This is a genomic window from Chryseobacterium rhizosphaerae (genome assembly GCF_003385455.1).
Taxonomy (GTDB): Bacteria; Bacteroidota; Bacteroidia; order Flavobacteriales; family Weeksellaceae; genus Chryseobacterium; species Chryseobacterium rhizosphaerae.
In genome coordinates, this window is sequence record NZ_QNUF01000014.1 from 57,672 (window position 1) to 115,342 (window position 57,671).

Annotated in this window: 48 protein-coding genes (1 of these 48 only partly in view); 15 read left to right on the forward strand and 33 right to left on the reverse strand. The window is 37.2% G+C overall.

Annotation, left to right across the window (positions count from 1 at the left end):
- Positions 1-123: 123 nt before the first annotated feature.
- From DRF57_RS13255 to DRF57_RS13285, 7 genes are all read right to left on the reverse strand, one after another.
- Positions 124-912 (reverse strand): SDR family oxidoreductase, encoded by a 789-nt coding sequence (locus DRF57_RS13255; RefSeq protein WP_115918953.1) that lies wholly within the window; start codon positions 910-912, stop codon positions 124-126.
- A gap of 89 nt (positions 913-1,001) precedes the next feature.
- Complete coding sequence (locus DRF57_RS13260; protein WP_115918954.1) at positions 1,002-1,391, reverse strand: RidA family protein; 390 nt, start codon at positions 1,389-1,391, stop codon at positions 1,002-1,004.
- 100 nt (positions 1,392-1,491) lie between these two features.
- Complete coding sequence (locus DRF57_RS13265; protein WP_115918956.1) at positions 1,492-2,055, reverse strand: Crp/Fnr family transcriptional regulator; 564 nt, start codon at positions 2,053-2,055, stop codon at positions 1,492-1,494.
- A complete protein-coding gene (locus DRF57_RS13270; RefSeq protein WP_228450259.1) occupies positions 2,049-2,759 on the reverse strand; it encodes an SMI1/KNR4 family protein in 711 nt (236 codons plus the stop codon). The genes DRF57_RS13265 and DRF57_RS13270 overlap by 7 nt, the downstream gene beginning before the upstream one ends.
- Before the next feature lie 49 nt (positions 2,760-2,808).
- Complete coding sequence (locus DRF57_RS13275) at positions 2,809-3,303, reverse strand: hypothetical protein (RefSeq protein ID WP_084084771.1); 495 nt, start codon at positions 3,301-3,303, stop codon at positions 2,809-2,811.
- Between the two features lie 108 nt (positions 3,304-3,411).
- On the reverse strand, positions 3,412-4,008 hold the full coding sequence (locus DRF57_RS13280) for a TlpA family protein disulfide reductase (RefSeq protein ID WP_115918960.1): 597 nt from the start codon (positions 4,006-4,008) through the stop codon (positions 3,412-3,414).
- 45 nt (positions 4,009-4,053) lie between these two features.
- On the reverse strand, positions 4,054-5,862 hold the full coding sequence (locus tag DRF57_RS13285; RefSeq protein WP_115918962.1) for a serine hydrolase: 1,809 nt from the start codon (positions 5,860-5,862) through the stop codon (positions 4,054-4,056).
- A gap of 309 nt (positions 5,863-6,171) precedes the next feature.
- Between DRF57_RS13285 and DRF57_RS13290 the strand changes: the two genes are divergently transcribed.
- Complete coding sequence (locus tag DRF57_RS13290; protein ID WP_115918964.1) at positions 6,172-8,502, forward strand: TonB-dependent receptor; 2,331 nt, start codon at positions 6,172-6,174, stop codon at positions 8,500-8,502.
- A 3-nt stretch (positions 8,503-8,505) separates the two neighbouring features.
- The gene (locus DRF57_RS13295; protein WP_115918966.1) at positions 8,506-9,324 is read left to right on the forward strand and encodes a DUF4249 domain-containing protein; all 819 of its coding nucleotides are present in this window, start codon (positions 8,506-8,508) and stop codon (positions 9,322-9,324) included.
- A gap of 144 nt (positions 9,325-9,468) precedes the next feature.
- Here the strand turns inward: DRF57_RS13295 and DRF57_RS13300 are convergent, their stop codons facing one another.
- The 4 genes from DRF57_RS13300 to DRF57_RS13315 form a co-directional block, all read right to left on the reverse strand.
- Positions 9,469-10,767 (reverse strand): TolC family protein, encoded by a 1,299-nt coding sequence (locus tag DRF57_RS13300; RefSeq protein ID WP_115918968.1) that lies wholly within the window; start codon positions 10,765-10,767, stop codon positions 9,469-9,471.
- Between the two features lie 52 nt (positions 10,768-10,819).
- The gene (locus DRF57_RS13305; protein ID WP_115918970.1) at positions 10,820-13,234 is read right to left on the reverse strand and encodes an FtsX-like permease family protein; all 2,415 of its coding nucleotides are present in this window, start codon (positions 13,232-13,234) and stop codon (positions 10,820-10,822) included.
- A gap of 45 nt (positions 13,235-13,279) precedes the next feature.
- Complete coding sequence (locus tag DRF57_RS13310; RefSeq protein WP_115918972.1) at positions 13,280-14,002, reverse strand: ABC transporter ATP-binding protein; 723 nt, start codon at positions 14,000-14,002, stop codon at positions 13,280-13,282.
- Between the two features lie 78 nt (positions 14,003-14,080).
- Complete coding sequence (locus tag DRF57_RS13315) at positions 14,081-15,322, reverse strand: efflux RND transporter periplasmic adaptor subunit (RefSeq protein WP_115918974.1); 1,242 nt, start codon at positions 15,320-15,322, stop codon at positions 14,081-14,083.
- A gap of 192 nt (positions 15,323-15,514) precedes the next feature.
- Between DRF57_RS13315 and DRF57_RS13320 the strand changes: the two genes are divergently transcribed.
- From DRF57_RS13320 to DRF57_RS13330, 3 genes are all read left to right on the forward strand, one after another.
- Complete coding sequence (locus tag DRF57_RS13320) at positions 15,515-16,858, forward strand: sigma-54-dependent transcriptional regulator (RefSeq protein ID WP_047490711.1); 1,344 nt, start codon at positions 15,515-15,517, stop codon at positions 16,856-16,858.
- A 93-nt stretch (positions 16,859-16,951) separates the two neighbouring features.
- Positions 16,952-18,265, forward strand: coding sequence for a sensor histidine kinase (locus DRF57_RS13325; protein ID WP_115918976.1), 1,314 nt, complete (start codon positions 16,952-16,954; stop codon positions 18,263-18,265).
- A gap of 159 nt (positions 18,266-18,424) precedes the next feature.
- Positions 18,425-18,820 carry a VOC family protein gene (locus DRF57_RS13330; protein WP_047490717.1) on the forward strand — a complete coding sequence of 132 codons (396 nt, stop codon included), beginning with the start codon at positions 18,425-18,427 and terminating at the stop codon, positions 18,818-18,820.
- 76 nt (positions 18,821-18,896) lie between these two features.
- Here the strand turns inward: DRF57_RS13330 and DRF57_RS13335 are convergent, their stop codons facing one another.
- Positions 18,897-19,397: a GNAT family N-acetyltransferase gene (locus DRF57_RS13335; protein WP_115918978.1), complete on the reverse strand. Its 501-nt coding sequence runs from the start codon at positions 19,395-19,397 to the stop codon at positions 18,897-18,899.
- 158 nt (positions 19,398-19,555) lie between these two features.
- Here DRF57_RS13335 and DRF57_RS13340 point away from each other — a divergent pair, with 158 nt between their 5' ends.
- On the forward strand, positions 19,556-20,584 hold the full coding sequence (locus DRF57_RS13340; protein ID WP_047490723.1) for a rod shape-determining protein: 1,029 nt from the start codon (positions 19,556-19,558) through the stop codon (positions 20,582-20,584).
- Positions 20,585-20,621: 37 nt separating this feature from the next.
- The gene (locus DRF57_RS13345; protein ID WP_115918980.1) at positions 20,622-21,083 is read left to right on the forward strand and encodes a hypothetical protein; all 462 of its coding nucleotides are present in this window, start codon (positions 20,622-20,624) and stop codon (positions 21,081-21,083) included.
- 91 nt (positions 21,084-21,174) lie between these two features.
- Here the strand turns inward: DRF57_RS13345 and DRF57_RS13350 are convergent, their stop codons facing one another.
- The 4 genes from DRF57_RS13350 to DRF57_RS13365 form a co-directional block, all read right to left on the reverse strand.
- Positions 21,175-22,122, reverse strand: a complete 948-nt coding sequence (locus DRF57_RS13350) for an alpha/beta fold hydrolase (RefSeq protein WP_052188663.1) — start codon at positions 22,120-22,122, stop codon at positions 21,175-21,177.
- A 253-nt stretch (positions 22,123-22,375) separates the two neighbouring features.
- Positions 22,376-22,774: an ACT domain-containing protein gene (locus tag DRF57_RS13355; RefSeq protein ID WP_115918982.1), complete on the reverse strand. Its 399-nt coding sequence runs from the start codon at positions 22,772-22,774 to the stop codon at positions 22,376-22,378.
- A 543-nt stretch (positions 22,775-23,317) separates the two neighbouring features.
- Positions 23,318-23,971 carry a response regulator transcription factor gene (locus DRF57_RS13360; RefSeq protein WP_115918984.1) on the reverse strand — a complete coding sequence of 218 codons (654 nt, stop codon included), beginning with the start codon at positions 23,969-23,971 and terminating at the stop codon, positions 23,318-23,320.
- Positions 23,955-25,556, reverse strand: a complete 1,602-nt coding sequence (locus DRF57_RS13365; protein ID WP_228450257.1) for a sensor histidine kinase — start codon at positions 25,554-25,556, stop codon at positions 23,955-23,957. The genes DRF57_RS13360 and DRF57_RS13365 overlap by 17 nt, the downstream gene beginning before the upstream one ends.
- A 572-nt stretch (positions 25,557-26,128) precedes the next feature.
- Between DRF57_RS13365 and DRF57_RS13370 the strand changes: the two genes are divergently transcribed.
- The 5 genes from DRF57_RS13370 to DRF57_RS13390 all read left to right on the forward strand — a co-directional run bounded on the left by DRF57_RS13370 (position 26,129) and on the right by DRF57_RS13390 (position 33,664).
- Positions 26,129-27,088, forward strand: a complete 960-nt coding sequence (locus DRF57_RS13370; protein ID WP_115918988.1) for a bifunctional helix-turn-helix transcriptional regulator/GNAT family N-acetyltransferase — start codon at positions 26,129-26,131, stop codon at positions 27,086-27,088.
- Complete coding sequence (locus tag DRF57_RS13375; RefSeq protein WP_115918990.1) at positions 27,088-27,498, forward strand: DUF2000 domain-containing protein; 411 nt, start codon at positions 27,088-27,090, stop codon at positions 27,496-27,498. The genes DRF57_RS13370 and DRF57_RS13375 overlap by 1 nt, the downstream gene beginning before the upstream one ends.
- Before the next feature lie 439 nt (positions 27,499-27,937).
- Entirely contained in the window at positions 27,938-29,077 is a 1,140-nt protein-coding gene (locus tag DRF57_RS13380; protein ID WP_115918992.1) for a vWA domain-containing protein, read from the forward strand.
- A gap of 89 nt (positions 29,078-29,166) precedes the next feature.
- On the forward strand, positions 29,167-30,621 hold the full coding sequence (locus DRF57_RS13385) for a sigma 54-interacting transcriptional regulator (protein ID WP_115918993.1): 1,455 nt from the start codon (positions 29,167-29,169) through the stop codon (positions 30,619-30,621).
- 259 nt (positions 30,622-30,880) lie between these two features.
- Positions 30,881-33,664, forward strand: coding sequence for a hypothetical protein (locus tag DRF57_RS13390; protein WP_115918994.1), 2,784 nt, complete (start codon positions 30,881-30,883; stop codon positions 33,662-33,664).
- Positions 33,665-33,697: 33 nt separating this feature from the next.
- Here the strand turns inward: DRF57_RS13390 and DRF57_RS13395 are convergent, their stop codons facing one another.
- The 4 genes from DRF57_RS13395 to DRF57_RS13410 all read right to left on the reverse strand — a co-directional run bounded on the left by DRF57_RS13395 (position 33,698) and on the right by DRF57_RS13410 (position 37,153).
- Complete coding sequence (locus DRF57_RS13395) at positions 33,698-34,240, reverse strand: hypothetical protein (RefSeq protein WP_115918996.1); 543 nt, start codon at positions 34,238-34,240, stop codon at positions 33,698-33,700.
- A 53-nt stretch (positions 34,241-34,293) separates the two neighbouring features.
- Entirely contained in the window at positions 34,294-34,542 is a 249-nt protein-coding gene (locus DRF57_RS13400) for a hypothetical protein (RefSeq protein ID WP_084084810.1), read from the reverse strand.
- Between the two features lie 173 nt (positions 34,543-34,715).
- A complete protein-coding gene (locus DRF57_RS13405) occupies positions 34,716-35,414 on the reverse strand; it encodes a LytR/AlgR family response regulator transcription factor (protein ID WP_115918998.1) in 699 nt (232 codons plus the stop codon).
- Positions 35,411-37,153: a histidine kinase gene (locus DRF57_RS13410; RefSeq protein ID WP_228450255.1), complete on the reverse strand. Its 1,743-nt coding sequence runs from the start codon at positions 37,151-37,153 to the stop codon at positions 35,411-35,413. The genes DRF57_RS13405 and DRF57_RS13410 overlap by 4 nt, the downstream gene beginning before the upstream one ends.
- Before the next feature lie 35 nt (positions 37,154-37,188).
- Between DRF57_RS13410 and DRF57_RS13415 the strand changes: the two genes are divergently transcribed.
- Positions 37,189-39,564 carry an outer membrane beta-barrel family protein gene (locus DRF57_RS13415; protein WP_115919002.1) on the forward strand — a complete coding sequence of 792 codons (2,376 nt, stop codon included), beginning with the start codon at positions 37,189-37,191 and terminating at the stop codon, positions 39,562-39,564.
- Between the two features lie 162 nt (positions 39,565-39,726).
- Here the strand turns inward: DRF57_RS13415 and DRF57_RS13420 are convergent, their stop codons facing one another.
- Positions 39,727-40,683, reverse strand: a complete 957-nt coding sequence (locus DRF57_RS13420; RefSeq protein ID WP_115919004.1) for a terpene synthase family protein — start codon at positions 40,681-40,683, stop codon at positions 39,727-39,729.
- A gap of 195 nt (positions 40,684-40,878) precedes the next feature.
- On the opposite strand from DRF57_RS13420, the gene DRF57_RS13425 reads away from it, so the two are divergent.
- Positions 40,879-41,724, forward strand: coding sequence for a class I SAM-dependent methyltransferase (locus DRF57_RS13425; RefSeq protein WP_115919006.1), 846 nt, complete (start codon positions 40,879-40,881; stop codon positions 41,722-41,724).
- A 175-nt stretch (positions 41,725-41,899) separates the two neighbouring features.
- Here the strand turns inward: DRF57_RS13425 and DRF57_RS13430 are convergent, their stop codons facing one another.
- From DRF57_RS13430 to DRF57_RS13465, 7 genes are all read right to left on the reverse strand, one after another.
- Entirely contained in the window at positions 41,900-43,402 is a 1,503-nt protein-coding gene (locus tag DRF57_RS13430) for a serine hydrolase domain-containing protein (protein WP_115919008.1), read from the reverse strand.
- A gap of 324 nt (positions 43,403-43,726) precedes the next feature.
- Positions 43,727-44,281, reverse strand: coding sequence for a GNAT family N-acetyltransferase (locus DRF57_RS13435; RefSeq protein ID WP_115919010.1), 555 nt, complete (start codon positions 44,279-44,281; stop codon positions 43,727-43,729).
- 1,216 nt (positions 44,282-45,497) lie between these two features.
- Entirely contained in the window at positions 45,498-46,298 is an 801-nt protein-coding gene (locus DRF57_RS13445) for an HAD family hydrolase (protein ID WP_115919042.1), read from the reverse strand.
- Between the two features lie 46 nt (positions 46,299-46,344).
- Complete coding sequence (locus DRF57_RS13450; protein WP_115919012.1) at positions 46,345-47,421, reverse strand: UDP-glucose--hexose-1-phosphate uridylyltransferase; 1,077 nt, start codon at positions 47,419-47,421, stop codon at positions 46,345-46,347.
- Positions 47,405-48,589, reverse strand: coding sequence for a galactokinase (galK, locus tag DRF57_RS13455; RefSeq protein WP_115919014.1), 1,185 nt, complete (start codon positions 48,587-48,589; stop codon positions 47,405-47,407). The genes DRF57_RS13450 and galK overlap by 17 nt, the downstream gene beginning before the upstream one ends.
- An 89-nt stretch (positions 48,590-48,678) precedes the next feature.
- Positions 48,679-49,332, reverse strand: coding sequence for a fructose-6-phosphate aldolase (gene fsa, locus DRF57_RS13460; protein ID WP_115919016.1), 654 nt, complete (start codon positions 49,330-49,332; stop codon positions 48,679-48,681).
- 90 nt (positions 49,333-49,422) lie between these two features.
- On the reverse strand, positions 49,423-50,295 hold the full coding sequence (locus tag DRF57_RS13465) for an AraC family transcriptional regulator (RefSeq protein WP_115919018.1): 873 nt from the start codon (positions 50,293-50,295) through the stop codon (positions 49,423-49,425).
- A gap of 155 nt (positions 50,296-50,450) precedes the next feature.
- On the opposite strand from DRF57_RS13465, the gene DRF57_RS13470 reads away from it, so the two are divergent.
- Positions 50,451-51,047 (forward strand): hypothetical protein, encoded by a 597-nt coding sequence (locus tag DRF57_RS13470; protein WP_115919020.1) that lies wholly within the window; start codon positions 50,451-50,453, stop codon positions 51,045-51,047.
- A 127-nt stretch (positions 51,048-51,174) separates the two neighbouring features.
- Here DRF57_RS13470 and DRF57_RS13475 read toward each other — a convergent pair whose 3' ends face one another.
- The 5 genes in view from DRF57_RS13475 to DRF57_RS13495 are tightly spaced (at most 28 nt apart) and all read right to left on the reverse strand, a layout consistent with a single transcriptional unit that may run on beyond the window.
- Positions 51,175-53,208: an alpha-glucuronidase gene (locus tag DRF57_RS13475; protein WP_115919022.1), complete on the reverse strand. Its 2,034-nt coding sequence runs from the start codon at positions 53,206-53,208 to the stop codon at positions 51,175-51,177.
- A gap of 27 nt (positions 53,209-53,235) precedes the next feature.
- Entirely contained in the window at positions 53,236-54,210 is a 975-nt protein-coding gene (locus DRF57_RS13480) for a glycoside hydrolase family 43 protein (protein WP_115919024.1), read from the reverse strand.
- Positions 54,211-54,231: 21 nt separating this feature from the next.
- Positions 54,232-55,341 (reverse strand): endo-1,4-beta-xylanase, encoded by a 1,110-nt coding sequence (locus DRF57_RS13485; RefSeq protein WP_115919044.1) that lies wholly within the window; start codon positions 55,339-55,341, stop codon positions 54,232-54,234.
- A gap of 10 nt (positions 55,342-55,351) precedes the next feature.
- Positions 55,352-56,797, reverse strand: coding sequence for an MFS transporter (locus DRF57_RS13490; RefSeq protein WP_115919026.1), 1,446 nt, complete (start codon positions 56,795-56,797; stop codon positions 55,352-55,354).
- 28 nt (positions 56,798-56,825) lie between these two features.
- Positions 56,826-57,671, reverse strand: the final stretch of a protein-coding gene (locus DRF57_RS13495; RefSeq protein WP_115919028.1) for a sialate O-acetylesterase. 1,059 nt of this gene lie beyond the right edge of the window; the window shows 846 of its 1,905 coding nt (coding positions 1,060-1,905); the start codon falls outside the window, past its right edge; it ends in the stop codon at positions 56,826-56,828.

A 57,671-nucleotide genomic window follows, 5' to 3' on the forward strand; every position in this document is an offset into this window, starting at 1 on the left:
AACCGGGAAAAGGAAAGTATTACACAGTATTGTGAAAATATTACATTTTTCAGAGCCTATTTATACAAAAAGCCTTCAGGTCAGAAGGCTAAAGGTTTATATTTTTATAAGAAAATTCTTGCTTTAATATGTATTATTCAATCCTCCATCCAAGGGAATACTAGTTCCGGTGAGATAGGCTGAATATTCTGATGCCAGAAAAGCCACCAGGTGACCATATTCTTCCGGTTTTCCTAATCTTTTCATTGGAATCTTATTTTCTCTGGCTTTTTTTATTTCTTCAGTGGAAGCTCCTGTTTGCTGTGCTTCATGATTAATAAGATTCTGGATTCTTTCTGTATCAAAATATCCGGTGAGAACATTGTTTACAGTAACATTATGCTGGGCTATTTCATTCGATAATGTCTTGGCCCAGGCGATTACTGCTGAACGGATAGAGTTGGAAAGCGCAAGGTTATTAATGGGCTCTTTCACTGATAATGAAGAAACATTGATGATACGGCCTTTTTTCTGCTGAATCATATGAGGTAAAGCCAGCAATGTGGTTTCACAGACTGTTTTAAAGAGCAGATCAAATGCTTTTTGATAATCTTCTGCATTTTTGTCCAGGGCCAACCCCGGTTCAGGACCATTGGTATTATTGACCAGAATATCTATGGAATGATTGCTGAAATAGTCTGTTATCGTTTTCTTATAGCTCTCAAAGTCAGAAAAATCGGCAACCAGATATTCGTGTTTCTGATCTGCATTCACGATTGGTAATAAAGAAACAAAGTCTTTAAGTTTATCCTCATTACGGGACATTACCGTGACATTGGCTCCGCATTTTGCCAGCTCTATGGCAATTCCGGCTCCTATTCCCTGCGTTGCTGCTCCTACCAGAGCATTTTTTGAAAAAAGTTGAATATTCATAAGCTCTTTGCTGAATTATATTGATTCATATAAATGTAAGAAAAAACCTTCAAAATCTGTTTGAAGGTTTCTTATTCTGCGGTCGATAATTATTTCACCACGGTGGCTTCCAGTTCTACTTTCAATGTTTCAAATAGCCCGTTTACTTCCAGCATGGTAACAGCCTGTTCGATCCGGTGTTTTGCAATCCACTCCTGAAGGATCGGAAAATATGGCCAAAGCTCGTGTGTAGAAGTGGTATATATGTTTAACCTGACAATGCCCTTACATTCATACCCTGCTGTGGTTATAACTTCTTCTAAATTTGCGATAGCCTGCACCAGCTGGGATTTCATGTCTTTATCACTTGAGGTTCCGTCAGGATCAATAGCCGCCTGCCCGGAGCAGTATAATGTACTTGTGGCATTCTTCACCTCAACCGCCTGGGAATAACTTCTTTCATCCTGCCACTTCCACGGGTTTACTGTTCTTTTTTCCATTGTATTCAATTTATTAAAGGTTACTTTGCAAAATTGAAGAATAGAGGCTTTACAACTCTGTGATCGCGATCACGATTATGAAGTGAGGGAAATCACAATTTTAGAGCGGTAACCTGCTTAATGTTTCTCTGGAAACTCCTAAATAGGCTGCAAGAAGAGACTTTGGAACGCGTTGGACGAGTGTCGGATACTTTTCAAGCAGTTGCTTGTAGCGGTCTTTTATCTCAGTGGTCATCGTAGAAATAATCCGTTGTTGTGCCGCAATGAAACCCATATATGCTTTTTCCAGGAAAAAATGCTCAAGCTTGGGTAGCTCTGTACATAATTTTCTGTAATCGGGCAAACTCAGGCACAAGACTTCAGTGGCTTCCACACACTGCAGAAACATGGTGGCCTTGGTTTGTGTATAATACGCCTGAAAATCTGTTTCCCACCAATCTTCCATGGCAAATCCTACAATATGCTCCTTTCCTGATTCATCGGTATACACCAGTTTCAGCAAGCCTTTTAACACAAAATAATGGTAGGCTACCGCTTCCCCTTCCTGTACTAAAAACTGATGTTTTTTATATTTTCTAAAAGAGAAGAGAGAAGATACTATTCCGAATTCTTCGTCGGTAAGCGGAACGATTTTTTCAATATGGATTCTTAGCTGCTCTAGCATTTTGTATAATTGAACTTCTTATTTAACTGGTCAAAAGCAATTTCTTTATTTATAATTTCAGCAACCTCATCAAACGTCACCAGCCCTTCTGCCTCAAATGTGCGCCCATTAGGAACTTTATACGTATATTCAAAAATATCCCGCTGATAAATATTCTTTAGAATGGCAACCTGCGACGGCTTTAAATAGGGTTCATGGGTCTTCAGCTGATGATATAAATTCTGTTTCAGATCTTCCTCATCATCTTCATAAAACATAGCGTCTTCATCTATTTCCGTTACTGCTTCCAGCAATTGGCGAAAAATAAAATCCTGTAAATTTCCGGCCAATACTTCTGCCTCTTCGTCATCATGAGGAATCAGTGTAATGGGAATTTCACCATTATTCTGCAGGTCAAACTGAAAAGCATACAAGTCTCCTGCTCCATTTTTAGCAAACGGAACAAACTGATAATCCGGATGAATATTTCTATAATCCTCCTCATCCGACATTTCTTCAATGAAAGCTCTCACCAACTGAGGATCGTCCCAGATCTCAATATCATATCCAAATAGCAATAGCGGAGGATTCTTTTTTAGTTGAGGAAAAACCGTAAGATGCCAATCCGGTCCGGCTTCACCCCAATCCAGCATCTTGTTTTCGGCAAGCTGCTTATAGATTTCAGGATATTGAAAATCATAGGTTTCTTCTAATTCTGTGGTCATATTCATTGTGATTTCAATTATTATATTAATGGATTACAGCTTCTTATCGTTATATTGACAGGGTAAACGGATAATTTTCGCTTAATTCCGGATGGATACTGTTCAATGCTTCATAAAATGCCTGTTTTACTACCTTCGGGATACTTTCATGTTCTTCAAAATACCTATCCAACTGCCGGATGATAAACGCCATCTGCAGCCAGTCTTCAAAACTGATGCGCATAGGAACAAGGCTCTCATCATAATCATGATCATAAAAGAAGACTTCGGTATTTTCATTCATAAACCACCGGTCACCCTGCCCGTTTCCGGCAAAGCACCAATAATCGGTTAGTTCAAATTCTTTATTTTCATTGAGTGCTTCAACAGCATTATATAGAATTGTTTCTGAAGAAATCTCTGTTGTTTTCATAGAAGTCACCAGATTTTTGTACCGTTCAGAAAAAGAAAACGCTACAGTCTTAGGAAAGTTTTGCAAGTCCTTTCCCTCTTTCAGGATCTCAGTTTCTATCTCTTCAATCGTCAGTATTTTAAACGTCATCATAGCCCTCCTAATTCTTTTTTCTTTGCTCTACTTTTATTCTTCATTCTTGGTTCTCAACTCTTGGTTTTTGACTCTTGACTCTTGGCTCTATAAAAAAAGCTCTCACCATCACCTCTTCTGGATTAACAGTTCATCAATTTGGGCATAAAATGAATCTTTACTGTAATCTGCCAGTCCCTGATGATGAAGACGAATTTCCCCTTTTTTATCCAGTACAACTGTAGTTGGTAACGAACCGCTATATAAGTCCTTTGGAATAGCTCCTGCAGAAGTTATAAAAGGGATTGTAAAATTCTTCTGTTTTAGATAGGCTTTGCCAAGCTCAGGATTGTCATCAAGATTTACCGTTAAAAATACCATATCCGGATGGTTCCTGTACTTTTCATAAAATTCCTGAATAGAAGGAAATTCCGCCCTGCAGGGAGGACACCATGAGGCCCAAAAATTAATGAAGATCACCTTTCCTTTTAGGTCAGCAGTATTAATTGCCGTTCCGTCTTCGTTTTTCAGCATAAAACCGGCATACAAAGGAGTGGATGAATTCATTTCTTTAGATTCCGATATGTTGGAATTAAGAAGGCCTGTAGAGGCCACTTGCCTCATTAACCAGGCTTTTGCATCCGGACTCACTAATAAAACAACCAGCAAAACTGCAAAAAAAGCAGTAGATCCATTCTTTTTAATCCATTTTTTTATGTCTTCCATATTTCTTATTTCTCCAATAAAAATTCTTTGAAAAGCATTTCTATGTTATAATGTTTTTAAAACCTTAACCGCCTTTTCATTTTTAGGGCTTATTTCCAACAGTTTCAGATAGGTCTGTTTGGCCTTATCTTTTTGACCGGCTTTCACATAAGCTTCTCCTAAACTGTCATAAACATTTTGGCTGTTAGGATACAATATAGCATTCACACGGAAAAAATCAATTGCTTTTGTAAAATCTTTTTTGCTGAGCAATGCATAACCGGTATTATTCAAATAGTCTTCGGAAAGAAAATAATGATCACTGTCTTTGATTTTGGCATTTTTATAGGCTTGTAATCCTTTATCAAAACTCCCTTCCATAACCAGTTCTAACGGTGTCTTTTCATCACTTCCCATTTGTGGATTTTTTGAGCGTACCGTTTTATCCTGTAATACTTGTACAAGTTCGAGTTTCCCGGTTGAAGCATTTTTCACAAATTCTGACGTAAAATCCCAATTCTGCATGACATAGGTATTCTCTCCCACTTTAATGAGTTCCATTGGGGTTTCCAAATCATTAATATTCAACAGTAACTTTCCGTTTTCACGATAGATCCTGTAAAGTCCGTACTTGTCAAATTGGTAACGTCCTATACTTTTATTAAAGTCCTGCTCGGTTAGAGGTAAAGCTTTATAAACAGGGGGAAGATAATTTGGCCATTGATACACAGATGCTACTGAACGGACCAATTCTTCTATAAAATCAGGTTTATTGGTATTGGTTAAAATGACAACGCCATCCCCACTGGTTTTACTTCCTATAAACCTGCTGGAAAATCCTTCATTCCATCCCCCGTGGTTGAAGTAGGCCTCTCCGCTTTTATTCTCAAGGAAAATTCCTAATCCTTCAAATTTATCAATGAAAGGACTTGTAAATTCCTGCGCCGTTTTCTGAGAAACAACAATATGGCTTTTATTATTTAGGGTATTCTGAATATCAATTACAAATTTGGCCAGATCTTCAGCAGTAGTCCACAAACCTGCGGCAGCCATTTCAGGATAAATATGATACTTTCCCTTCACTCTTTGGCCATCCATAGTATAAGCTGTAGCTGCCCACTGAGCCTGATTTTCAGGTAACGGCTGACTGAAAGTGCTGTTTTTCATATCCAAAGGCAAAAGCACATTTTCTTTTATAATGGTGGGAAAGTCTTTTCCTTTTGTGTCTATGAGCATTTGCTGCATCACACAATATCCACCACCAGCATAGCGGAAAGGTGTTCCGGGAAGTTTATCCACTACAATAGCAGAAGTATTAGACGGGCTTTCTCCCTTTAAAATCTGGATCAGTGTCGGAATAGGTGTGCCCGCTTCATATCCGGGGAATCCACTCACAGTAAAACCTGCAGTATGGCTTACAATATTTTTGAGACTGACTTTTTTTTCTTTTGTAAATTTATTTTCCGGAATCTTCCAGGAAGTCAGGTAGGTGTTTACATCAGCATCCGGATTAATTTTTCCAGCTTCCACTTCCTTTAAGGCAGCATAAACACTTACAGGTTTACTCATAGAAGCTGCCTGAAACAAAGTTCTGGAATTCACGGGAGTCTTAGATTCTACATCTGCCAGACCATATGTTTTGCTCCAGATCACTTTGGAGTTTTTGATAACAGCAATGCTTACTCCCGGAACATTATAATGTTTCATTCGGGATTCCAGCGTCCAGAGTGGCTTACCCTCAAAACGAATGACAGGCATTAATCCTGACTCAACACTGGAAATTTCTTTGCTCAATTCAGGTGTTATCTGGGCAAAAGTAGAATTTCCTATTATTCCGAAAGCGAATGCAATATAAAAAGACGTTTTAACGTTCATGGTACTGAAGTTTGGTTCATCAAAAATATAACTTTAGCCATACTAAATCCAATGTATTTTTGATATTGCCACTTAATAACTGAAAATTAAAAAAATAATAACCCTTTAGTGTACTATGTTTCGCATAAGTTCTATTATCTTTGCCAGCGGAGTTTCCGGCTAATTTTTTAATAAAAAAGAGTCGGTTAAGGAATTAATTTATTCAATAACAAGTTTTTGTGTAACTAATCCTCAGTCTCTTCAACTAATCTTACATCAATAAACTATTTTAATATAGAAAAAAGATCTACTTCTTTTTAAACAAAACTAATGCAAACATCCTTTTTAAAGATTACCGCAGCCACCGCTGCGCTCTGTTTCAGCACCTTTGTAATCGCCCAGCAAACCTATTCCGTAAGTGGAACGGTTAAAGACAAAAAAAATGGCGAATTACTGATTGGAGTGACCGTAAAAGTAAGTGAAGATCCTTCGATTAACGTTGTTGCCAACGAATATGGCTTCTATTCTCTCTCCTTACCGGAAGGCAACTATACAATCATTATTTCCAATTCGGGATATAAAGATTTTGAACAGCAGATCAAAGTAGATCAGAACATAAAGCTTGATCTTCCTCTTATCCAGCAGGAAGCCATCTCAAAATCGATTGATGAAGTAGTGATAACGGGTATAAAAAAAGATAAAAATCTTTCTACAGCCCAAATGGGAACTGAGACCCTAAGCATCAAAAACATTGAAAAACTACCGGTTTTATTTGGTGAAAAAGACGTTATGAAAACCATACAGCTTTTACCGGGGATCAAAAGTAACGGTGAAGGAAGCAGTGGATTCAGTGTAAGAGGAGGTGCTACCGACCAGAACCTTATTTTACTGGATGAAGCTCCGGTTTATAATGCCTCTCATTTACTTGGATTTTTCAGTACCTTCAACAGTGATGCCCTGAAAGATGCCAGTATTATCAAAGGAAACAGCCCTGCCCAATATGGGGGACGTCTGTCTTCCGTATTGGATGTCAAGATGAAGGACGGAAATAACCAGGATTATAACGTCAACGGAGGAATCGGGCTGATCAGCAGCAGAGTGAGCGTAGAAGGTCCTATCCAGAAAGAGAAATCATCATTTATTGTTTCCGGAAGAAGAACCTATGCCGATTTATTCCTTAAGGCCAATAAAGATTACAAGGACAATAAGTTATATTTTTATGACCTTAACTTGAAGGCCAATTATCAGCTCAATGAAAATAACCGCCTTTATCTATCCGCCTATTTTGGAAGAGATGTTCTTGGATTAGGAAATACATTCTCTACAGATTGGGGAAATACAACAGCCACACTACGCTGGAACAGTATTATCAACAGTAAATTATTTTCAAATACATCCTTCATCTACAGCAATTATGACTATAAAATCAGTCTGAAGAGCAACGACAATGTATTTGATTTGAATTCTAAGATACAGGACTGGAATCTTAAGCAGGATTTCACCTGGTTTGCAGGAAATAAGCATTCTGTACGTTTTGGTCTTCAGTCTATTTATCATACCCTTACCCCAAGCAGTGCTTCAGGGACGAGTGTGAGCAGCTTCCCAAGAAATCCAAGATATTCATGGGAAAACGCCCTGTATATCAATGATGATTTTAAGGCTACAGAGAAGCTTACCATTAATTATGGGGTAAGGCTTTCCCTATTTAGTGTATTGGGAGGTGATACTTTCAACACGTATGAAAACGGAAATCTTAAAGAAAGCAGGTTTTTAGAAAAAGGGAAATTTGGGAAAACCTATGTAAATCCTGAACCCCGTATTACCGCTAATTACCGTATCAATGAAGTCAGCAGTGTGAAAGGAGGCTATTCCCGTAATACTCAAAATCTACACCTTTTAAGTAACAGCAACAGCGGAAATCCTACAGACCAATGGATTGGAAGCAGCTATACGGTAAAACCGGAAATTGCAGATCAGATCAGTGCAGGCTACAGCAGGAATTTCAAAAACAATAATTATGAAATCAATGCTGAAGTCTATTACAAATCCATGCAAAATCAGATCGATTTCAAAAATGGAGCTCAGATTGGGTTTGATACAGGATCAGATGTAGAAAATGAATTGCTGTTCGGAAAAGGAAGAGCCTACGGTCTTGAGCTTATTGCTAAAAAGAAAAGCGGAAAGCTTACCGGATGGATTTCTTATACCTTATCCAAAACTGAAAGAAAAATAAACGGGATCAATAATAATGAATGGTATAATGCCAGAATGGATAAAACACATGATCTATCCGTAGTTGCCACGTATCAGTTTAATGAAAAATGGTCCATGTCCGGTCTTTTCCTGTACAGTACCGGAAATGCAGTGACCTTCCCTACCGGAAAGTATGAGCTGAACGGACAAACGATCTTCCAGTACAGCAACAGAAATGCAGACAGAATGCCGGCTTATCACAGAATGGACTTGAGTGCTACCTATGAGCCAAGCTCTAATAAACGCTTCAAGGGTTCATGGACTTTTGGTATTTATAATCTGTATGGTCGTGAAAATGCCTATACGATTACCTTTGAAGACAACCCAAATAATCCAGGAACAACACGTGCTATGCAGACTTCTCTATTCCGTTGGGTACCTAACATCACTTACAATTTCAAATTTTAAATCATGAAAAATACATTTTTTATCATATTATCCCTGTTTGCTTTAACATCTTGTGAGAAAGAGATCAATCTGGATCTTGCCGATCAAAGTGGAAATATCGTCATTGAAGGGAATGTTACCGATCAGGCCGGGCCTTATATCGTGAAAATAACGAAATCTGTGGGAGTTTCACAGCCTAATCAATATCCTGCCGTGACGGGTGCACAGGTTACTTTAACCGATAATGCCGGTCAAACGGAAGTTTTACAGTATATAGGCCAGGGAAAATACCAGACTACCAATTTTGTAGGAGTATCCGGCAGAACCTATACCCTGAATGTACAGGCGGAAGGAAAGCAATATACCGCTCAAAGTACAATGCCTGAGGCCGTGGATTTTGAAGGTCTGTCACAGGACTCATTTTCTTTCGGAGACGAAAAAAGCTATACCCTTTTACCTATTTTTACAGATCCTATTGCATTAGGTAACCGTTATCTTTTCAGCTTTACCATCAATAATTTAACAAAAAAATACATGGATGTCTTTTCAGACAATGTAAATAACGGGCTTGCCAATCAGCGTCCGATCATCCTTCCGAATGATGATAATGACGGCAGAGATCATAAAGTGGTTGTGGGAGATACCATTCACGTAGAAATGCAAAGTATTGACACCAATGTATTCACCTATTACAGTGCCCTTCTTCAGATTTCCAACGGTAATGGCGGCAGTGTAACGCCTGCTAACCCTCCAAGTAATATCAGCAATGGAGCTTTAGGCTACTTTTCTGCCCATACACAGAGTGAGCAGAATTTTGTGATCCAGGAAGTGACCACACCCTAAATAAAAAAGAATCTTTCAGGATTTTGGAATATCTTATTCATGCTTAGTAAGCAGGAAAATCATATTCTGAGAATATATTCAACATAAAAGCAGCCTTCATCATTTTGAAGACTGCTTTTTTGAAAATGTACGAATATTCTGAATTTAAAAACCTGATTCCAGTACCTTTAGCAGTTCTGTCTGCTGGATTACATCATTTTTACTGCTGATAAGATTATAGTTAGCCTGAAGCCATCCGTTGCGGACAACAAAAAAAGTATAAGCATCCATTAACCCTTCTTTATATTTTTCTTCAGATTTCTGAAAAGATAGTTTTTGGTTTTCAAAATTGGTATCCAGCAGGTTATATTTCTCCTGAGCATTCAAAAACTGTGCTTTAATCGAATTAATATTCTGAGTCAGGTCATTGATGATTAGCTCTTTATCATATTTGGAATTGATGATATCCAGTTTGGCTGTTTCCACATTGGTTTTTACCTGTAACTTATTAAAAATGGGAATAGTGAGTCCTAAAAGTACAGTTTGGTTTTTGTTTTGAGAAAACTGATCGGAGAAACGGATGTTGGAGTTATCATCCTTTCCCAGCACTTTATTATAAAAAGTAGACCAGCTGTAACTTGCATTTAAAGTTGGCAAATACCCTGCTCTTGCTATATCCTCTTTCTTTTCCTGTGCTTTAATCTCTGCTATTACGGATTGATAGGCTGGATTTTTCTCTAACAATTTTTTTGTAAAATCCGGATCCCGAAATTCTGCTTCTGAAGAGAGAGTTTCCTCAGCCATCACAAATTCCAAAGAATCCTGAGTAAAAGCCAATGCATTAAGCAGGTTAATTTTTGACTGATCCCGTTGATTTTTCGCAGATACCCATTGCTCCTGTAAAGTTCCCAGATTCGCTTTGATATCATATACATCACTTTTGGGTCTGTTTCCAATTTCCACTTCTTTTTCAGTACGCTTAATCTGATCCTGCATTCCGGATATCTGGGTTTCCAGGACTTCCAGCCAGCTTTTCCCATTCTGGTAGGCAAAAAACATTTGAATAACATTTAGTTTTACCTTATTCTGTGCCAGCTTAAGCCGGTAGGCACTGGTCTCTTTATTCAATGTAGACAAAGATATATCCAGAATATTTTTCCAGTTGAAAAGACTCCAGTCTGCCTGAGCCGTAAACTGATCATATTGTGTATTGAGAGCTTCCCGCTGATTACTCGATTGGTTAATGGAAGAACCAAAACTATAAGTATGCCTCACCCCTGCTTCTACAGAAGGCAGCAGCATACCTTTTGATCCTGTAATCAGCTTATCATTTTTGGCAACATTCACTGTGGCCTGTTTAACCAGCGGATGATGAGCTGTAGCATAGTCGAGACATTGTTGCAGGTTCCATGTTTGCTGAGCCGGATAAAGGCCAACAAAAAACAGGAAAATCATATTTTTCATGAGGATGTTCTGATTTAAATAATTAAGAAAATAAGATGATCGATGAACTCAGTTACTCATACTTCAGGTATTTGATGAGATCTACTTTTGTGGCTTTATAAGCTTTGATACTTACGACAGCAAATGTTAACCCCAATAAAACCAGGAAACTGACAACAAACGGCCACACCGGCATATCTATTCTATAGGCAAAATCTTTCAACCATTCGTTCATCAGAAAATAACAGATCGGAATACTGATCAAAACAGCAATGACAGCAATCCAAAGGAACTGACTGGTCAGTCCGAAAACCAGAACATAATCTGAAGCACCCAATGTTTTCCGAATCGCCACATCTTTCAATTTCTGCTCTATCATCAAAGAGGAAAGTGCAAAGAGCCCCAGTAAAGCCACCATTAATACCATAGCATTCAGAATAGTCAATAAGGTCTGCTGCTTTTGATAGTCTTCAAAAGTTTTTGCAAATCTCTGATTGATAAAATAATAATCAAAAGGATAGCCCGGTTCTGCTGAAGTCTGCCAGAATTTTTTGACCCTTGCTACCGTTCCTTCAATATCATCCGGTTTTATTTTCACCTGAATATTGTATACATTAAATCTCTTCCAGGGAGATTGTTTGTAATGAAAAAACATGATAGGTTCTATCTTAAATTTAAGGCTTCTAAGATTAAAATCTTTCACAATTCCTACTATCTTATATTTCTTTCCTTCATCAAACCCCGGATGGAGTTCACGCTGAAAAGCCTGTTCATCTGTCCAGCCAAACTTTTTAACAAATGCCTCATTGACAATAATAGTATTCATCGTATCGGAAGCCAGATTAGGATCCAGCCAGCGTCCTTTTAGTAATTTAACATCCAGAAACTGAAGATAATTATAATCCATTGAACCAGTTTCGGCATCAATACTTTGGTGCTCATAATCGATATTTGAGCTGCTTCGCCGTCCGCTCCCAGCAACAGCTTCTCCATAGGAAACGGCCTCTACCCCGTTAATTTTCGAGAGTTCATTTTTAAGACGTTCATATTTTAACCATGATTTAGGAGTAAGTTCATTGCAGTAAATCATCATGATCTGTTTTCCATTAAATCCAAGGTCTTTGTTCATCATATGCTTTACCTGGCTGTGTACAATCAGACCTCCAATGATAAAAAATGAGGAAATAACGAGCTGTAGCGTAAGAATTCCGTTTCTAAACCAGACTCCGTGTTTGCTTCGGGAGAAATTACCTTTGAGAGTCTCAATTGCTTTAAAGTTTGAAAGATAAAAAGCAGGAACCAGCCCGGATAATAAGGTAACTGCCATGACCATCGCTAAGGAATACATATATACATGCCAGTCGTTCAGCACTATTTCCTTGTTAAAAAATTTATTAAAAGAAGGAAGTAAAAGCTCTGTAAGGGCTAAAGACAGGAAATAAGACAGCAGACATATAATAAATGTCTCTAAAAAGAACTGAAGCATTAGAGAAAGCTTTGTGCCTCCAATTGCTTTTCTTACTCCCACTTCTTTTCCTCTTTGCGATGCTTCTGCCGTTTTCAGATTGATAAAATTGATCGCTGATAAAATAACAATCAGGACAGAAAGGGAAAACAGAATCATAATGGTTCTGAAGTCTCCATTTCCAAACCATGAAGCTTTTGCATGAAGTTTAAGCTGATCCAATGGAACGAGAAATACTCTGTTGGGCCCATACATTTCAAAAAACTGTTGTGCACTCATTCCTGCTTTTTTCGCAGAACGAGCCGCTCTATGTTCCAGAATTTCTTTAAATTTATTTTCAAAAACCGAAGGATCTGCTCCTTTTTTAAGCATAAAAAAGCATCCGTAGTTGAAATTATTCCATTCTTCCTTATCATTTTTAAACTGTTCTGCAGGTTTAAAAATGAATTCCGGTTTGATCTGACTATTCCCTTCAGGGAGCTCATATACAGCGGTAACCATATAATCTTTATCATCAATTTTTATGGATTCACCAGCCGCATTAACGGTTCCGAATAATTTCATAGCTGCCTGTCTGGAAATAGCAATAGAAGCATCTGATTTTAAAGCATCTTTCGCCCGGCCTGAAATAATTTTAAAAGGAAAAAAATTAAAGAAATTTTCCGATGAGGTAAAGCCACCCTGCTGAAAAGCAGTGGTATATTTTGTTCTCATTTTCAATCCTATGTCTGAACCGTTGAAAATAACATAGTCTTCCGTTTCCGAAATCTTTTTAAATGCCTCATACGCCAAAGGATAAGAAATGTTATTCCCGTAGAAATTATCTTTTTTGTATAAACTTTGAAAAGCAAAGATCTGATCTTTTTTGGGATTCCATTTTTCATAAGATTCCTCATCGTTCCAATGCATCAGGATCAGCATAAATCCGGTGAGTCCGATGGTAAGTCCAAACAGATTGATAAAAGTAGACAGTCTGTTCTTTTTATAATTAATCAAGGCAATTTTGAGCCAGTTGGTAAGCATAATAATAGGATTACAATTAATAATATTTGATGAAATACTTCAGATTTATTCAAATGCTCCGGCATCTGCTTTTTCAAAAACATCTTTTCTTTGGGAAGCATGTTCCTCATTGAAGATTTCACCGTCTTTCATATTGATAATCCGTGAAGCAAAGCCGGCATCATATGAAGAGTGGGTGACCATAACAATGGTAGATCCTTCTCTGTGAAGTTCTGCCAGAAGATTCATCACCTCATTTCCGTTGGAGCTGTCCAGATTTCCGGTGGGCTCATCAGCGAGGATCAGTTTAGGTTTTGTAACCAGTGCTCTTGCTACGGCTGCCCTTTGCTGCTGTCCTCCGGAAAGTTGCTGTGGGTAATGTTTTGAGCGGTGAGCAATATTGATTTTCTCCATAATTTCTTCTACTTTTCTTTTTCTTTCCGCAGAAGAAACTCCGTTGTAAATTAAAGGCAGCTCAATATTTTCATAGACAGTCAGCTCATCAATAAGGTTAAAATTCTGAAAAATAAAACCTATATTTTTTTTACGGACATCCGATTTCTTTCTTTCACTAAGCACTATCATTTCTCTTTCTTCAAATTGATATGAGCCTGCCGAGGCACTGTCTAAAAGACCGAGAATATTTAAAAAAGTAGATTTCCCACAGCCGGAAGGTCCCATAATGGCCAGGAATTCACCTTCTTTGATGTTCAGGCTTACCTCTTTTAAGGCATGCGTCTGTACATCTTCTGCTCTGTATATTTTTGAAAGATTATGTATATTGATCATGATAATTATGTTTGCTGTTATTGTTGATTAGATTTTTTTATAAGCGGTGATAACGGGAGGTTAAAAATATTCATCTTTTTACTTTTTAATATCAAGGATTTCATATTTTTTCAAATCTGAATAATCCGATGTAATAACGGTTTCTCCGGGCTTCAATCCTGATACCACCTCATAATACAGCGGATTCTCTCTTCCAAGACTGATAGTCCTTTTTTCAGCTTTATTTCCTGTCACTACAAAGATCCACTTTCCATTCGTTTCTTTGAAAAAGCTTCCCTTAGAGATCATTGTACTCTGTGTATCGGCTGAAAGCTTTAGTTTCAATCCAAAGGTCATCCCTATTTTCAGATTATCCGGTTTTTTATCGGTAAAATTCAGTTCCACGAGAAACTGACCGTCTTTTACTTCCGGCAGTATTTTAGTGATCACCACTTCATAGGGTTGATCATTATTATCCAGCATTCCTTTAATGCCATTCTGCAGTTTATTGATGTAATATTCATCTACTTTAGCCACCAGCTTATACCCGTCCATCAAATCGACCTTCCCGATACTTCGTCCACTGATAAGGTTTTCACCCAATGAAATAGCAAATGATGAAAGTCTTCCGGAAGCAGGAGCCATGATGAGAAAATTATTTTTATTGGAACGTAAAACCTGAAGGCTTCTATCCATTTGTCCCATTGATGTATTGACCGCTGTCATTTGGGTATTCCTTGAACTCTTTTCTGTAGAAAAACCCTTTTCAATAATTGATTTCCTCTGTTTCTGATAAGCCAGATTCTGCACACTGATGTCATAATCTGTTTTTTTTCCAATGTCCGCATCATAGAGTCTTTTCTGAAGATTAAAGCTCTGAAGTGCCGTATTATAATCATTCTGGGCTTGTAAGAGTTCTTTATCCTGGGCGAGTTCCTGATTTTTCAGTTCAAGAAGTGTAGTCCTCATCTGGCTGACCTGTTGCATGATTCCTGTTTCCTGATTCATATAACTGAATTCTGTATTGGGATTATATACTCTCGCAATAGGTTGGCCCTTTGTGACAATCTGCCCATCTTCTGCAAAAATTTCTTTCACCACTCCCCCTTCCAAAACATTGACTAATGAAGAATTGAGTGACTGGGTTTGGGCCGTTACCATCAGCATATCTTCAAATTTCCCCTGGGTAACTGCATCAGTCTGAATATCTTCAGCGGAAACATTGTATGTTTTTTTCTGCCTGATAAAATACAGACTGCAGACTCCTATCATCACCAATATGGCCAGCCCGCCAAAAACAAATTTTAATTTCGATTTCTTTTTTACTATTTTCGTATCCATATTAAAGATAACTCATTTTATTACAATAGATTACACAAGGCAGATGCCATAAAATTATAAATCTGTAAGTCCTTGAAAATCTGCAACAGACTTTGTAATAAGAGACAAGTTACTGTTCATTATCGGACACTTTCTGTACGAAAATGAACATTTTTAATCATAAAGAATCCGTTTTTAATAAAGTACCCCACTATGCGTAAAAAAGAAGCTCATATTCTGATCGTGGATGACGATGAAGATATCCTGTTCTCTGCAAGAGTCTGGCTGAAAAAGTTTTTTTCAGAAGTAAGCTGTCTCAGTAAGCCGGCCGAAATTTTAAAATTCATGACTGAGAATCAAGTTGATGCCGTAGTATTGGATATGAATTTCAGAAAAGGTTTTGAAAACGGACAGGACGGTCTTTACTGGATGAAGGAAATTAAAACACTGGAACCTCAGCTTCCTATTATTCTGATGACTGCCTATGGAGAGGTGGAACTCGCTGTAGAGGCTCTGAAAAACGGAGCTTCAGATTTTATACTGAAACCGTGGAATAACGAAAAACTCTATGCCTCCGTGAACCTGGCAGTAGACATTTCAAGAAAAAACAGAAAGCTCAGCCAATGGGAAAATGTACATCAGAAAAATAACCAATATCAACTGCAAAGCCACTCCCCAAAAATGCAGGAAGTTCTTGAGCAGATCAGAAAAGTGGCTCCCACCGATGCCAATGTATTGCTATTAGGGGAAAACGGAACTGGAAAATATGTCCTCGCAGAATCCATCCACGAACAGTCGGAAAGGAAAAATCAGCCGTTTGTACATATTGATCTGGGAAGTATTTCGGAAAATCTTTTTGAATCTGAACTCTTTGGATATAAAAAGGGGGCCTTTACAGACGCCCATCAGGATTATGCAGGAAAAATTGAAAATGCCCAGAATGGCACTGTTTTTCTGGATGAAATTGGCAACTTGCCACTCCAGCTTCAGACCAAATTGTTAAGTCTGATTCAAAACAGGAAACTATCCCGATTAGGAGAATCCAAGGAGCGTGTATTGGATGTGCGCTTCATTTTTGCTACCAATGAAAACCTTAAAAAGGCCGTTGCAGAGAACCGTTTCCGACAGGATTTATATTACAGAATCAATACTGTTGAAATTCAGATTCCGGCCTTGCGGGACAGACAGGAAGATATTGGATTGCTGGCCCTCTACTTTCTTGATCGTTATAAACAAAAGTATCACAAGCCTAATCTTGAACTTACAGATGATTTGCTGATGGGTCTCACCCATTTTCCATGGCCGGGAAATATCCGGGAACTGGATCATTGCCTGGAAAGAAGTGTTATTTTATCCAATGACAACAAGCTTCAGTTATTGGTGCCTCAACTGGAAGAGTATGACAGCACCATCACCAATCTCAATATTGAAGAAATGGAGGAACTCCTCATCAGAAAGGCATTGAAAAAACATACCGGAAATATTTCTTTAGCTGCAGAAGACCTGGGTCTTTCACGGGCGGCTCTCTACAGAAGAATGGAGAAATTTGGATTGTAAGTTTAGATAATAGATATCAGACATTAGACTTTTGGCATATTAGGTTTAAAAAGTATCATCAAGTTTATGATCAATAAAATATAGGAAAAACTCATGAGTAAAAATAATATCCTGTGGTTGCTGTACAATCTTCTTGCTATAACAAGTGGAATTACCGCTTATCATTTCTTTTTGGAAGGAAAATGGTTCAGTATGATGCTTTTCATACTGCTCATGATTGTTTTTGTGGCTTTGATGTATTTTTCATTAGCTGCTCAGGACTCAAAAGTAGAAAAGGTCATCTCCTCTATCAGGAATAAAGACTTTTCTTTATTTCCCCAGGAAGAAGGAAGTCTGCTTCTCGACAGCAGTATGCGTCTATATTACCAAAGTAAAGAGGAACAATTCTCTTTATCCTCTTATAAATTGCTGTATGAAAGTATCCTGGACCAGATGGAAACAGGGCTGATCATCCTATCCGAAAATAAAACCCGGGAAGTATTTTATGTGAACAATGCATTTCTCAGTATTTTACAGGTTCCCAGATACAACCGTTGGGAACTGTATGCATCAAAGGTCCCGGAATTCTATAAAATTATTGAAGACACCCATTACCAAAGTTCACAAGAGTTTTTTGACATTTCCATTCATAGCAATTCCAGACAGTCTTTTTCACTCAGAACCCAGCAGGTAAAAAACACACAACACAACTTTTACATTATTACCCTCGAATCTGTTCAGAAAATTATTGAACAAAAAGAGAAACTGGCATGGAATAATCTGATGAAAGTGATTTCCCATGAACTGCTCAATACTCTGACCCCCGTGAACAGCCTGATTCAGAACCTGGAATACATCAGCAACCAGGAGACCATCGATCATGAAGATCAACAGGATATGAAAGAAAGTCTGATGGTTATCAATTCAAAATCCAAACAGCTTTTGAATTTCGTAGACCACTACCGTCAGGTTGCAGAATTACCCAAACCTGTTCTTTCCCCTGTTTCCCTAAAAAAAGTTATTGAATCCGCAGCCCGCTTTTTGAAATCCGAATTTGAAAAACATCATATCCAAATGGTTCCGGATATTGAAGATTATACAGTATCAGCTGATGAAAAAATGATTGAGCGAAGTCTGATCAACCTTTACCTTAATGCCATTCATGCGGTTTCTGAAAAGGAATATAAACTCATTACAACCACTGTAAAATCCCAAAACAACCGCATTATCGTAAGTATTACCGATAACGGTTCAGGGATTATCCCTGAGATCAAAGACAAAATTTTCCTGCCCTTTTTCACCACAAGAGCTAACGGTTCCGGAATCGGGCTCACACTGGCAAAAAGCATTATGGAAGCCCATGGGGGCTATCTTAATTATAAAACATTGGAGGAAGGAAGCAGTTTTGAATTGTGGTTTTTGAAATAAACAGTTTATTTGTAATGGTAAAATAGATACTAAGGCATAAGCAATATCATTCTATGGCTTGATTGCTATAACAAAAATCCTAACCCTTCCTGACACCCTGTTGTCATTAGTCTGGTTTACCTTTGTTTACAATTTGTCAACAATACAATTTTAAACATTATGAAACTGACCTCATTAAGAATGATTACAAAAGACATTCAACAAACTGTAGAGTTTTACGAAAAAACCATTGGATTAACCGCTCAGTGGTATACTGAAGATTTCGCAGAGCTATCTGGTGATTCTATTACTATAGCCATTGGAAGCACGCGAACCATGAAGTTATTTGGTGAAAATTTCAGGGAATCCACAGGTAATAAAAGTACGATCATAGAATTTAGGGTAGCCAATGTAGATGAAGAGTATGAAAGAATTAAAAGTATAGCCAGCGATATCGTACAGGAACCTACCACCATGCCGTGGGGAAACCGATCGCTTTTGTTTTCTGACCCTGATGGAAATCTGATTAATTTTTTTACTCCTGTGAGTGTCGAAGCAATTAAGAAGTTTAGCTAAAGCTTTCTCTCAAAAAAATACTGCTTCTGAGAAGCAGTATTTTGTATGTTTTCCTTTTTTTGATTTCTGCCTGGGCTTATGATCCCTGTGGATTTAATTCAAATTCTATTTCATCATCAAGCTCTCCCATTTTCTTAAAATCTAACCTCTCAAGGAGCTGTATGGCTTTAGTATTTTGTTTACTTGTGGCTGCCCAAATACGTTTGAGCCCAATGGTATTCATTCCAAAGTCAATCGCTAATGCCATGGCTTCCGTCATATATCCTTTTCCTTTATAATGGGATAATAACACACAGCCCAGTTCCCCTTCTCCCTGTTTAAACCCTCTATAATACCCACATGTCCCCACAATTTTATGGGTAGTGTTATCCACGATAGCCCAATGAATGGAGTCCCCGCTGGTATAGTCGCTGTTGATTTTAGCCTGCATTTCTGCTGCCTGCTCAATACTTTCTGCCTGAATGGCATCATAGAACGAAATTTCAATAAGCTCAGGAATATCTGTTTCCAAAACCTGTCGCAATGATAGCCTATCACCTGTTATATTGGGGAAATTATCGTATTGGGGAAGTGTCATGGTAGTTATAGTTTGAGGACAAATGTACAAATAAATGCTACTGCTCCAAGGCTAATGATTGCAGTAATTAACACAATTTTAACTTCCATTATGGAATTTGCTGTCGTTAATATCAATAGAGAAAGCCGTACTTTGCAGTCTAATAAAATAAGGAAAAGATGGGGTTATTTGATATGTTTACGCAGGAGATCGCAATAGATCTGGGGACCGCTAATACGCTGATCATACATAATAACAAGATCGTCATCGACCAGCCTTCCATTGTTGCTATTGACCGTACAACCGGAAAGCCAATTGCAGTGGGAGAACAAGCCAAACTTATGCAGGGTAAAACCCATGAAAATATTAAAACAATACGTCCGTTAAAGGATGGAGTGATTGCAGACTTTCATGCTTCCGAGCATATGATTAAGGAATTCATCAAGCAGATTCCGGGGATTAGAGGGAGGTTTATACAGCCTGCCCTGAGAATTGTAATATGTATTCCTTCGGGAATTACTGAGGTTGAAAAAAGAGCTGTTAAGGATTCTGCCCAAAAGGTCAATGCCAAGGAAGTAAAACTGATCTATGAGCCAATGGCAGCCGCCATCGGAGCAGGGATTGATGTTCAAAGTCCTGAAGGAAATATGATTATTGATATAGGGGGTGGAACTACCGAAATAGCCGTGGTGGCACTTGGAGGAATTGTATGTGACAAATCCTTAAAAATAGCCGGCGATGTATTTACAAACGATATTGCTTATTTTCTAAGGTCACAGTACAATTTATATATTGGGGAACGAACTGCTGAAAGAATAAAAATTGAAATAGGTTCTGCACTGGAAGAACTGGACTACCCGTTGGAAGATATTCCTGTACAGGGAAGAGATCTTATTACAGGTAAACCGAAAGAAATCATGGTCAACTATAAAGAAGTTTTCAAAGCACTGGATAAATCGTTGATGAGAATTGAGGATGCCGTTTTGGAAACGCTTTCTCTTACTCCACCGGAGCTCGCAGCAGACATTTACAAAACAGGTATTTATCTTGCCGGAGGGGGTGCGCTTCTGAACGGACTGGCCGATAGAATACACCGAAAAACAGGACTCCCTGTATGTGTTGCCGAAGATCCTTTAAGAGCTGTTGTCCGTGGAACCGGTATTGCCCTTAAAAATATAAATAAGTTCAGATTCCTGATGAATAGCTAAATTCTGTACATCTTATGATAAAATTTTTCAGTCTATCATGAAACTCCATGAAAAGAAATTCAATGAAATTCTGGAACTGCTAAAATCTAAATTAGGTTCAAAAATCAGTGTTTCAGAGGAGCATGGGACAACATCTCTTTGTATAGAGGACTCTCATTACTGGCTATCAACAGATGCGTATGAATTGACGGTTGGGTTTTCATTGGGGCACCAACATTTCAGTGAGGAATATGAAGTTTTAAAAAAGGGAATTGAACAGGCTTTTAAGCTCTTAACCTGTGAAATACGGATAACAGAATACAAAAAAGGAGAAACGGTATTTAAAGTAATAACGGATGTCAAAAATTCTGATTCCTCTATAGAAAATATAGGGATTACCGGTGTTTTAGTTTATCCTTTCTGGAAGAAAACCAGGATTGAAACTACTTATTTTGAAAGAATACTCGATCCTGATGAAATAGCTTCTGAAATGAATCAGATTCTCAATTTCAACGAATAAGGTTCGGATGCTTTTTCCCTAAAAATAACAAACAGCTTATGCAAGGTAAGCTGTTTGTTTATATGTTGATAACCCGGAATAATTCTTCGATTTACTTTCCCAAAAACTCCACTGCCTTTGCCACAAAAGCATCATGATTCTGAAAGAATGAAGCATGTCCTGAGTCCGGAAAAATAACCAGTTCTGAATGTTCCAGATTCTGAGCCATATTTTTCGCATTTTGAACAGACACCGGAAGGTCATTTTCCCCATGAACGATAAGAACAGGATTTTTAATATTTTTCAATACTGTAAGGGCATTGACATCTTGCTGTGCCCAGCTTAAGACAGCGGTGAACTGTGAATTTGAGGTGGCATCACTTAATACGGGATCTCTGTCCGTTGTACGAAGCTGAATTCTTGCATAGGCCGCTTTCCCTGCAGCAATACTCTGAGCAGATTCTGTAAATCCGAATTTAAGGAAAGAAGCTTCAGGACTTAACCCGGCGGTTCCGGCAATAATATTCGGCAAATTGGATAACCCTATGGCTCCCTGTGGGCCTGTTCCGGTTAAAATCACTTTATTGATCAATCCGGGATTGGTTAAAACAACCCGCTGTGCCACAAATCCTCCCATTGAAAAGCCCATGATATTCACTTTATTCAAATGCAACGCTTTAATGAAGTCAATTGCATCATCCGCCATTTCCTGTACTGTGTTCGGAGTATTTCCCTGGGAAGAGGCCACTCCTTTATTATCAAACAGAATGACTTTGTATTTTTTTGCCAATCCATCCGTCACTGCAGGATCCCAGTCATCCATTGAACCTCCTAATCCGGGCAGCAGTACCAAAGGAATTCCGTCTTCCTTTCCCAGAATACGGTAAGCAATTTTATTTCCTTTACTATCTACAAATTGGGTTTTGGCATTTTGGTGGTTTCTATTTTGTATCTCCTGTATCGTGGGAGGCTCATTTTCTTCACTGCAGGACACTGTCACCACTGTAAAAAGACTTAAACATAATAAGCTTACAGCTGAAATTTTTCTGATTGTTTTCATTGTCGTTTATTTTTATAATTATGGTACAAACATAAATTGTAAAAGCAAACAGAACAGTTAGAAATAAGCTGAACAGGACATATTTGGGATTCAATCGGACATTTTGAAAAGTGGAAATTTAAGAAAGATAATCGCAAAGGTCATGCAACTCAGATAAGCAAAAGAAGGTGACTTTGTCGCAGGTAAAGCTACATGGTATGGTGATCGCTTAAAAACTTTGCATCTTTATAAAAGTTGAAGAACATACATATTATTATATGTTGCTTAAACTGTATAATGCTTCCATAGCTTTTTGCGCATCTTGTTTTGCCACAAAAATGTGATCATGAAAATAAGCAGCCACTACATTACAACTTATATTTTCCTGTTTCAGAGCATTCGCAAAAGCTGCCGTAAGCCCTACCGCTTCCAGTGAAGAATGAATATTCAGGGTAATCCACGAAGAAATATAAGTATACCCCAACTTCCATTCGTCTGCCGTTGCTTTTTCCAAAACGATGGTTACAGCTTCAGTTTCCCGAAAGAAAAACAGAACCTTATCAAGGTCAGAAACCTGTTTCAAATCTTTAACTGTACAGAAAACATAATCTCCCGAGTGCAATACAGGCTCCATATTTTTAAGCAGAACTGCCAATTCTTTTTCTCCCGACATCTTTTTTTCACAAAACTAAGGGACAGGGTTCATTATTCATTTATCATTTGATAAAAAAATGAGATGGTAAAGATAGTTGGCTTTAGAAGAAATAAAAGAGGGTTAGTATCTCAGAGGTTTTGGTATACTACCTACTCAGGCTGGTCCTCAGAATCTATTATTTACGTAAACGAAAAAAAGGAGATCCCCATCTCCTTTTTTGTATTAAATAACCTAACAAGACCTATTTAACTTCTTTATATGTGTTTGTGTTTTTTTGGTATGCTTTCAAGAAGCTGGTTTTGAGGGTTTTTCATACTGTTATTTAATTTCATCACTTGCGTTTTTATATAACTATAGTTTATTATTGGTATAGTTATATTTTTTCTCATTTGTGTAAAAAATTCAAAGTTTAGAATATCTCACTTTCTATTCCCTGAATTCTCTACTGCAAAGTAACAACATTAATGAATAAATTCCCTCATATTCCCCATCGATACACGTCTAAAGAAGCATCGATATTTATCGATAAATATCCTGCCGGAAATAATGCTTTTAAAAATCCTATAATTTGTGATGCGTTTTGATAAGATCAATCAGCTCCACGATATTTTCAATTTTTAATTTCTCAAATATATTTTTCTTAATGGTACTCACCGTATTCTGCTTGATATCCAACTGGTTGGAAATTTCCAGATTTCCCAGTCCCTCTGCATACATTTCGGCAATCTGCAATTCCCTCTTCGTTAGCCGGGCAAGAGGATTCAGCAAATCCGGATTGGAGACAAGCTGTACCAGCAGGTTACGGGAAACGGTGGAAAAGTATTCCCCATTCTCTATAAAATGTAAGATGGCTTCTCTTACTTCTTCCTCTTCGCTTAGCTTACTGAGGTAACCATTAGCACCTGCTTTAATAAACTTAAGTGCATGTAAATCTTCTTCAAGACCGGAAAAGATCAGTATTTTAAGAGCCGGATTCACCGTTTTCATCTGAGACAAAATATGCAGGCTGTTTCCATCAGGGAAATGGGCATCCATAATAGCGATTTCTATTTCCTCAGATCTTACCAGCTCTACGACCTTTTGTAATGAAGAAGCATGATAAATTTTAGCATCGGGAATTATATCACTGATGATAATTTCCATCCCCTGCCTTACAATACTGTGATCATCTGCTAAAAGGAAGGTAATTTCTTTATTTTCAATTGGTAACTCCATTGTTATTAATGTTTAAATTGATCCTGAATGTTATTTTTGTTCCTTTATGTAATTTACTTGTGGCAGATATTTCTCCATCAAAAAGCTCTACGATCTCTTTACATAAGCTTAATCCCAGCCCTGCCCCAAGATTGTCTATTTCATCAGAAATTACTCCCTGGTAGTAAGGTTCAAAAATTTTCTTCACATCTGATTCTGAAATTCCAATTCCCGTATCTGCTACAGTTGTGATCAGGGATATTCTATTTTTATCTATAGGCTCCGTAATCATAATAAGATCAATCTGTCCGTTTTCTGTGAATTTATTGGCATTCCCCAGAATATTCATGAATACCTGGTTAATTTTTATGTTATCGGCATACACCACTACATCTTCAGGGATTCTGTCTGTGACTACAAACTTATTATTTCTGGTTTCTATATACGGAGTAATAACTTTTGCAATTGAATTAAGCTCATTTTTGAGATTAAAAACGGTATTGATCATTTTTTTCTCAGCCTCCTGATTTTTGGTGTACTCCAAAATCTGGTTAGATTGCAGAAGCAGCGTACTGTTCGTAAATTTAATAGACTGAAGATAATCTTTTATGGTGTCATCTTTCGTCGTTCTGCGGATCTTATCGATAAAAATATTAATGATTTTCAACGGAGACCTCAGATCATGGCTCAGCATTCCTAATATCCTGTTCTTAAAATTAAGGTTCTTCTTAATCTCTTCATTGGCTGCATTAAGTTTTCTTTCATAGATAAATGCCACTCTTGTAAAATACATGATCAGAATAGATACAATGAACATTAAGATCATTAATCCAAGTACCAGATAGGTCCTGATTTTATTATTATTTGAACTTTGTTCGTTATATTCTCTTTCTAATTCGGATTTAAAATCTTTGATGGCATTCTCATATACCTCTATCAATCCATTACTGTACACCAGTAATTTACTGAAATTTCCGTAAAACTGCAAATTATCCCTTTGAGTTTTGGCCGCTTTTAGCTGCACTTTCTTAATTTCATCAGAGTAATACTTGTCCATAGACTTCATTGCATTATTCATTTTAGATTTTACCTGAGAAAGATCTATTGTCTTATTATTCGTTAAGGTGACCACCGTACTCTCCTTCTGAACATTCACTTTACCCGTTATGGCATCTTTTAAACGACCCATAAATCCTTTCTTTTTAACAGTATCAGCATACGTTCGGGTCTGTATATTGAAGTCTTCAAAATCATTCTTATACTTTTCCGGCTCGTATTCCTTGTCCTGAATTTTTGCTGGAGAATTCAGGGAAGACTGATATGCAGAGTCAATCAGTGTTTTTAGCTTGTTAACTTTAAGGGTATCCTTTTTACGCTTAGCAATAGTATTTTTCAGCTTTGGACTTGTCTTTTCATATTCCCCTATTTTATCAAAATTTCCCTTAAGTTTTCTAAGTGACTGAAAATAGAGCTGCAGATCTTTATCATCCTGGCTCACCATATATTTCTGTAGGTGATCCTGTGCGTCCATGAAATCTTTCCTTGAATTATCCGTCAATCCTCCCAGTGCCCTGCTTTCTTCCAACTGGCTTTTAATGAAATTCAATTTCTTTTCATTAACAAATTCATTATAAAAAAATATGGCTATAATTACCTGTATCAATAAGATACACAGAATCAATGAGTAATGAACAATTTTCCTCAACTTAAAATTTAAGAATTTATATTTCATATGTGCTTATCCGCTAAATTAGTTTTCGCCATTATCAGGTTTTTATAGTTTTATTTTCACATGGTCAATCTATGCTCAAAAACCTAGTAATCGCTGTATATCATTCAATTGACAAAGGTAAAGTAATTTTTGGCTTATCATAATATTAAATACCACATAAAATGCCAGGAATTTAATTTTTGTTTATTTATTTTTTTGTGAGAGGTCCCCGGTATCAGGTAGAAAACCCCAAAGATAAGAGACTAAAAGTGAAAGATTGCAGAACGGAAACCAGAGACTACAGGCTGACTCATCTGGGGATTATTTTTCAATTCTTAAAAAACAAACACTCAACATATTCATTATCATAACATTACAATTATTTCAAATATTATTTTAAGAGAATAAGTATGAGATTTAAAATAATATATTACATTTGCATAACTAGTTATATAATCAATTATACTATGAGCTTATTTGAAAAGACCGGAAAAATAGCATTAGGCAGCCGACTGCGCTTTATGGCATCCAACATGACGGAGGAAGCGGCAAAAATTTATGAACTGTATGATGTTGATTTCTCTCCTAAGTGGTTTCCCGTATTTTTTGTTTTATCGGAAGAGGGTCCCAGGACAATAACTGAGATTGCAGGTGAAATAGGACATTCTCAGCCTTCTGTAACGAAAATCATCAAGGAAATGGCCACAGCAGGATTGGTGCAAGATAACCTTACCTCTCAGGACAAGCGGAGAAATGTTGTTGGGCTTAGTGAAAAAGGTACTGAGCTTTCGTCAAAGATAAAAATTCAGTGTGCTGATATTGACCAGGCTATTGACGGAATCATCAGTGAGGCTACCCATAATTTATGGGAAGCACTGGCTGAATGGGAGTTTTTATTGGCCCAAAAGCCATTGTTAAAAAGAGTACAGGAACAAAAGAAAATCCGCGAAAGTAAAGAGGTAGAGATTGTAGATTATGAGCCCAAATACCAGACGGCTTTCCAAGCACTCAATGAGGAATGGATTTCCAACTACTTCAAAATGGAAGATGCCGATTACAGAGCATTAGACAATCCTGAGGAATATATTTTACATAAAGGCGGAAAAATAATGGTAGCCTTATACCATAATGAACCGCTGGGCGTTTGTGCCCTCATAAAAATGGATGATCCTGATTATGATTTTGAACTGGCAAAAATGGCCGTTTCACCAAAGGCACAGGGAAAAAATATGGGTTGGTTACTAGGATGTGCAATGATCAGTGCTGCCAGAGAATCCGGAGCGTCCAAACTCTATCTTGAAAGCAACACAATATTGAAACCCGCAATCAACCTGTATTATAAATTGGGATTCCAGAAAATAACAGGACGTCCTACTCCCTATCAGCGATGTAATATTCAAATGGAATTAAATTTAAAAGATCAATAATGTACGATAAAAAAGTAGCCATCGTCATTAAGGACGATTTATTAGCCTGGCAAAAACTTAATGTTGTTTCTTTCCTGGCAGGAAGTATTGCTATTCAATTTCCGGAGACCCATGGTCAGGACTTCATAACAGCCGATCAGGAAAAATTCCTGCCATTCATCAAGCACCCTACCCTTATCTATAAAGCAGACACTGCCGAAAAGCTGCAAAGAGCATTCCGCCGTTCCAGAGACCGTGAGCTAGCGATCGGAATCTACACCCGGCCGCTTTTTGATACCCACTCAGGAGAAGAAAATGTTGCAGAAATAGCAAAACATACCGCAGATACCCTGGATTTAGTTGGCATCATTGTGTACGGTGATCATAAAAAGGTAGATAAAGCCTTGGATGGCTTAAAGTTTCACGAATAAAATAAAACAGACTCTTTTATGACACTACTGCAACAAGGTTTCAGAATGAAAGTTAGAGCCCGCTAAGTCTAAAAAACTTAACTTAAATTTTATTAATTTTAAAACCTTTTCATCAAATTTCCAGGTAATGATCAGCATGCATATATTCATCATCATTCCCGGTATCCTTCTTTCAGCTTCCTACCTTCATGATCCCGAAATAAGGTCAATATTCCTTTTACTATATATTCTGATTTCATATCGTTATCATTAGTATTTTCTATTTTTCATCAGGAATCTTGATATGATAATTTCCTAACTTGTAACGTTTAAGAAAATAAAAATTATAGAATACGGAGATCATTTCGAATGAAGTAAAAAACGTTCCTCAACGGTGTAACGATTTTGCATTTCAACTGGTATCTCAAGTATTCGCAATCCAATATAGCTTCATCATCTTATGACAAATAAAGATTTTAATTCTCAGAGAGGTTTTACGTTCAGTAAACATATTCCGGAAGAATTATCACATTTTGACCGGGTTTTTGATATTTTCAAAGATTTGCTCACCCACACTTCCGGCGATATTGAAGAAGCCTTTGAATGGCTCGATATGCTTGATAAAGAATATGATATTTTTAGTGATGAATATTCACTTCAGGATTTTGAAGAAGATTTAAAAAAACGGGGATACATCAGGGAAGAAGATCCTGAGGAGGGCAATTCAGGGCAAGGCAAAGGGAAAAATATCCTGACTCCCAAACTGGAATCTGCATTACGGGAATATGCCCTCGACCAAATCTTTGGGAAACTCAAAAAAAACGGAACCGGAAATCACCGCACCACCAAAGCAGGAATCGGAGATGAACGTGACGGTGAAAACCGCTCTTTCCAGTACGGAGATGACCTGGCCACCTTGAATTTAACGGAAAGTCTAAAAAATGCCCAGATCAATAATGGAATCTCAGACCTGCGCTTAACGGAAGATGACCTCATTGTAGAGGAAACCAAACATAAAGCACAAATGAGTACGGTGCTGATGATCGACATCAGCCACTCCATGATTTTATATGGTGAAGACCGTATTACACCGGCCAAAAAAGTGGCTATGGCATTGGTAGAATTAATAAAGCGCAAATACCCTAAAGACTCTATAGATATTATTGTTTTTGGAAATGAAGCCTGGCCTATTAAGGTCAAAGATCTTCCCTATTTAAAGGTAGGTCCTTATCATACCAATACAGTTGCCGGACTGGAACTGGCTATGGATATTCTGCGGAGAAAAAGAAATACCAATAAACAGATTTTCATGATCACTGACGGAAAACCAAGCTGTATCCAGCTACCCAGCGGCGAGTTTTATATGAACAGCTATGGTCTGGATGAAAAGATTGTTTCCCAGTGTCTCAATAAAGCGGCACAAGCCCGAAAACTGAAAATTCCTATTACCACCTTTATGATTGCCCAGGATCCTTATCTCCGTCAATTTGTAGAAGCATTTACAGCTCAAAACAAAGGAAAAGCATTTCTTACAGGCCTGTCCGGTTTAGGACAAATGATTTTTGAAGATTACGAAAAAAACAGAATAAAGAGAATATAACCAGACGCCGGAATTAAATACCAGTCATCAAAATTCACTGATAAAGGCGTCACTATTTCTCATCAGATAATATAGTATTAGTAAACAAAATGAAAAACGATATCACATTTAAAGAATTAAAAAAATCAGGATATACTGATAAAACGATTAATGAAGAAATTCAGGGTAACCTCATTGCAAGAATTAAAGCTAAAGAACCTGTATTTGAAGGACTTTGGGGATATGAAGATACGGTAATTCCCCAGTTGAAAAAGGCAATTCTTGCCGGTCACCATATTAATCTGCTGGGACTTCGCGGACAGGCAAAAACAAGAATTGCCAGAAGTATGGTGAATCTGCTTGACGAATATATGCCCATAGTAAAAGGGTCTGAAATCAATGACAGCCCATACCACCCTATCTCAAAATTCGCCAGAGACCTTATTGCAGAATTAGGTGATGAAACTCCCATTTCGTGGGTACACCGTTCCAACCGTTTTTTCGAAAAACTGGCCACTCCCGATGTGAATGTTGCTGATTTAATTGGTGATATAGATCCTATCAAAGCAGCGACCCTAAAGCTGCCCTATTCTGATGAAAGGGTACTGCATTACGGAATGATTCCCCGTGCGAACCGTTCTATATTTGTGCTCAATGAGCTTCCTGATTTACAGGCAAGAATACAGGTTTCCTTGTTTAATATTTTACAGGAAGGAGATGTTCAGATCCGTGGATTTCAATTGAGAATGCCTCTTGATATTCAATTTGTCTTTACCGCGAATCCGGAAGACTATACCAATCGTGGCAGCATTGTTACCCCACTTAAAGACAGAATAGGATCACAAATTTTCACTCATTATCCTAAAACAATCGCACTGGCCAGACAGATCACAGAACAGGAAGCCATGATTTCGCCTGAAGATCAGTCGCAAATACAAATCAGCAGTTTGGCAAAAGATCTTTTGGAGGAAGTTGCTTTTGCAGCCCGTGACAGTGAATATGTAGATGCAAAAAGCGGAGTAAGTGCCCGTCTGACCATCAGCGCTATGGAAAATCTGGTAGCCGCAGCAAAATTACGCCTGATTGAATCAGAAGCCGAAAAGACTACGGTACGTTTGCTCGATTTTATGTCGATTATTCCATCCATCACAGGAAAAATTGAACTGGTATATGAAGGCGAACAGGAAGGAGCAGATTATGTAGCGAAAATATTAATCGACAAAGCTGTGATGAGACAGTTTGAAAGTATATTCCCACGCATCCCTAAACTGGAAAAAGAAGATATAAAAACACCTTACACTGATCTCATCAGATGGTTCAATAAAAACCATCTTGAACTCAATTACAACGATACGGATGAGGAGTTCTATGCTAAACTAGACAGTATAAAACCTTTAGTAGCACTTATTGAAGAAAATGCGTCAGAATTAAGTACGGAAGATCAAAATTTCTGTAAAGAATTAGTTTTATGGGCATTGACCATCAGCAGCAAAATCGATAAGTCTGAAAACAAGTCTGTTTTCACCTTTGATTCTGTGGGAATTGGACAGTTTTTGCGTAATTAAAGAAAATTGAGATAAAGAGTAAAAAAAGCAAAACCTTCAGAATTAGTCTGAAGGTTTTGCTTTACACTGCAGAAAATATGAGACAGCAATCAAACATCTATTTCAGTAGAGCAAACTTAATAGCATAAACATCTAATAATCCAAGCAAATAGCATTTATTTGAAAGGAGTTATTACTTAGTTTTCTTTTTTATTTTTGTTTATATTTCCTTTGTTCAAAGTTTAACACAAATAAACTTCAAATCATTAATAAATGTAGAATGGAAGAGAATTTTAAAATTTTATTAAATACCAATGCTGAGTATAGTACAGAACAAATTATCACTATTTCTATCAAACAAACGAAAAAATGGGATAAAGAAAAAATAATAGCAACGTATACATCATTATATAAACAATGGGGATATTTACCTGGTTCTAAGAATTTACGCGAGGCAAACTATGGAGGCTTAATTCGTGCAATACAAACACACTTCGGAGGTATAGTTGCGCTTAGAGATGAAATAGGTCTGATTAATCATAAAAAACCGGATTACTACTGGACACTAGAGAAAACTTTACAAGAATTCAGAACATTTCTTAGGGATCATCAAACAGAACTAAAAAATACTTCTGTGTATGGTCTCCTGACAGCTAAAAAAACACATAGTTTGCGTACAGCTATTGGAAAATGGGGAGGATTACGACAACTAAATAAAGAACATAAATTAGGGATTGTTTTGAAAGGCGAAAAATGGTCTCGTAAAAAGGTTTTATCAGAATTGTTACAATTACATGAAAAAGGAATTACAATAACACAAAACTATCTCAAGCAAAATAATCGAAATGATTTACTCGGAGCTATCAGCAAATATGGCACTATGAATGAGTTTAAAAGTGAGCTTGGGATAATTTTCAACCGAAACAACTATTGGACAGATGATAAAATTATAAGCGAGTTAGCACCGTTAACTAAAGCATTGGGAAGCATGCCCAGTACTGCCATACTTAATGCTATGGGAAAAAGTGATTTACACTGCGCAATGGCTAAAAGAGGTGGACATACAAGGTTTTGTAAATTATTAAATACAAAGATCTCTAAATCGTACTGTTCATGGGACGGCTATTTTCTTCAAAGTGCATATGAAAGTATATTTGACAATATACTTTTAAAGTACAATATTCCCCGTAAAGTACATGTGAAAATATCGGAGAATCACAATTATATTTGTGACTTTCTGATTGGGACTACTTATATTGAAATTACCGGATTCTCGAGAAAAGATCATCCATTATACTATAACAATTTAGAAAAAAAAATCAAGTTATATACTGATTTAAGGAAGGATTATCTGATCATTTCTAAAGAAAAATTTACTTGTAACATTGAGCAGATTGAGAAGAACATACTCAATGAGCTTAATCGAATATTACCTGTTAAACAATCTATAGACAATTACGTCAGAAGCATAGATATAAAACCGCTTGTATTTTGGGCAGATATTGAAAACATAAAAAAAGAATTACTTCCCCTTGTTGAAAAATATAAGAGAATGCCATTGGATATAGAATTAAGAAAAGAGAAAAAGACAAGTTTGATTGGAGGAATTTATAAATATCACGGAAATTATTACGAAGTTGGAAAGCGATTAAATGTACAGGTTTTAAGAAAGCCTAAAGGATACTTTACCTATGAAAAAGCATTGTCTACATATAAAAAATTATCAATAGAACAAGGGAAATACCTTACTCTAAAAGAGCTTTCTACAAAAAAACTATATGGAGTAATAAATATGATAAGCAAAAGTGGGGGTATATATGCAGCAAGACAAGCATGTGGTCTTAAATTTCCCAATGAGCAAATACCCTATAAAATTCATAATATTGATGAAGCTATAGCAGAATATACTAAACTATGTACTGAAAAAGGATATTTTGTACAAGGAAAAGAAGTACATACATTTAATCCTACTTTGGCAAATTATATTCAAAACCATATTGGTTATTACAAACTGCAACAATTAACCCAACTTTCTTTTTCTCCAAAAAAATTACCTAAAGATTACTATTCTCAAGAACAAATAATAGATCTTTATAAAAAAGAATGTGCAGAAAAAGGTTATTTTCTTACTAAAAGAGAAGCATTAACATTAATGTCGCATACCGCAATTAGTTATATTGTGAACAAAATCGGGTTAGAAAGATTGCGACAATTAACCGGTCTGAATCTGAAAATCAATAAAAACATACGTAAAACCTCTCCTGAAATCATAGATATTTCAGGAGAAAAATACAAACAATATTGTATTAAATATGGATACCTACTCACTATGAAACAACTAAGGGACTTAGGAGAACATAAATTAGCTGGTTTTATTATACGAAAAATTACCGTCCAGAAATTACATAAAATTGTTACAGCCGATATCTCATTAAAGTCTGTCATACCTTCTCTTAAAGAAAAGAAGAGAATAGAGAAAAAAATGAATGCCATTGAACATTACAAAGCTTTATATCTTCATTATAGGCACCATCTTTCCGATAAGGAATTATGCGAAATGGGTCTGGGATACCTTTCTGGCTTCATCTCGAGAAATGGAGGGTTTGCTGTATTTCGTAAAGAGTGTGACTCTGAGTATAAACTGAAATCTCTCAGGCATGGTTATAAAGCAAAAGATACTATTGCAGAATATAAAACAGTAAGCATTCAACAAAATGCCTTTCCTACTCACCGGGATTTAATTGCCTTAGGAAAACCAGAACTTAGCAGGGCAGTAATAACTTTTGGAGGATATAATAAAATTAGACAACTAACTGGATTAAATAAAGAAGTGAAAAAACTAACAAGACCAAAAGGATTTGATATGGAAGAAGCCTTAGATTTATTCAAGAATTTAAGTATTGAAAAAGGTCAGTTTTTCTCTAAAAATGATTTTATTTCTATAGGTGAACAGAAGCTAGCTTGGTTTATTCAAAGTAATGGTGGTTATCGTTGGTTTCAAAAAATAAGCGGGTTGAGTGTAGAAAAGATGCATAAACCTAATCAGAAGAGATCATTGGGATAAATTTTCATATATTAAAAATAACAATGCATTCAATTAACCGGCAGCCGGATCGGCAAGTTCTGTGGTAAGGCCTATAAATTTCAGAAGATTCTTATTGTCAAAAAGCAATGTTGTATAGTACTTCCCTTTTTTGAAAATCAGCTTTGCACCGCCCGAAAATGAGCTGTCATCTCCTAGCTTTTGGACCTTAGCACCATATTTACCGAATTTGGTTTTACTTTCCTCTAATGTTGTTTTATTCATGACAAGACCAAAAGGCAGGCCTTCCACAATAATAACTTTATCATCCGGAATATCAAAAAACATTTCGTTGATCACATCGTTTTTTCCAAGGCTACAATATAATTCCAATCCTGATTTGGTAAGCCATTTAGCATATTTTTCCTCATTGGCATCTCCATAGAAAACAGTTTCTGTATGCAATACTTTAGCAACTTTGTCTGTGGTTTGCGGGAAAATAAATTCAGCGTTTTTATCCAATAAAGAACTTAAGCCCTCAGCTTTCTGTGAAAATACAGTTAAGCTTACGAATTGAAAAAGTAGGGTTAAGATAAGGGTGAACGGTTTTATTTTCATAGGATTATTTTTTAATGGTGATCATTTGATTTTTAAAGATATAAAGTGATGCCTTACTTCAGGTTTCTTGATTTTAATTCTTCTTCTAATGCTTTTTTGTCTTTCCCCCATTTATTGGCAGCAAAAAGAGCAAAAAGCACAGGAAGAAACGTAAAAAGTCCCAAACCATATTTTACAGTGCTGTAGGTGGCAATACCAATCAGAAATCCCAGAATTACAGCATTGGTAATGTCGTTAGACTTTTTCTTTTTTACTTTCTCTAATAGTTCCTGATCGGTTAACTCCGTTATTTCTTTTTCCATGGCTTGATACAATCTTTTAGTTATTATTTTTTAGTTTTTCATTCTGAAATGTTTTATTCATTCATCAATTGATGAAAATAATCCACTTTCAGGCGTGTGCTAAAATACAAAAAAGTCAAAACAAACCATGTGACTATAAATACCCGGAAAATCTACTGTATCAATTTCAGAAATCAGATCATCTTATTCTTGAGTTCTTTATACTTTGAGCGGCCTACAGGCAGTACTTCGCCTGTTTTAAGCAGTACACTGTAGCGGGTACCTGTATTGACGAGCACCTTTTCAACCTGCGAAAAATTAACTAAATAGGATTTATGGATCCGTTCAAACTGATCAGGAAGAAGCTGGTGTAATAATTCAAGAGACTTGTCGTGGAGCACACTCCGTCCATTGGTAAGGTGAAGCTCGGTATAGATTCCGGCTCCCTTAATGTAAATAAGTTCTGTAATATTGATGAGACGAACCTGTCCGGCTTTTTTTACAGCAAGATATTTAATGTCTTCTTCCACTTTTAAAGCAGGGCTTACAAACCGTGTCAAGGCTTTAAAAAGCCGCTCCTGATCGAAAGGTTTTGGAACAAAATCAAGCACCCCATAGGCAAAAGCAGTAATAGCCTTATCGGTATTAGCCGAAACAATAATCGTATGAAAAGAGGCCGCTACCATCTGTTCCAATATTTCAAATCCATTATCTCCATTGAGATTAAGGTCCAGAAGCAACAGATCAGGAAGCTGATTTCTAATTTGATCAAGTCCTTTCTGTAAAGAGTCACAAATACTAATTGTAACGGGTTTACTTGCAAAGAATTCGATGGTCATTCGTTCCAGGCGGCGGGCAATCCTTGCCTCATCCTCTATAATCAGTATATTCATTGTCGTAAAATATGAATGGTAGATATCCAGCCGTTTTCAGTAGCAACTGAATCGAAGGTCCAGTTTTGGCCATAGCTTTCAGTCAGCCGTGCTCTAATATATTTAAAGCCATTTCCTCCAGTCCTCTTCGTCATCACTTTCCGGTTTTCTGCCAGTGTTTCAAAAGTATACTCATGGGTTTTCTCTTTCAAAAAATAAGAGAGCACAAATTTCACAGTATTTCCCGGTAAAGGTTCACTATGAGTTATACCATTTTCCAGTAAAGTATGAATAATAGCCGGCGGTATGAGCTGCTCTTCATCTATTCCCACCTCTTCCCAAATGTAATTGATTTCTTTACGAAACCCCATAATCGATATATGCTGCCGGCAAAGCTCCAGTTCTTTGGTAATAGGAATTAGAGTTTGCTCGGAAATTTCATTCATAATGTCAAATTCTGTAGCCAGTGCCTGTATGAACCGTGAGCCTTCCTTAGGAGATTCTTCTACCCAATCCATCATGGAGGTCAGCGTATTTCTTAAAAAATGAGGCTGAATATTCTTTTTAAGCAATTCTAACTGTAATCTTGAAGAAAGCAATACTGCATTCTGATGTTCTGTTTCAATGACACTTGCCCTAATGGAATGAAGGTAAAGCATACTCAATACAATGACGGTAAAACTGATAAACAGGCCAAAGTCATAAACCACCAATTTATTAACCAAAGCACTGATTACAAGTGCTGCTAGCGCTATAAAACCTCCTTTTTCTTTTTGAATAATACCATTCAAAACTACAATGAAAGCTGCAATCAGCATGGCCAAACTATAAAGACGTGCGGTAAGATCATAAGCTCCATAATGTACAATGTAAAGCAATACTAATGTAATAAGTAAGGCCCCCATCAACCATTTTCCCTGTTTACAATTAAACTGAATAATAAAATATAAAGGCACCAGCAGGGCATTGGCAAAGGTAAGCCATCCGATGATTTCAAGGCGTACAAAAAAATCAGTATACGGGATTACAACATGGAATTTCAGGTATTCCATGATCAGTAAAACAAAAAAAAGAAAACATATAGAAGCAAAGATCAGGGTATCCCATGGCCTGCGCCTGCTGTTCAGGTAAAGAAAAAAATAATAGACGGCCGCAATCAGAAAAGCTCCTGCCATCAGATTCATATAAGACATTGTCACCAAAGGTTTTGTTAATAATGCCGTATAGCTATCCATCTTAAAATCTACAGAACGTTGTACCTCAGGAAAAAATGATTGCGAACTGCGCAAGGCAACGGTATGGAAACCCGGTGAAATCAAATGGTCCGGAACCCTGTAATAACTGCTCTCAGTCCCCGGCATTTCTGGCTTTCCATGTTGGGGAAGCTGTCCGTTGTGTCCAATCAGTACTCCATCCCAATATACCTCAAAAGCACCAAAAGACTGAATCTGAAGGCCAAGAGGTTTCAGCTCATTTTCCACCGGACGTAGCTCAAAATGGGTTCTCGACCAAAATATCCTGTCCAGGGTATTTCCCCTGGTCTGAGACCAGCCTTTATCATCATAATCTTTTGCTGCCCATGCTTTGTTATCACCTGTTTTATAGACAGGTATCGGTTCTTCAGTACGGATCACAGGTCTGGTCAGTGCACTGAGCAATGTCAACAAAAATAACAGGTTATGCATGATGTAAATATACAAGGTAATTTTCAAAGCCTGATGGCTGTTTAGAAGCTTATAGAGTCGTTGAAATGTTTTCACAGATAACCGGTTTATCCGTGATCTAAATTTACATCATGAAACTATTAGCAACACCTTTTCTTATCTTTATAACTGTGTCTTACTGCTTTGCACAGACAGGTCAGATAACCGGTATCATCCATGAAAAACAAGGTACCTCCATACCGCATGTAACCGTCACGGTAAGAAGTAACACAGAAAGTCCTGTTGCCGCCGGAATTTCGGATACCAAGGGTGCTTTCCGACTGGAAAACATCCCTGCAGGGAATTACACAATCAGCTACAATCTGATCGGATTTCAGGCGATCAGTAAACCTTTACAGGTACACCCCAATGAAGTAATCAACCTTGGAACCATCGTTTTAGAACCCGATACCAAGTTATTACAGGAGGTAAATGTAACGGCTCAGCGATCATCAGTCAGTTTAAAACTTGATAAAAAGGTTTTCGAGGTGGGTAAAGATGTCGTCTCCCAATCCGGGGCGGTGACCGACTTACTCAATATTGTACCTTCAGTAAGTGTCAGTCCCGGAGGAACAATCAGCCTGCGTGGAAATAGCAGTGTATTGGTACTCGTGGACGGGCGTCGTACGGGATTAACCCAAAATAATGCCCTGGAACAGCTTCCTGCCGATCAGGTAGAGCGTATAGAAGTCATCACCAATCCTTCTTCCCGATTCGATGCAGCGGGTTCCGCAGGGATCATCAATATCATTCTTAAAAAAAATAAGAAGGCCGGATTCAGTGGCCAATTGCGTCTGGTGGGTGGTATTCCTAATGAAACCCGTATAAGTCCCAGTTTAAGTTATAAATCCAATAGAATTAATTTATTTGCAACTTACGGAATACGGTTATCAGATTATGTTGGTTTATATACCATGCAGCAATCTAACAGACTTTCCGGGACCCCGGTATACCTGAATCAACGTCAGGATGAAGACCGGCATGATGATGCAAGACTACTCTATTTTGGTGCAGACTTTCAAATCAATGATCATAACACGATCACTGCTGCTTTCATGCGGAATTCAACCAATGATCATGACAAGACCCGGCTAAGTTATTTATATTCCGGAAAAAACAGCGTTCCTGACAGCAGCCTCAGCCGAAGTGGTGAATCATGGGAAAAACGAAGTTATAACCAGCTCGAATTTAATTATACTAAAACTTTTGAGAAAGCAGGTAAAAAGTTGACGGTAGATATGCAATATGATTTCTGGGACAGCGATAAAGACTGGAATTTATCCACCAGCAAAATTTTACCCGTTACCACTACATTCCCTATGATCAGGACAAGTTCTTTCGGAAAAAGTAAGGACCTGATGATTAAGACCGATATGGTACAGCCTTTAGATAGCACTTCTACCCTGGAATTTGGTTTAAAAATGGAAGACCGCAGGGTAAACTCTGATTTTATTGCAGAGCAACAGAATACTGCAAGCTGGGAAATTATTGATGGGATCGACAATCATCTCTTGTATAAAGAACTGATAGGAAGTGCCTATATACAGTTTTCCGGTAAAACAGGCGCTTTTGGTTATCAGGCAGGCCTTCGTGGTGAGCTCACTCATATCGGTATTGATGACCGTGCAGGCAATTACACGAATCAAAAGAATTACAATCGTCTGTTTCCAACATTAAATATCAGCTATCGTTTCAATGCTGCCGCCAACCTGCAAGCCAGCTACAGTAAACGTATCAACAGACCCAGACTGGGAATGCTTTATCCGTTTAATGAGCTTACTGATTTGAGCACCCGTTATGTTGGCAATCCGGATCTTAACCCATCTTACGCCAATGTATTTGAACTGGCTTTCCTCAAAAACTGGAAAACATTTACTGTTAACCCATCTATTTATCACCAACGAAATAACGGCGTAATAGAGGATTATACTTTCCGGGATGCTCACGGTTTATTGATCACCATGCCAGTGAATATTAATAAAGAAACACGTACCGGTTTTGAGCTCTCTCTACTCTACACCCCTTTCAAATGGCTACAGGCAAATGCTGAGCTGAATGTGTATCACTATAAGGAGCAAGGCAGTTATCAAAATCAAAACTTTGATTATTCCGGTAATACACTTACAGCCCGCCTGAGTTCCCAACTAAAATTTAAAAATAAGCTTTCTTTTCAGGCAGTCTATAACTTCAGAGGAGCTAATGCTACAGCACAAACCCGTACAGACGCACTGCACAGTATTGACCTGGGGCTCAGCAAGACTTTTTGGAAAGATAAAGCAACACTTACGCTGGATGTAAGTAATTTGTTTGAACTCCGAAAGTTTAACACCAGAACTATTGGATCGGACTATGAAATTAATCAAACCAGCATTCCCAATGCGGCCCGTTATCGTCTGACATTAGTTTATCGTTTTAATCAAAAGGATAATCAGACGGTGCGACAAGCTAAAAGTGGCAACAGAGATTAGCCTATATGAACATAAAAAGGACCCCCTTAGAAAAGAGGTCCTTTTTCATTCGTCTTATATTCCCAAGTTTTTTCTCCGTTATTTTAGAATACCCGGATTGAGTGGTCTTTGAGTATTTTATACAAATCCAGTGATTTTATTCTCAGATAATATTTTGATGACTTAAATAAGTTGGTCTGATGGTTTATATCTGTTGGTTTCTTCAAACCAGTTCAGATAGCCGCTGATCCATAAGCCCTGCCCTTCCAGAAATTTCTTCACCACCGGCGTATAGATACCAAAATCGGGAATATCATTATACAGATCCATAAAGCACTCCACACGGGAGTTATACATCTGAACAGCTTCATCAAAAGCATCTTCAATTGAACATTTCCGTTCATTCTGGATAACCAATACAAGGTTCATCGCTTCATCATCCCGCATTTCTTTTTCCAATGAAATCAGATCATTACTCCAGGCAAATAAATCTCCTGCCAGGATGCGGGCTTGCTGGATAAAAGGATGCACTACAATATAATCAGGTAAAATACCTGTTACCAACTCTATCTTATCATTTACAGTAGCCATAGCCACATTTTTTCTACGAATGGGTATATATTCATTAATGGTGGGATAGTTAATGTTCTTACGGTAGCTTATCGATGAATCTATTTCTATCCCTTCAAGATATTGAGAGATATCGTATACATATCTTTTCATCCAATCTTCTGTTGCAATATTTTCAAATTCCCTCATAAAGATAGAAAACTGATGAATAATAGGATTTTCTTCCGGTTCTGGAATTGTACCCCGCGCTATTTCCATCATACGATAAGTTACCTTTGGCAATTCATCCCCCTGAAGTGGAGCATAATAATCATCCTGGGCAATCCCCCACAACAAAGCTCTGGTGATGGAAGTCAATACGGGGAGAGAAGCATCCGGCCAGCAATGGGCAGCCCAGGAAGCACCATTGAGCCTCATCATCATTTTGACAAAGGATGGGGATAAAGAACTATATTCTTCCCTGATCCATCTTTCGCTCTCTTCCTTAAGGAACTCTGCATGTGGACTTATACGTTGCGGAAACGGGTTCAGTAACAAAACTTTAAGGTCTTTTGTGATTGTTTTATTCATTAATTTGAATGTTTACATGATTTGAATTCAGTTTTATTTTAATTTCCCACGTAATTTAACTATTATTAATCATAATATTTTTTATTTAAATTATTTAATCCAAAATAAAATAATTTAAACAAATATTTAAAACATAACAATTTATTATAACTACATTTAACAAATACCAGTTCTCATTTAAAAAATTTATTCTCCGTGAACGCTCATATTAAAACCAATGTCCCTCTTACTTCTGCTTTAGTGCTACAACAATCAAATTCAGTATACACTTCTGATCTGGAGAAAAGATATCTTGAATATATTGACTTCGGCTCTATAGCGGCTGCCAATCAACAGATGACTTCCGTTTCTGCCACTATTAGCGATGTAATCTGCTTAAGGAAAAGATATATCAGAAAAGCACTTTCAGAACTACTCCTTTCCCATCCTCAACAACAGGTATGCATTCTTGGAGCCGGCCTGGATCCATTATCAATTTTTCTGTTGGAGCACTGTGCAGATAGGATCAGCCATATTTTCGAAGTAGACGGAAGCGATACTATTCACACTAAAGCAACAATTTATTCAGATTTGATTTCTGATACCGATCTTCCTCATTGTATTCAATGTAATTTAACGGATACCAAACTACTTATGGAGACATTGCAGCTACAGGGATATCAACCTGAAAAGCCTTCCGTTATTATTTTTGAAGGAGTTGTTCACTATATCCATAATCATCAATTTATTACACTGATGCAAAGGTTTAGATCTGGAGATAAGCACAATAGGGTAATCATGGATTATTGCCTTGAACTTACAGATGTACCTGAGTATGCGCAACCTCTTCACAATACTATTATAGACATGTTTGAAAAGTTTATAGATGACCGTGTAAACCTGTATTCCAGAAAAGGAATAATGGCAGTCATCAATGATTTAAATGTCAGTAGCATCCAAATGGACAGCGTAAAAAATGTCGAATTTCAGCTGAATGGAAATAATAAACTGTTTCATCAGCAGGGTGAAGGACTGCTGGAAATGCTCACTTTTTCTATCTGACCCGGTTATTCCAAACATACACATCAGACGATATTCATACTGAGTCTTGAATTACAATAAAAAAAGACCTCTTTCGTAAGGAGGTCTTATTGGTTTTATATTCATGGGTTTCTTTTCCTATTCTTTAAAAATACCCGGATTGAGCAGTCTATGAGCATTTTATAAAATCCATTAATTATTTTTCAGTTTCTTTTTCTATTTTCAGAAGCATTGCTTTTGCGTTTGGATTTGTTGGTTCCAGTTCTAATACTTTTTGATAATCCTTTTTTGATAGCTGATAATCTTTTTTATTAAAATAAGCTTCACCTCGGCTGTCATAAACATTTGCTGATGTTGGAAATTCATTGATATTCAAAGTAAAAATTTTGATGGCAGAATCTATTTCATTATTATTCAAATATTCATATCCCAGCATATTGAGTTCGCTTTCGTTCGAGAAATTGTAATCGTTAGGTTGAGTTTTCTTTAGTTTTTTGTAAAGTTCAAGACCTTTGTCTACACTTTTGGACAGCTCTTTTCTTATCGTTGCAGAAATTGACTCTTTACTCGATTGTAAAGGGTAATTTTTAAATTGATTCAAGCCTGCAATGCTTGCCACAATTTCTTCTACTATCTTATTGTTGTTACCATTGGTCATCACAACCACTCCATTTCCATCTTCAACGCTTCCCAAATAGAAACAAATAAACCCATCAGTTCCTCCGCTGTGATTAAAATATTTCACGCCATTAAAATCATCTGAAAATGTTCCAAAATCTTTCTCCAGTCTTTTTTGTGACATTTCTTTAGACAAAATTTTATTTGATTTTCCTACTAATGACAGTTGGGTTTCAATAATATATTTTGCTAAATCTGTTGGATTTGTCCATAAACCGGCCGCCGCTTTTTCGGGGTAAATATGATACTTCCCTCTCACCTCTTTATCATAATTATAGCCTGTTGCCAACAAATTTTCTTTGTTTTTTGCAGGGGGCTGGCTGAAAGAACTGTTATCCATCCCCAATGGAGTCAAAACATTTTTCAGCATATAATCTTCGTATTTTTCGCCGGTTGTATTTTCGAGAATTAATTGACTAATCGTCGTTCCCCCACCAGAATACTGAAACCTCACCCCTGGTTCAAATACAGACCTGACAGCACCGGAATTGGAAGGTTTCAATCCGTCAAGCGTTTGAATTGTCGTAGGTAAAGGGCTTCCTTTTTCATAACCTCCGAAACCATGAACCGACAACCCTGCATTATGATTCAATAAATTAGCGATAGTAATTTTCCTGCCTTTTGAAACATTATCATAAGGAAATTTCCATGTTTTAAGGTAATTATTAATATCATCATCCAAACCTAATTTTCCTTCCTGAACTAATTTTAAAATACCTAAGCTATTAATAGTCTTACTAATAGATCCTGCCTGAAACAGCGTTTGGGGAGTTGCTACTCTTTTCTCAGAAGCATCTGCAAAACCGTATGCTTTCGACCATTCTATTTTGTAATCTTTAATCACCGCAATACTTACTGCGTTGACATTATAAAAAGACATTCTATCTTTTAAAGAAGTCTTCTTTTTTGATTTATCCCAATGGTAGAAGTCGTTTTCAAATAGTTTTATCTTGTCATTTACATTTTGTGCAAAAATGTTGAGTGATAAAAACAATATAATGATTGCATGTATTTTTCTCATATGTCAATAATTGAATGGTATGGTTATCCTATTTTTTCTCTGTTATTATCATAACAACTCATAAAACGTTTCTGTTACATTTTAATGATGATACTTCTATTCTCTATTGTGCCATTTTTTTCCAATTTTTAAAAAGTACTATGATCACCTTTTTGTTTTGGCCACAATCCTTTTATAGCAAAAAAAGTTGCAAACCACTTGATTTGCAACTTTTTCCGGAGAGATGGACAGCCCAGTCCTTCTTTTAATATTTTCATATATAATTAAAAATAGCCCAATAAGACATATCTCGTTTTTGCTATTATTAATTTTTGTTTTTTGCCATTAATTTCGTCCATTTACTTTGGAATAAATTACCGTATCGATAAATTCCCCGTTATAGAATTCACTTTCTTTAAAATGTCTTTCTTTCATAAAATCACATTTCTCCAATACTTTGGCAGAACCTAAATTGGCAGGATCAATCAACGCTTCTATCGAGTGTAATCCCATTGTAGCAAAACCATAATTAACCACTTCAGCAATGGCCTCAGTAACATAACCTTTTCCCTGAAAATCCGGAAGCAGCATATAACCGATTTCTGCCCGGTAATGCTCAGATTTAATATGATAATAACCGATAGTCCCAATCATTTTAGCGTCACCTTTCAGGGTAATTGCCCAATTAATGATTTCATTACTGCTAATTTTTTCATCAATTGCTTTGAGGTGTTCCGATGCTTCTTCGATTGATGTGGCTACTGGTTTGGGAATATATTCCATTACTTTGGGATCAGAGCGTAATGCAAATAATTCATTGATGTCATTTACATCAGCACGTCTGAGTTTCAGTCTTTCCGTTTCCAGTTCAGGAAACTCTGAGAAATTTATCGTAAGCATTATTAGTTTTATATTTCTGTAAAGGTATAGTTTTTTGCCATCAATTTTCTGTGAAAAAATATTGACTTATAAAAGTAGAAAAAGGATTAAGCTGATTATTTTCACTTTTTTATAATTCTGATTTTCTGCATAATAAGACAGCATAATCAACTACCATTTGAACAACTCCAAAGATTACGAAAGTCTTAAATCATTATCTTTGTTATATAAGACCTATAGAGAAAATTTGAGAAAGAAAACTTTAATAAAAAACAAAACCCACTGATAATCAGTAGGTTTATATTTAATACTCTGCGGAGAGTGAGGGATTCGAACCTATGATTTACAATCCTTATTCAATCTATATTTTCCATCTTTTAAAATAACAACTGCCATGATTCTGCCACAGTTTTCAGTTAGATATCAAATAAGAATCTAAAGCTTAACTTTTTAGTAATTTAATTTTTTCAAAAATAAAACTTTTTCATAACAATTCAAAATCCATATAAGAAACCTCAACCATACAGTTTTAGCACACTTTTGTTGAGGATTTAGCTCAACTACTTATTATTAATAAAGACATTATTCATATCTAAAAATATCATACAATAAATACTAATAAAAAAATTATGTTCATTTAGATAAGGTAAAAAAAGATTTAAAATCTATAATAGAAAGCTATGAATTAACTCATTTAAAATATTGAATACAAGGATTTTTGAAGAGCTATTTTTTTTAAACAAAAGCGTGATATATACAACATTAAAGAAGTAATTTGTAATACAATAGATTATATAATAACCAACTTTGTATATTAGCAATTAAGTTACACTAAAATAGACATTCTAGATACAATCTATAACAAAGTTACAAATCTTTTAAAATACTAAAGATAAACTTTTAAAAGTTCATCTTTTTGTTCTATTTGAAAGACATACACTTTTTATACAGCATATCTTCTTAATTTTCCGGTAAATATTGCTCTCTGCTACTAATATTTTACCCCGTCTTTATTTTGAAAAGGTCAAGTACCAGTTTCATAAATTTCTCCACTCCTTTTTCAGTAATTTAATATTGCTGATCAGCAGGATTATCCTTTGCAACCCAGTCTTTCTCTACAAATTGTTCCAGCAAAAGTTGTCCTAATTTTTCGCCAATATGAGTAGGAAGATTTAGCGGGTTTTCTTCCGGTTGATTTGTTCATTTTCGTATTGGGTTATAGTTTTTATAGGATGTATTAATTAAGATGAAGGTAATCCTTAATTGTTTTCAGCACTCCAAAGCTGTCATTGGTACAGGCTTCAAAATTGGCTACCTGCTTTACGTTCGGATGGGCATTTTTCATAGCGTAAGAATACTTAGCATTCTTCAGCATTTCTATATCGTTCATATAATCACCGAAAGCCATCGTATTTTCAGGAGAAATACCCAACGATTTTTGAAGTATTTTCAGAGCATTTCCTTTGTTAATATCTTTATTCATAATATCAAGCCAGTATTCTCCGGAAACAACTACTTCCAGACCGAATTCTTCAAATCTTTTAAGAGCCGGATACAGATATTTTTCAGCACCTTCGGGATGATAGACTGCTATTTTAAAGGCTGTATCATCAATTTTTTCCGTAAGATCATCTTTTCTCATGTTTTCAGTATAGTACTTTGAGAAAAAGTCTACAAACTGCTGATCTTCGGTTTCGTAATAAGCCATTTTTTTAGCTGATAATACTGCTTTGGCTCCTGGTATTTCCCGAACAGCTTTGATAATCTCAACTATATATTGATATTCCAGTATATCGGCAAAAAGCTCCTGATCTTTATAGATAACATAGCCGCCATTTTCAGCGATAAAACCGATCTCACTTTCTATTTCTCCGAAATAATGGGTGATGCCGGGCATCTGTCTGCCGCTTGCTGGGACAAACAGAATATTTCTTTTTTTCAGTTCTTTGTAAACATCCGAAAATTCAGGGCTCATTTCATGGCTGGAATTGAGGAATGTCCCATCCATGTCCGTCACAATTAATTTAATCTGTTCCATAATTTTATTGGGAAAAGCAATTGTATGTATCAGAATCACAATTTGCTTATTCTTTTTCAAAGATATTGATTTTATTATTTTTCTTGTAGTGAATGGTAGGAAGGTTTCTTAATATGGCTGCGCTTTGTTCCGGAGTAATGTCCCGTTGAGGCTCTGCCAGCATTTCATAGCCTACCATAAATTTCTTTATTTCTGCACTTCTGAGCAGCGGGGGATAAAAATGCATATGAAAATGCCATTCCGGATGTGGTTTTCCATCTGTGGGTGACTGATGGATTCCCGCAGAATAAGGAAATGACATTTCAAAGAGATTATCATATATCGTGGTCAGAGTCTGGAGAATAGTTGCAAAAGATTCTTTTTCATTCTCAGAAAATCCTGCCATATTTTCTCTTTTCTGCTTACTTATAATCATTGTTTCATAAGGCCATAACGCCCAAAACGGCACCAATGCGACAAAGTGTTCATTTTCTGTGACGATGCGTTCTCCAGCCGTTATTTCCTGCTGAAGATAGTCTTCCAATAATGTTCTTTTATTATTTTCAAAATAGAATTTCAATTGATCCTGGGTTTTATGAACCATAGCCGGAATTGACGACTGTGCCCATATCTGACCATGCGGATGAGGGTTACTGCAGCCCATAACACTTCCTTTATTTTCAAAAATTTGAATGTAATTGATATGGTCCAAAGCAGCCAGTTCATTAAACTGCTCCTGCCATATATCCACAACATTTTTTATCTGTTCCACAGACATTTCCGGTAAAGTAAGACTGTGATTCTCAGAAAAACAAACCACCCTGTTGATTCCGCGTTCCGGAAGAAGGGTAAAAAAACCGGAATGTTCTTCAGAAAAATCAATTTCTTCATTAAGCAATGCCCCGAAATCATTATTAAAGACATAAGTCCCTTTATACTCAGGATTTCGGGCTCCATTAGCACGGATATTCCCGGAACACAGATAGCAATCCGGATCGTATACAGGTCGATTTTCTTCTGTAGTATCTTCTTTCTGTCCCTGCCATGGTCTGTTTGCCCGTTGTGGAGAAACCAGTATCCATTCATCCAATAGAGGATTGTATCTTCTGTGGGGATGCTTATTACGGTCAAATGATGTATTCATTGGTGTATTCTTTTATCCCGTCGGAAATTTTAACATGATAAACTTTCATCTGAATATTGAAATTTTCAAGATATTTTTCACTGATGATCCGGATCACTTCTTCAGCTTTATTTTCCTGAATCAGGTTGATGCTGCAGCCTCCGAAGCCACCTCCCATGATTCTCGCTCCCAACACTCCTTTCTGCAGTAATGCATTTTCCACTAAAAAATCAAGTTCATTGCAGCTGACCTCAAATTCTGTTGAAAGCCCGGCATGGGTTTCTGTGAGAAGTGTTCCCAGATATTCAATATCTCCTTCTGAAATAGCTTTTGCAGCCATTTCCACTCTGTAGATTTCTTTAAGAAGATAGAGACATCTTTTATATGAAATACTTCCCATTTCTTCTTTTACCATATCAAGCATCGCCAGCGTAAAATCCCTGAATTTTTCGGTTTCCGGAAAGTTTTTCCATAAAACTTTTTTCCCGTTTTCAACATCTTTACGCCTTTCATTATAACCGGATGTCAAATGGGTATGCTTTACACAGCTGTCAAAAAGCAGCAGGCTGTATCCTTTAAGGTCAGCATCGAAATATTGATGCTCAAGTGAATTACAGTCGAGCATAATCACTTTATCTTCCTTCCCGAATACGGAGGCAAACTGATCCATAATTCCGCATTGAACTCCCACAAAAGAATGTTCTGATTTTTGCCCGATCACAGCAATATCTTTTTTTGAAATCTGAAGATCAAAAAGTTCATTGAGGATATAAGCAAAACCACATTCAAGTGCAGCTGATGAAGAAAGCCCAGCTCCCATCGGAATGGTACTGCTGAAGACAATTTCCATCCCACAAAACTTGTTTTCCGGCTTCTGCAGCTGGCTGAAAACACCCAGAATATAGTTCATCCACATCTGCTGAACCGGTTTTATCTCCATAGTGACATCAAATGTATAGTCTTCTCCAAGGTCTTTGGCAACAATTGTACACAGATTAGTCTGAGGAGCCTTACGGACGGCAAAACAGATATATTTATCTATGGCAGCGGGCAATACAAAACCATCACTGTAATCTACATGTTCGCCGATAATATTAATTCTTCCCGGCGAAAGGAAAATATGTTCGGGTTCTGATTTGAACTCGGTTTTAAACTTATTTATAGTTGGGTTGATTAACTGTTCATGCATATCAATCTTTTCTGATAAAACAGATCTTAGGCGATCTAAAGTATAAAACTACTGAATATAGAACAGATTTATACTTTCTCTGCCTGACCTTACTTCATTTTTTTTGAATCTTTGATGAACTGGTCTAATCCTGAATCTGTAAGCGGATGTTTCAGAAGAGAAAGTATAGGGGCCAATGGACAGGTCACAACATCAGCACCAATCTTTGCACAGTTGATAATATGCATACTGTGTCGGACAGAAGCTGCCAGTATCTGTGTCTGAAAAGCATAATTGTCATAAATTGTCCTGATTTCTGAGATCAGATGAAGACCGTCTGTAGAAATATCATCCAGCCTTCCCAGAAACGGAGAAACATAGGTGGCTCCGGCTTTGGCAGCCAGTAATGCCTGGCCCGATGAGAAAACGAGAGTACAATTGGTCTTTATCCCTTTTTCAGAAAAATACCTGATGGCTTTGATTCCATCCTTAGTCATAGGAACTTTTACAACAATCCTTGGATGTAATGCGGCAAGCTCTTCTCCTTCTTTAATCATTTCTTCGAAAGTAATTCCCAATACTTCAGCACTTACATCCCCATCCACAATATTACAGATTTCAAGGTAATGATGATGTATATTTTGCTTTCCTGAGATCCCTTCTTTCGCCATCAATGAAGGATTAGTAGTTACCCCGTCCAGAACTCCAAGGGCATTGGCTTCTTCTATCATCGCCAGATTGGCGGTATCAATAAAAAATTTCATAGATATTATTATCGTTTATAAGTGTTAAATTTACACTTATATTTTGATAAATCATCATGAGAATATATTTTTTTACTGGTCTTCAAAAAACTATTCCATGAAGTAATTAAACTCTTTCCTGTACTGAGAAGGACTTTTTTGGATATATTCTTTAAAAGTTTTATTAAAATAACTGAAATTATTAAACCCGGATTCAAAGCAGACTTCTGTAATGCTCAAAGGCTGCTCCGCCAGAAGCTTGAGTGCATGGGTAATCCTATATTCATTTACAAAACGGGTAAAGGTCTTGTTGGTGATTTTTTTAAAATAACGACAGAAAGACGGTACTTTCATATTGGCGAGATCAGCCACATCTTCCAGGGTAATGGATTCTTTGAAATGGTCTTTCACATAATTAAATATAAGATTGATTCTCTCATTGTCTTCAATCTGTGTCTGAAGATAATATTTTCCTGCATTTAAGATTCTGTAATCCTGAGTAACAGACAGCTCATCCAATATTTTCAGGAATCTGCACAGCTTGTCCAAAGAGGAAGCTTCATGCATTTCAACAATCTCTTTTCCGATTGCTTTTTTCACGTCTTCTCCAAATACTATTCCTGCCTTGGACTTTTCAAGCAAAGCAGAAATCCTATGCATCTCCGGTATGCTCCAGATAGATTCTCCTAAAAAATCAGACTTAAACTGAATAACCATTTCATACTCATTATGTGTATTCTCGTTGGTAAGCCCGCAGTGCGGAAGATTGCTTCCTATCAAAACCAGGTCTCCATCTGAAAAATAAGAAATACTGCTTCCGATCTGTCTTTTTCCAGAGCCTTTACAGACAAAAATCAGTTCAATCTCGGGATGATAATGCCAGACATGTGACTTTATATTCTCATTGGCCAGGAATTTCAGACTGGTAAAACTACTTCCTAAAGTAGGCCTTATGGCTTCAAAAGATGGGCTTACAAGTTTCATAGGACAAAATAAATAATTTCATATGTAAAATTAACAAATAACACATCAATAACAATAATTAAAGTTAATATAAGACATAAATATGAAAATTTACTTATAGCCTGAAAAATATTACTGCCATAGATTTGCAGTATCAATTCTAAAAGCCTTAACCCATGAGCACATTATTAAAAGCCGTATTTTTTGCAGGAGCCTTATTGTTCTCAGCAAATGTAATGAGTAAGGACAGAGATTTTTCCCTTTCCTTTGGAAACGTACAAGACAAAACATTGAACTTTGAGCTTTCAAATGCAAAAAGTGTATCTGTTTTTGTTTATAACAATGCACATGATGAGCTATTTTTCGAGAATCTCGCAGATGGAGATCATGTAACCAAGACTTATGATTTTCAGAATTTTACACCCGGGACTTACTATCTGGTAGCGGAATCGGAAGTGAAAATAGAGAAATACAGGATAAAAATCAGTGCTGATAATGTTATGGAAGTGGAAAAAGCGCCTGTAAGTGCTGTCCATAAGCCTAAATATACCATTTCCGGGCATATGGCAAAGCTGCACATGTCTGATGTGAAAGGCCCTGTAAACATTTCGGTATCTGATCTTTCCAATACAACTTATTATACATCCAGCAGAAAATCTGATGACGGAAAAGTGGATATCACTTTTGATCTTGATCCCAAAACAGCAGACCAATATATCATCCGGGTTGAAGAAAACGGAAATGTGTTTAACAAAATGATTTCTCTCCGATAAACCGGAATATTAACAGATAGATTGACATATCGATCATTCCAATTATTTTGGATTAAAATTTTACTTACAGTTTATTGTTTTGAGGCAGCTCCCATTTCCTAAACAGAAAAAGAGCTGCCTCATTTTTTTAGTTGTGATGTGTCATATCCAGCTTAATCTTCTTAAGATCTTCCAGTTCATGAACAGGGCGTTCAATGTCATAAGGAATCGGCTTTTTAGAAAAAGTCTGGAAATACAGCAGGCAGGCATCTTTCCACCATATCGCATCCCTGGACTGAATTCTGAGTTTTGACTGAACATCAGCAAACCGCTGTTCATCTATATAAGGTTCCATTCTGTCCCATATTTTCTGATAATCCCTTACTTTTTTCACTCCGGAATCATAAGTATAGCACAGCTCATCCCACAATATTTTTCCGTCTTTCATCTTATAATCCCAAGGAACATGATGAAACCAAAGGATAAGATTTTCCGGGCAGGTTGAGATATTTCCATATCTTTCATTAAGTGGCGGAAAAAACTGTGAAACAGCATTACTTCCTGTTTTTGTTCTGTTAAAACCCAATCCCAGCGCATCAGCCTGATGGTAATAGACAGGTGACCAGTCCGGTCTTCCGCCTTTATAATCTCCCCATGGTTCAGGACCGTAGTGATGCCCTCCTGCAAAGATATGATGTAATCCCAAAGGCATCATATAGTCCACGGCAGTTTCCCTGGAGGAAAGCATGATCCCCTTTACCGGATTCAGGAAGTTCTCATCATCTGTAAACGTCATTTTAATCCATTCATCTGCAATCTGCTCTGAGCTCAGCTGGTGATTCCATGCCAGCCTCCCGAATGCATACCAGTTGGCCTGTGCAAAATGATGTCCCGTCCAGTTGGTATCTTCCCCAATATTGGCAACGGCAGAAATAGCTGTAATTTTTGCAGGTCTTAAAGTACCGTCTGTAATTTTAGCAATGGTAGATCCTTGCCCGTCAGAATAAGTATCGCTTTCCAATGTTTCTTTGAATAAAGGAGCAAGAAACACCAGATGGTTTGAAAAGCCCAGATATTCCTGTGTGATCTGAAACTCTACCATTTCAGAAGTTTTTCTTAATGCTCCGAAAAGTGGATTAAAAGCTTCACGGGGCTGAAAATCAACAGGGCCGTTTTTGATCTGAATAATGACATTATCCCTGAATTTACCGTCCAGAGGAACAAATTCAAGATAAGCCTGTTTGGCTCTGTCATCCTTGCTTGGACTGTAAACAAATGCTCTCCACATCACAATGCCATTGTAAGGTTTCAAGGCATCAGCCATCATATTGGCTCCATCTGCATGGGTTCTTCCGTAATCCTGAGGTCCAGGCTGTCCTTCAGAATTGGCTTTCACCAAAAATCCTCCGAAATCAGGAATCAGTCTGTAAATTTCAGTAGCTTTATCTTTCCACCATTTTTGTACATCTTTATTCAATGGATCCGAGTTTTGTAATCCGCCAAGAACTTTGGGTGAAGAAAAATTCACGGAAAGATACACCTTTATGCCATAAGGTCTGAAAATATCAGCCAGAACCCTGACTTTTTTAAGGTAGTCTTCCCTAAGCATATTGGGAGAAGCATTCACATTATTCAAAACAACAGAGTTGATTCCCACAGAAGCATTCGCTCTTGCATATTCTTCGTAACGCGGAGAAATTTTACCGGGTAAATCTCCCCATTTCCAAAGGGATCTTCCGGCGTATCCTCTTTCAATACTTCCGTCCAGATTATCCCAATGATCCAGAACTCTTACATCGTATGAAGGTTTTTCAATACTGTTTACATGAGACAGATCAGCTTTTGTCTGCTGCAAACGTAAAATATGATAGACTCCATATAACAGTCCTATTTCTTTGCCTGCAGAAATAACGATTTTTTCAGGCGTTGAAACAATTCTGTAACCGTCTTTCAGATTTTTATCTTTATTTTCCGTACGAAGTTCCACCGTTTGTCCCTGCCAGTGGCTGCTCAGCTCTTTTCTGGCAATGTTGAGCGTAGGACTGCTGCCTTTGGAAATGATCTTATCTGCTGATATTCCATGTTTTGCAGGAAACCTAAGCCATAGCTGACTTCCGTCCTCTGCGAAAATCAGTAGCGGAATCATCAGAAAAAAAAGGATATAGAGTCTCAGATATTGCATTGAAAAATTTTAAATAATTAAGAATTTCTATTGCTGGTCTTCAAGACCTTCAATTGTTTTGATTTTACCTTCATGATCGTATTCCAGTTCAATCACTTTCATACTTCTCAGCCATGTTTTACCGCCACTTGGAATAGAATCATGGAAAAACAGGTACCATTTCCCTTTGAATTCCACAATACTGTGATGGGTAGTCCATCCTACCACCGGAGTAAGAATTTCTCCCTGAAAAGTAAATGGCCCGTAAGGATTATCCCCGGTTGCATAACAAATCAGATGGGTGTCACCTGTTGAATAAGAAAAATAATATTTGCCGTTGTACTGATGCATCCATGACGCTTCAAAAAAGCGGTGCTTATCACCATGAAGCAGTGGTTTTCCATTTTCATCAATGATGACAACGTCTTTAGGAGCTTCAGCAAACTGAAGCATATCATCGCTTAGCAAAGCCACCTTTGAATGGATTGCAGGCTCGTCATTTTCAGGAATTATTGCAGATTCAAGTGCCTTATTATCTCTGTAGCGCTGCAATTGCCCACCCCATATTCCTCCAAAATACATATAATATTTCCCGTTATCTTCAAAAATGCAGGGATCAATGCTGTAGCTTCCCATCATCGGATGTTTTTCAGGAATGAAAGGCCCGTAAGGTTTATCACTTACTGCAACACCGATTCTGAAGATATCATTTTGATCCTTCAGAGGAAAATACATATAATATTTGCCGTCTTTGAAGGCAACATCGCAATCCCACAGCTGTCTTCCCGCCCACAGAATATCTTTTACCGAAAGTACTACGCCATGATCTTTAATTTCTCCGCTGTCTACATCATCCATTGAGAAAACATGGTAATCATTCATATCGAAGTGATCCCCGTTATCATTTTCTTCAATTCCGCTTTCGCGGTCATGAGAAGGATAGATATAGATTTTATCTTCAAAAACGTGAACGGAAGGGTCTGCCATATAATCTTCCGGGAATAAATATTTTGATTTTTTCATTAAGTAAAAATTCTATTGATTTTAATTTTTCTCTGCCAATTTTATTATTTTTTGTACTACAGGTTTCTCCTGGTCTTTTCTGTCAAAAAGTAACGGATAATCTGTCCTGCCTTTCACAGGAAAATCATTTTTCCAGGACTGCTTGTCGGTAACTCCCCATAAGGTTACTCTTCTTATTTTATCTTTGTGTTTCAAGAACAGACCAAAGAAGTCAAGATAACGCTTTTCCCATTTCGTTTCTACTTCATTGGGAAGACCTTTGGTGTAAGGATTCATTTCTTTCTGATAGGCAACAGTATCTGAAACATTGGCAGAACTTCCCCAAGGAGAGGGCAGCGCACTAATTTCCAGTTCTGTAATATTGACCTTAACTCCTGCATTGGAATACGCCAGGATTGCTTTTTCATATTCATCCATGGAAGGGGTATCCATGCCAACATGAGCCTGCATTCCTACTCCATCAATACGGATTCCTTTCGATTTAAGCTTTTCAACCATCTTGATGACTGTTTTTACCTTTTCAGGATACCATTCATTATAATCGTTGTAATATAATTCTGCATTGGGATCAGCTTCCTGTGCATACTGAAATGCTAAAGGAATAAAATTTTCACCCAGGATTTCGTAAAACTTACTTTTCCTGTAGGTTCCGTCTTCAAGAATCGCTTCATTGACCACATCCCATCCTTTTACTTTTCCTTTGTAACGGGAAACTACTGTTGTAATATGATTTTTCATTCGTTGTTTCAATACTTCCGGAGAAACATCCTTTCCGTTGCTGTCTGTAAAAAACCATTTTGGAAGCTGGGAATGCCAGATTAACGTATGTCCGATGATGAACATATTATTTTTCATCCCGAAATCAACAAATTTATCGGCATCATCAAAGAAGAACTTTCCTTCCTGAGGCTGCAAGAACATAGATTTCATGCAATTTTCGGCAACAATAGAGCTGAATTGTTTTTTGATAATCGCTGCTGCTTTCTGATCTGTACCGTCAATCTGAGGAAGACTCATCGCGGTCCCGATGTAAAATTTATCCTGAAATGCTTTTTTTAAAGTACCGTCAGATTTCTGTGCCGACAGACCTGAAGCGGTAATTGCTGCCAAACCAATTAAAATACGTTTCATATTGTTAGTTTTATTTTCTTCTTTCAGCCAGATCTTTTTCAATCTGAACTTCCATTTTTTTGTTGATTTTATACAATAAAAGCAGTCCGCAGGCAATGAAAAATGGAATGGACGGGAATATGCTCACGAGCATCTTTGCTCCTGCTGCCACTGTTTCAGGCTGAATAACCTGCTCATTTCCATGTACTGAAATGTATCCATATTTTCCAATGATCAAAGCTACCAGAGAGCTTCCGATGCTGAGACCCACCTTAAGTCCTACCATCATAGCCGAGAAAATAATAGCTGTTGCCCTGCGGTTATTCTTCCATTCCGAATAGTCGGCGACATCGGCAATCATAGCCCACAAAAGCGGTGTGCTGATTCCGTAAAAGAATCCGTGTAAAATCTGTGACAAGAACATAATTCCCACTGCTTTCGGAGGATAGAAGATAAAAAACAGAATAAAAAGTGTAGAGATGAATAATGAGGCAATAAAAGTATCACGTTTTCCAAATCTGTCTGCCAATTTTTTAGAGAAGGTAATGCCTACAATCATCATCACAATTCCTCCTGCATTAAACAATCCGAATCCTGCAGACTTGGGATCTTCCCCAAAGAAATTCATCCCTGCAGAATTAAAAAATGCTGTAATGGGTGAAATAAAATTCTTCAGAGCATTTTCATCCACATAATTATTAAAATAATATACATAAGATCCTCCCTTCATTGCCAGGGTGATAAATATAAATGCTGTCACGGTAAGCATAATAATCCATGGCCTGTTTTGGAATAAATCTTTTAGATCTTCTTTCAGGCTTGATTTCTGCTCCGGCTTGGGAATGATTCTTTCTTTGGTGGTAAAAAAGGTGATCAGCAGCATCACAGATCCGATCACAGCCAGCCATGTCATAACGGTCTCAATTCCCTGTGCTTTGTCTCCATGGCCTACATATAAAATGATAGGCAGCATAAAAACCTGCACAAAAAACTGTGCAAACATCACAGCTACAAAACGATACGAAGAAATACTGTTACGTTCACTCATATCTCCCGTGATAACGCCGCTCAAAGCAGCATAAGGCAGGTTATTGGATGCATATAATAACAATAATAATGAATAGGTAACCGCAGCATAGATCATTTTGCCCTGATAAGAAAAATGAGGGGTACTGAAGGCTAACAGTGCAGCAATACCAAGCGGCACAGCGGTAAATAAAATCCATGGGCGGAATTTTCCCCATCGCGAGCTTGTACGGTCTGCCAGGGCTCCGATAAGCGGGTTAAAGCCAAATCCGGCAATTAAACCTACGGTAAGGGTGATGACAGAGGCATCCTCTGGTTTTAGTCCGTAAATATCTGTATAAAAATAGGTCAGGTAGGTAACTAAGGTCTGAAAAACAAGGTTGGCCGCCAGATCTCCTAAGCTGTACCCCACTTTCTCTATTACCGATATTTTTTGTGGCTGATTATCCATTGATTTTGATAAGGTTTTCTATGTTAAATTAATTTTTTTCTGTTGTAAAAGGTGAAGCAGGCAGCCCGCTTGTGTTTTTAAGATTGCCGTCTGGGTTGTCTGCCCAATCATAACGTACATTGACAGGATTGGTGATCTGATCATTCCAGACAATGACCTCATTATCTTTTGCTTCTGCTTTTGCCCATTGATAACGGCCGTCTTTCTGCTGTATGGCAAAACCTTTAAGGCTTCCCTGTACCAGATCATCTGTACCAGGTTTAAAGGATAAAATAATGGTATTACCTTCTGTTTTCATTGACTGATAAACGGGTCCGTCAGCTATGATTTTTTTGCCTTCTCCGATTTTCAAGGCCTGTAAAGCCAGCCTGCCACCCACTGTTTTTTTATTTAAGGGATGAATATCATTCCATTCTCCCAAATCAATGGCTACAGCAAGTCCTGTGTAAGGAATATTGAGAGAAACCCGTCTCTGCTGCTCTCTCAGTTCTGCCCAACCACTATCCAGAGGTTCATCTTTTTTCTCCATAAAATTAGCCAGCTGTACAATGAAGAACAGCATATCATTCTTGTTCCATTTTGAACGCCAAAGTGAAATCATTGTTGATAACAAATCTCCGTATTCTTTTGGCTTTCCTGTATTACTTTCCCCCTGATACCAGATAAATCCTCTGATCTTATAATTAATCAGCGGGTTAATCATAGCATTATAAAGTCCTACCGGTTTCCAGCGGATAAATGTCTGTCCGGGAGCCATTTTTTCCATTTTTGCTCCTATTTTATATTTCCACTCGCCTTTAAGGTCTGTTTTTTGTCCGTCAATTTCTAAGTAATATGGTTTATCTGCAATAAACTGTCCTTTTCCGCTGCCATT

What these genes read in the sequence shown, in the direction of transcription:
- DRF57_RS13255 (WP_115918953.1), bottom strand. Translation starts at nt 912, where the DNA reads ATGAATATTCAACTTTTTTCAAAAAATGCTCTGGTAGGAGCAGCAACG.
- DRF57_RS13260 (WP_115918954.1), bottom strand. Translation starts at nt 1,391, where the DNA reads ATGGAAAAAAGAACAGTAAACCCGTGGAAGTGGCAGGATGAAAGAAGT.
- DRF57_RS13265 (WP_115918956.1), bottom strand. Translation starts at nt 2,055, where the DNA reads ATGCTAGAGCAGCTAAGAATCCATATTGAAAAAATCGTTCCGCTTACC.
- DRF57_RS13270 (WP_228450259.1), bottom strand. Translation starts at nt 2,759, where the DNA reads ATGACCACAGAATTAGAAGAAACCTATGATTTTCAATATCCTGAAATC.
- DRF57_RS13275 (WP_084084771.1), bottom strand. Translation starts at nt 3,303, where the DNA reads ATGATGACGTTTAAAATACTGACGATTGAAGAGATAGAAACTGAGATC.
- DRF57_RS13280 (WP_115918960.1), bottom strand. Translation starts at nt 4,008, where the DNA reads ATGGAAGACATAAAAAAATGGATTAAAAAGAATGGATCTACTGCTTTT.
- DRF57_RS13285 (WP_115918962.1), bottom strand. Translation starts at nt 5,862, where the DNA reads ATGAACGTTAAAACGTCTTTTTATATTGCATTCGCTTTCGGAATAATA.
- DRF57_RS13290 (WP_115918964.1), top strand. Translation starts at nt 6,172, where the DNA reads ATGCAAACATCCTTTTTAAAGATTACCGCAGCCACCGCTGCGCTCTGT.
- DRF57_RS13295 (WP_115918966.1), top strand. Translation starts at nt 8,506, where the DNA reads ATGAAAAATACATTTTTTATCATATTATCCCTGTTTGCTTTAACATCT.
- DRF57_RS13300 (WP_115918968.1), bottom strand. Translation starts at nt 10,767, where the DNA reads ATGAAAAATATGATTTTCCTGTTTTTTGTTGGCCTTTATCCGGCTCAG.
- DRF57_RS13305 (WP_115918970.1), bottom strand. Translation starts at nt 13,234, where the DNA reads ATGCTTACCAACTGGCTCAAAATTGCCTTGATTAATTATAAAAAGAAC.
- DRF57_RS13310 (WP_115918972.1), bottom strand. Translation starts at nt 14,002, where the DNA reads ATGATCAATATACATAATCTTTCAAAAATATACAGAGCAGAAGATGTA.
- DRF57_RS13315 (WP_115918974.1), bottom strand. Translation starts at nt 15,322, where the DNA reads ATGGATACGAAAATAGTAAAAAAGAAATCGAAATTAAAATTTGTTTTT.
- DRF57_RS13320 (WP_047490711.1), top strand. Translation starts at nt 15,515, where the DNA reads ATGCGTAAAAAAGAAGCTCATATTCTGATCGTGGATGACGATGAAGAT.
- DRF57_RS13325 (WP_115918976.1), top strand. Translation starts at nt 16,952, where the DNA reads ATGAGTAAAAATAATATCCTGTGGTTGCTGTACAATCTTCTTGCTATA.
- DRF57_RS13330 (WP_047490717.1), top strand. Translation starts at nt 18,425, where the DNA reads ATGAAACTGACCTCATTAAGAATGATTACAAAAGACATTCAACAAACT.
- DRF57_RS13335 (WP_115918978.1), bottom strand. Translation starts at nt 19,397, where the DNA reads ATGACACTTCCCCAATACGATAATTTCCCCAATATAACAGGTGATAGG.
- DRF57_RS13340 (WP_047490723.1), top strand. Translation starts at nt 19,556, where the DNA reads ATGGGGTTATTTGATATGTTTACGCAGGAGATCGCAATAGATCTGGGG.
- DRF57_RS13345 (WP_115918980.1), top strand. Translation starts at nt 20,622, where the DNA reads ATGAAACTCCATGAAAAGAAATTCAATGAAATTCTGGAACTGCTAAAA.
- DRF57_RS13350 (WP_052188663.1), bottom strand. Translation starts at nt 22,122, where the DNA reads ATGAAAACAATCAGAAAAATTTCAGCTGTAAGCTTATTATGTTTAAGT.
- DRF57_RS13355 (WP_115918982.1), bottom strand. Translation starts at nt 22,774, where the DNA reads ATGTCGGGAGAAAAAGAATTGGCAGTTCTGCTTAAAAATATGGAGCCT.
- DRF57_RS13360 (WP_115918984.1), bottom strand. Translation starts at nt 23,971, where the DNA reads ATGGAGTTACCAATTGAAAATAAAGAAATTACCTTCCTTTTAGCAGAT.
- DRF57_RS13370 (WP_115918988.1), top strand. Translation starts at nt 26,129, where the DNA reads ATGAGCTTATTTGAAAAGACCGGAAAAATAGCATTAGGCAGCCGACTG.
- DRF57_RS13375 (WP_115918990.1), top strand. Translation starts at nt 27,088, where the DNA reads ATGTACGATAAAAAAGTAGCCATCGTCATTAAGGACGATTTATTAGCC.
- DRF57_RS13380 (WP_115918992.1), top strand. Translation starts at nt 27,938, where the DNA reads ATGACAAATAAAGATTTTAATTCTCAGAGAGGTTTTACGTTCAGTAAA.
- DRF57_RS13385 (WP_115918993.1), top strand. Translation starts at nt 29,167, where the DNA reads ATGAAAAACGATATCACATTTAAAGAATTAAAAAAATCAGGATATACT.
- DRF57_RS13390 (WP_115918994.1), top strand. Translation starts at nt 30,881, where the DNA reads ATGGAAGAGAATTTTAAAATTTTATTAAATACCAATGCTGAGTATAGT.
- DRF57_RS13395 (WP_115918996.1), bottom strand. Translation starts at nt 34,240, where the DNA reads ATGAAAATAAAACCGTTCACCCTTATCTTAACCCTACTTTTTCAATTC.
- DRF57_RS13400 (WP_084084810.1), bottom strand. Translation starts at nt 34,542, where the DNA reads ATGGAAAAAGAAATAACGGAGTTAACCGATCAGGAACTATTAGAGAAA.
- DRF57_RS13405 (WP_115918998.1), bottom strand. Translation starts at nt 35,414, where the DNA reads ATGAATATACTGATTATAGAGGATGAGGCAAGGATTGCCCGCCGCCTG.
- DRF57_RS13415 (WP_115919002.1), top strand. Translation starts at nt 37,189, where the DNA reads ATGAAACTATTAGCAACACCTTTTCTTATCTTTATAACTGTGTCTTAC.
- DRF57_RS13420 (WP_115919004.1), bottom strand. Translation starts at nt 40,683, where the DNA reads ATGAATAAAACAATCACAAAAGACCTTAAAGTTTTGTTACTGAACCCG.
- DRF57_RS13430 (WP_115919008.1), bottom strand. Translation starts at nt 43,402, where the DNA reads ATGAGAAAAATACATGCAATCATTATATTGTTTTTATCACTCAACATT.
- DRF57_RS13435 (WP_115919010.1), bottom strand. Translation starts at nt 44,281, where the DNA reads ATGCTTACGATAAATTTCTCAGAGTTTCCTGAACTGGAAACGGAAAGA.
- DRF57_RS13445 (WP_115919042.1), bottom strand. Translation starts at nt 46,298, where the DNA reads ATGGAACAGATTAAATTAATTGTGACGGACATGGATGGGACATTCCTC.
- DRF57_RS13450 (WP_115919012.1), bottom strand. Translation starts at nt 47,421, where the DNA reads ATGAATACATCATTTGACCGTAATAAGCATCCCCACAGAAGATACAAT.
- galK (WP_115919014.1), bottom strand. Translation starts at nt 48,589, where the DNA reads ATGCATGAACAGTTAATCAACCCAACTATAAATAAGTTTAAAACCGAG.
- fsa (WP_115919016.1), bottom strand. Translation starts at nt 49,332, where the DNA reads ATGAAATTTTTTATTGATACCGCCAATCTGGCGATGATAGAAGAAGCC.
- DRF57_RS13465 (WP_115919018.1), bottom strand. Translation starts at nt 50,295, where the DNA reads ATGAAACTTGTAAGCCCATCTTTTGAAGCCATAAGGCCTACTTTAGGA.
- DRF57_RS13470 (WP_115919020.1), top strand. Translation starts at nt 50,451, where the DNA reads ATGAGCACATTATTAAAAGCCGTATTTTTTGCAGGAGCCTTATTGTTC.
- DRF57_RS13475 (WP_115919022.1), bottom strand. Translation starts at nt 53,208, where the DNA reads ATGCAATATCTGAGACTCTATATCCTTTTTTTTCTGATGATTCCGCTA.
- DRF57_RS13480 (WP_115919024.1), bottom strand. Translation starts at nt 54,210, where the DNA reads ATGAAAAAATCAAAATATTTATTCCCGGAAGATTATATGGCAGACCCT.
- DRF57_RS13485 (WP_115919044.1), bottom strand. Translation starts at nt 55,341, where the DNA reads ATGAAACGTATTTTAATTGGTTTGGCAGCAATTACCGCTTCAGGTCTG.
- DRF57_RS13490 (WP_115919026.1), bottom strand. Translation starts at nt 56,797, where the DNA reads ATGGATAATCAGCCACAAAAAATATCGGTAATAGAGAAAGTGGGGTAC.